This is a genomic window from Acinetobacter sp. RIT698 (assembly GCF_009668065.1).
Lineage (GTDB): Bacteria > Pseudomonadota > Gammaproteobacteria > Pseudomonadales > Moraxellaceae > Acinetobacter > Acinetobacter guillouiae.
Map to the genome: position 1 here is coordinate 1 of NZ_WJYH01000032.1, position 56,929 is coordinate 56,929.

The following is a 56,929-nucleotide window of genomic DNA, read 5'->3' on the forward strand; positions in this document are numbered from 1 at the left end:
TATCTAAAATAAATATCTAATTCATATCGTGCATAAACGATGATGTTTGTGATTTTAGTAGATCGTTTGGAAGCATGGCGCTAGATGATCTCTATGCATATAATCAATGTAATTAGAAAAATTCTAAGGACTATAAAAATGAAATTGAGAATTTTATTGCTTTTATTATTTAGCCCGGAAATTTATGCAAATCAAATAGATCACTGCGAAATTATTGCAGAAAGTGCTGGAATGATCATGCAGTTAAGGCAGTTTGGTGTTGATTTAAATACAGCATTTAATTTAAAAGGCGAACTAAGTAATAATGCAAAAAATTTAGAAGTCATCATTGCTGATGCAGAATCAAAACCTGTATATGCTACAAATTTAGGTAAACAAAAAGCGGAAGAAGAATTTGCAGCTGAATGGAAAAAATTGTGTTTGGAATCAGTTGAGTTTTTGAATGATAGTGCAAATCCAACCTAATCAGTTTATCGCGTGGATCAAAGAGAATAGATTGTTGTTTCGCTATGATCTATAGGGCTATATTTTTGGAAATGTAATTAAAGGCATATTCAACATATATTTATAATTTTTATTTTATAAGGATTTGAAAATAAAACACTCCAGAGATGCCGCTGCATGGTCGTTACCCTGAACCCGATGAGTTCAAGGTGGACGCGACGTACACTTAATGGGTTTCCCACTCAAGGTGGGCATACACTCAAAATATACAGAACACATCCATAAGTTTAAGTATCGGCAGGGGAATAGACGTACTGGCGAACACCCTAGAGTTGTATTAAGTATACATAATTTGGAGATTGTGGCAAATCACCAACGCTCATAATTTATAAATACAGCATAAAAAAACCAATCAATTGCACGAAAAAAAAGCGGTTTATCCCGCTTTTTCAACATCTTCTAACATGGTTGCTAATAAACGTTCGCATTGTGCATATTCTTGTAACGATTTATTCATGCCTAAAACTTCTTGCATCAATTCTAAAGCCACCATGATCACCAATTTATTGTGTTCAACATTCGGGGCTTTACGGCGGAATTCTTGAAACTTTTCATTTAAAAGTCGACCAGCACGTTCGAGTTCTGGTTGCTTATCTGTTGTGGTGCCTAAACGGAAACTTTGTTCGATTAAGCGTAATTCTACAGTCACATGTTCAGACATACTCATACTTCCTCATTAGACTCTGATGGATGAGCAAGCTGTTGGATTTCTTGCGCATGATGATCTTGTTCAGTCCCTAAAATCGAAAGACGTTGAATAATGGCTTCCACTTTTGTTTTGGCATGTTCATTTTTTTGAATTAAACGTTCACGCTCATCTTGAAGACCTTTGATGTCTTGTAAGTGATGGCGCTGTTCATTTGCCATTTTTTCTTTAACCACACGTAATTCATTACGTTCAGCCAAAATTTCCTGAAAACGATTTTTTAAATCGGTACAGCTTTTTTCCAAACGCCCATAACGCTCTGCTAAAGATGTGGCATCTGTATTGAGCTGTTGAAACTGATTTTGTAACTGAGAGAGTTGCTCAGTGAGCGTATCAATTTCATCTTGTTTTTGGGTGATAATGCTATTTTTATGGCTGATTTGGGCATGAGATTGCTCTTCGCTGTTATCCTTTTCTTTTAACAGCGATGCATTTTCTTTCTCAACAGTTTCAATTCGTGTTTTTAAAACACCAATATGCGTCTGTAGACGCTGTAATTGTTCTAACATAACGGGTCGCACAGATTTGCAATCAAAGGTAATATATACAGAAGTATAGAGATTGGATAAACGAATGCAAGACGATATTTCAGGTTGGTCAGATTGGAATCAAAATTTTGAGGGGATTGAGGAAATTTCAAGCCCGAGTGAGTTACATGGCTTACTGACAGGTATAGTTTGTGTTACTGAAGTTCCGACTCGAGATGAATGGTTACAAATTTTATCTACGCTTGATGTTCCAAAATTAGACGATGAAGCGCTTGCGCTATTGTCAGAGGAAGCAGAGGATGTATCACATGCGCTTTCAGACGATGATTTAGACTATCTTCCAATGCTTCCAGATGACGAGCATACATTGGCTGAGCGTGTACAATCACTGGCAGATTGGTGTGCAGGGGTTGTGCTTGGCTTTGGATTGGCTTCTGGTCATATTCGCGCAGATGAGCAAGAACTCATTGAAAGTTTACAAGATGTCGCATCTGTTGAGTTTGATGAATCAGATGACGATGATGAAGGTGAAGCAAGCTATCTTGAATTGTATGAATTTGTACGCTTGATCCCTGTGTCATTATCAATGGGACGAAAAAAGGTTCCAGTGTCAGAAAGCCCTCTATTGCAAAATTTTCATAGCAAAATGAAACAGGCAATTGATGCTTCTGAAAGTAACAATGTTGTAGAGATGTTTACTCCACATCGCCCAAGCTAAAACTAAGAAAAAAAGCTAAGAAACTTAAACTTTAGAACATCTATGTTTGATGAGTAGTCGGTTTTACAGCTCCCTGTACAGTGCTTTGTTATTCACTTTGAAAGCATTGAAGTTGAATAAAGTAGCGGCGCAAAGGGTTAAATTTTTTAGTTTGGAATGATTCCCTTGTTCTATTGTCGCGATTTAGCGTAGAACAAGAGAAATAATAAAATTATTTTAAAATATGCAAATATTGAGTCATCAGTATTTGCATTCATCTAAGCGTAATTGTAAGTTAAAGCTTCTTCCAAATTAATCATCTGAAATACAAGCTGAATAGAGAATGAAATTAACTCAAGCAGATTTTCAGGAACGTCGTGACCGCCTCGCTGAACAAATGGGTCCCAATAGCATTGCAATTATCTCAACCAGTCCAGAAGTCATGCGTAACCGAGATGCTGATTATAAGTTTCGTGCGGACAGTAGCTTTTTCTATTTAACCGGTTTTGCAGAGCCACAAGCAGTTGCAGTCATAGAAACAGATGAAACTGGTGAGGAATATATCTATAGCTTGTTCTGTCGTGAACGTAATCGTGAGATGGAAATCTGGAATGGTTACCGTGCTGGAATTGACGGTGCAGTCGATGATTATGAAGCAGATGAAGCTTATGCGATTGATCTGCTTGACGAAGAAATTATTGCCAAAATTTTAAATAAAGAAAAATTATTTTATCGTATTGGTCAACGTGCAGATTTTGATGCCAAGGTCAGTACTTGGATTACCAAAGCCAATGAATCTGGACGTGGTTTTGGCGTTCCAGCGCAGTTGATTCAACTTGATCAAATCTTAGATGAAATGCGTTTGCATAAGTCGGTTCAAGAAATTGAATTGATGCAAATCGCCTCAAATATCAGTGCAGATGCGCATACGCGTGCCATGCAAAAAGTTCATCCAGACATGATGGAATATGCTTTAGAAGCTGAGCTGAATTATATCTTTGGTCAGAATGGTTGTGTACCTGCCTATAACAGTATTGTGGGTGGTGGGAAAAATGGCTGTATTTTACATTATGTTGAGAACAACCAACCTTTAAAAGATGGTGATTTGGTGTTGATCGATGCGGCTGCTGAGTATGAATGCTATGCCTCAGACATCACCCGTACTTTTCCTGTAAATGGTAAGTTTAGCCCTGAACAAAAAGCGCTATATCAAATTATTTTAGATGCACAAATTGCTGCGATAGATGCAATTCAAATCGGTCATTCTTATAAAGAACCGCATAATGTTGCAGTACGGATTATGGTAGAAGGTTTGGTCAACCTTGGCATTATGCAAGGTGATGTTGATCAAATTATTGAATCTGAAAGCTATCGTCAGTTTTATATGCATGGTACAGGGCATTGGCTCGGTATGGATGTGCATGATGTTGGCGCATATAAAGATGAAAATGGTCAATGGCGTAGCTATGAGCAGGGTATGGTTGTTACTGTAGAACCAGGTTTATATATTGCACCTGATGATGAAACAGTGGATGCAAAATGGCGTGGTATTGGTATCCGGATTGAAGATGATGTGGTTGCAACTGAACAGGGTCCTGTAGTCTTGACCAAAAATGTTGTGAAATCGATTGAAGATATTGAAGCGTTGATGGCAAAGTCAGTATAAGTTTTTAATTTGAAAGGTGAGTATGTATGGATACTTACACCGTTTTAGCTAAGCCAGTAGAAACAAATCGTTTGATTCTACGCAAGTTTGTTGAAGGTGATGAAATTCCACTTTTTCATGAGTATTGCGGAGACAGGGAGTCTTCGAAATACTTACAAAGGCGACCACATGCCAATATTGAGCAAACCAAGTGTATGTTTGAAAATTGGAGTGGTACAAAATGGGAAAATAATGATAAAGATTTTGCTTGGATTATTGGCGAGCGCAAAACTAATTTAGCCATGGGGCTTGTGATGTTTATTCACAAAGGAGATCACGGTGAAATTCATTTTGGGCTTGGAAGTAAATTTCAAGGGCAAGGCTTTATGAGAGAGGCAATCACTGCTGTCATTGTCTATTTAAAAACTAACAGTAGGCTTAAAAGAATTGAGACTTTTTGTGATGCAGAAAATGTGAAATCACGAAACGTTCTGATTGAAACAGGATTTACTGAAACAACCTTGTTAAAGCATTGGGCTATATTTCCAGCTTTGGGAGATAATAAGAGAGATTGTCTAGGTTTTATGATTGAAATAAATTAAAAAATAGATGTTAGTCAAGTAAGTTCATAAATAACAATACTCAAGTAATGATTCAGCACTTTTATTGATGTTGCATATTTAAACAATACCTTTAAAGTGCCATATCGGTCGAGCTAAATAACATGCTTAATTCTTGGCTAGAATTTTTAATTTTCATACTTATGTTAAAAATAGCGTATTGATTCAGTACAAATACAGCCAACAATTTCCTATTTCAATATAAAAATGACTTTGCTTGATGTAATATGAAATCAATCAAGATTATAAGTATTCAGTACGCTGAATCACATATAGAAAGGATAAAAGCATGCAACAAGAAGTCATCATCGTCGGCGGTGGAATGGTTGGGCTGAGCTTGGCTCTAATGTTGGCAAAAGCCAATATTGCGGTAAAGCTTTTAGAGGCTGTGAAATATCCAAATTATGATGATGCCAATCTTGCACCCTATCATTCCAGTTTTGATGCACGGAATACCGCGCTATCACGTCGTACCGTACAAATTTATCAAAAACTTGGTCTTTGGGAGGCCTTGCAAGAACATGCAACTCCTATCCTCGAAGTGCATATCACTGAACAAGGCAGTTTTGGTAAAGCACGCTTAGTCGCAGATCAAGAAAAAGTCGAAAGTTTTGGGCAAGTGATTGAAAATGCATGGCTAGGCCGTGTACTACTGACTCAAGTTCGCCAGCAAGCTTTAATTGAATTGATTGATGGTGTACAAGTCACCTCACTAAAACAAGAGGGTGACTATGTATATGTTGAAGCCAATCGTGGTGAAGAATATACCCATTCACTTAAAGCCAAACTGTTGATTGCTGCAGACGGTCGTGATTCTTTCTGTCGCCAAGCTTTAGGTGTTGGGGTGGATGTACATGATTATGATCAGGTGGCAATTGTCACAACAGTACAAACCTCTAAACCACATCATCAAGTGGGCTTTGAACGCTTTAGCCATTTAGGTCCATTGGCATTGCTTCCACTGCCTGGGGAATGTCGTCGTTCAGTGGTTTGGCCAGTGAAAAAAGGCACAGAAGATGAATGGTTAGGTGATGAAAATGACCAACATTTCCTTGATGCTTTACAGCAAACTTATGGTGATCGTGCAGGAAAATTCCAAAAAACAGGCAAACGTTTTAGCTTCCCATTGGCACAAGTGCTTGCTGAAAAACAAGCGGTGGGTCGGGTGATTTTGATGGGCAATGCTGCACATACGATTCATCCTGTTGCTGGACAAGGTTTTAACTTGTGTATGCGTGACGCAGATGTCCTGATGCGTTATATCACAACGCAAATTGCGCAATCTGATGATATTGGTCAACCTGAGATGTTAAAGGCCTATGAACAATCTCGCTTAACTGATCAGCAGCGTGTGATTAAATTTTGTGATTCTGTAGTGCGTGGATTTAGTAATCAAAATCCAGTGTTAAAATTATTGCGTAATACTGGCTTGGTGGCTTTTGATGTGATTCCGGGGATTAAGCCTTTGGTTGCCAATTATGCGATGGGATTAAAAGCATGACACAGCAAGATATGTTAGATGTGGTGATTGTTGGTGGTGGTCTGGTGGGTGGCTTAACCGCATTGCTTTTAGCACAGGGCGGTGTGCAAGCTACAGTTTTAGATGCAGTCCCTATTTTAAATGCTGAAAAGACTTTAGCTGTTGCTAATCCGCGGGTTTTAGCGCTGAGCCAAGCCACGATTCATCTATTAAAAACAGTGAATGTGTGGGAGAAAATCGCTCGTCAAATGCCCTATACCGGTATGCAAGTCTGGAATAAAAATGGCTATGGCGAAATTAATTTTGGGCAAGCCTCAGAAAGCTTTCCCACAGCTGAGCAAAGCTTAGGTTCAATGGTTGAACCAAGTTTATTAAACCTTGCCATCCAACAGGAAATGTTGGAGCAACTGCAAGATTATCGTACTCAAGTTAAAGTTGTGCGAGTAGAGCAGGGTGTAGGTTGTTGGATCATTAAACTTGCAGATGGGACTGAGCTAAAGACCAAATTAGTGATTGGCGCAGATGGCGCAAACTCATTTGTTCGTGATCAAGCATTTATCGATCTTGATGTTTTAGATTATCAACAAGCCGGTTTGACATGTGCGATTCGTACCACACAACCGCACCAATATGTGGCTCGTCAGATTTTCCATCCGACTGGCCCATTGGCATTTTTACCGATGGCAAGTTTAAAGCCTGAGCAAGCTGAACACTGGATTTCAATCGTTTGGACCTTACCTGATGATTATGCAGAAGAATATGCGCGCTTAGATGATGCTGATTTTTGTGAATTACTGACACGTGAAAGTCATCATATGTTGGGCAAGATCATTGAAGCGACACCGCGGGCTCAATTTCCACTTAAGGCACGTGCAGCACAACGTTATGTAAAAGATGGGCTGGCTTTGATTGGTGATGCAGCGCATGTGATTCATCCTTTAGCAGGACAAGGCGTAAATATTGGGTGTTTAGATGCTGCTATTCTGTGTGATGTATTACTTAAAGATAAACAGCGTGGCGTATGGGCGCATGAACAAACCTTAAAGCGTTATGAACACCAGCGTAAAGGGCAAAACGATGCCATGATGCATAGTATGTCGATGATTGGTTTTTTAGAAACTGCGGAAATATTTCCATTGGTTTGGGCGCGTAACTTTGGCTTAAAACAAGTTGAAAATATGCCATTTTTAAAAGATCAATTTATGGCACAAGCCAATGGGTTGGCAAATTTAAAAAGCACGCAATATGCCATTTAATTGGATTTCTGATATTTTTTAACCAATCATTTAAACAACATTACGAATTTGATGAAAAAAAACACGATTTTGTGTATCTAGATACTAGTCGAATGGCGAAGAGCTTGATACATTTCTCTGTAAAACATCACCATTTTTCGGATGGTACATTGACGTCATTGATGGGGAGTTAAAGATGACAGATACAAATGATTATGATGATAATTCAGAAGATCATGCAGTAGACGATGATGAAGCTAAAGCGGCTGAAAAAGGTGCTGCGGCAAGTGATTCGACAGTTTCAGATACAGATTTAGCTGAAGCTGAAACACTCACTGTGACAGCGAAAAAAAGACAGCGTGAAGCGTTGGAAGATGAAGTCGCTGCATTTTTAGCGCGCGGTGGGAGAATTACCGAAGTTCCACCAGATGAATCTGCTAAAGATTGATTTTAAAAGCACCGAAAGGTGCTTTTTTAAATTTGGTTGGGATGCTGTCTATTTTCTCTTTTAGATGATTAAATCTAAATTTTGAATTGATCATTATTTGTGATTTTTCTCTTGAATTTTTAATCAAATAATCATTTTATTTTTATTGATTTTTGTCAATCACTTTAAAAGCAAGGCGGAGTAAATCATCAGTAATGTTGTGCTTTTGATTGTTTTTTCTGCATCAGCTTTTATAAGTGCCAGATTGATCAGTGAGGGATTAAAAATTATTGTGTTTTAAAAATTAAGGCAGGTACAAAAGCGACCAGAGCAACCAGTCGCTTGTAGAAAAGCAGGTTGAGAAAAGCTTATACAGGCATTTCTCAACTCAAGAAATAAAATTATTGTTGATTAGTCAGCTCTAAAGCACGTTGATAGGCGATTTTCTTTTTGATGCCTGTTAGATCCGCAGCCAGTTGTGATGCCGCTTTGACCGATAAATCTTGTAATAAGCGATTTAAAAGTTGATCTAATTTCTCTTGTTCAACATCTTGATCTTTGGCATCTGGTGCACCACCAATAACTAAAACAATTTCACCTTTTTGCTGATTGCGATCATTTTCAATAAATGTCACCAACTCGCCCAAAGTCATCTTTTTAATCGTTTCAAATGTTTTGGTAATTTCACGTGCAAAACCAACAGGGCGATCTGCGCCAAAAACATCAGCCATATCTTTGACACTATCTAAAATACGATGAGGCGCTTCATAGATAATCATGGTTTGTGATTCATGTTTTAATTTTTCTAATTGAATCAATCGTTGCGATTGTTTTGACGATAAAAAGCCTTCAAAGCTAAAACGATCACTCGGTAAACCCACCGCACTTAGCGCAGCAATAGCAGCACATGCACCCGGTACAGGAATGACGCGGATACCATTTTCCTGAGCGGCACGTACCAATTTAAAACCAGGGTCACTAATCAATGGTGTACCAGCATCACTGACCAGAGCAATATTCTGACCGCTTTTTAATTTTTCGATAAGTATATCAATTTTGTTACTTTCATTGTGATCATGACACGCTGTGAGCGGAGTTGAGATATTATAGTGCTTTAATAATTGAGCAGATTGACGTGTATCTTCTGCCGCAATAACAGAAACAGACTTTAAAACTTCAATAGAACGAAAAGTCATATCATCTAAGTGCCCAATTGGGGTCGCTACGACGAATAATTGAGCACTCATAAAGGTCTCCATGAAGAATAAGTTAGTGTTGAACAGTATTAAAAGAGTGGTTGTGTTGGGAATGGTTGGATTTACAATCCAAGTTCACGCAGAAATTCTGGTTATATTACCTGAAACAGGCCCTATGTCGCGAGCGGGTTTGAGTATTAAACAAGGAATATTAAGTGCCGCGCAGGCCTCGAAGAATGAAATACCATTAAAATTTGTCGATTCAGATCAAAAGACCATCAAAGCCCTGTTAAAACAGCATGTCAATAAAAAGACTAAAATGATTATTGGGCCTTTGGCTCGTCCTGATGTTGAGGCTTTAATTAATTTAAAGCCTAAAGTACCTGTGTTGGCACTCAATGAAGTTTATCCTAGCGATAAAAGTGTTTGGCAATATAGCCTTTCTAAAAATGACGATGCATTGGCGCTGCTTGATTATATCCAGCATGATAAAGTCAGCAAACTCTATGTGGTGCGTGAAAAAGGCACAGAAGCGGAATCTATTAGCTTTTTAAATGCATTATTTGCCAATTATATGGGTGAAGTGGATCCTGTAGAGCATATGCCAAAGTCGATTTCGGATCGAGAGGGTATTTTACTGTTAGGTTCAAACCAATGGTTGACCAGTTTTCCCAAATTGCAGAAGAAAAAAATTTATACCCAAGCCATTGCTGTCGATGAAAAAAAGGCCTTGCCTAAAGGGATGAAATTCTGTGATGTTCCAGCCTTATACATTGCCGAATGGGATGATGTCGTCAAAGCTTATAAAGATAAACCGACCTCGTTACCGTATCAGCGTTTATATGCCTTTGGTGGAGATGCTTGGCATATTGCTGAACAATTTGTTTTGGATCCGAATGTAAAAAGCTTAACCTTTAATGGTCGCACTGGAAAAATTAAAATTGATGGAAATCGTGTTGAGCGTATTCCGCAATGTTTTGAACGCTCAAAAAATAATTTAGTGCCTTTGTGATGATAGGCTTCTCATGGCAAAAAATAATTTAGGACAATGGGCGGAGCAAGAAGCAGTGAAATTACTGCTTCAACATGGCTACGACATCATAAAATTGAACTATTTCTCGCGCTTTGGTGAAATAGATATTATTGCGCAGTCTAAACAAGAGCTAATTTTTGTTGAGGTGAAAGCAAGAACACCGACACAGATGGGGCATGCTTTTGAAGCTGTAAATCAATCAAAACAACAAAAAATGATTAAAACGGCGTTTAAATTTTTACAAGAATATCCACAATATGAACAATATTATTGCCGTTTCGATGTGATTGGTTTTGATTTACATCATAAAATTGCAAAAAACGTACAGCAAGACCTCAGTAAAATCTCTTATGATCAATCTTGGATTGAAAATGCATTTACTTTAGATGCAGACTTGATTAATCTGTGACTGAAATTTATGTACGGTTATTTCAAAAATAAATATATTTTCCAGCATGTTAACGACGTTTAAATGGGTTGTTTAGCAGGCTAAAATTAATAGGAGTCTTGCTGAGTGTTAAAACGTATTGTCATCACCATGATGTGTGTAGCAAGTTTGTCTGGTTGCGCGAGTTTTATCTCAGGTGGTACTGGTTCTTCACCAGTGGGAACAGATAGTGGTGTTCGATCTTTAGGACAAGTGTTTATTGATTCTTCTATTGAGCGAACTGCGAAAATCAACTTGTATAAGTTGGATGCCCGATTTAAGCAATCTCGTGTCAATATTAATAGTTTTCACAGCAATGTCTTATTGACAGGGCAAGTGCCAGATGCGCATTTAAAGCAGTTGGCAGAAGATAATCTACGAGCGATGAGCGATGTAAAAGCAGTCCATAATTACCTGACTGTTGGTAATCAAATCGGTTATAGTACTATCATGCAAGATGCATCGGTCACTGTGAATACCCGTGGTTTAGTGATGAAAGCGCCTGTGGTTTCAGACAATAAAGTCTTGATTCATACAGAAGACGGAGTGTTGTATGTTTTAGGTCGTTTAAACAATGCTGAAATTGCAGATTTAAATGATGTTTTACAAAAAGTTGGAAATGTGACTAAAATTGTGACCTTGATTGATAATGTCGAACAAGCGAATAATTCAGTCCAACCTTCATCTTTCACAGCACCTGTGGTAAATAATGTACAACAACAACCTGATGTACAGACACCTGTTGCGATTGATCCTAATGCTACAGAGCCAAACAATAATGTTATTCAACAATAGGTTAAAGTTTTTAAAAGTTAGATTTGGAAAGCAGTTTGAACAACTAAAATCTCAATTTAAATCACACTATCAAGATTTTCGTTTATACGATTTAGGCAGTATTACCATTAATGGCTTGACCCCTAAAAAGGGCTATTCCATTCAGCATAATATTGCCTATGGCTTAAAGGCGAGACAACGTTTAGATTTATATATTTCTAATAAAAAGCAACAGAATGCGCTGATTCTTTTTGTTCATGGTGGGGCATGGAGTCATGGGGATAAAAGTGCTTATAAATTTGTAGGCGAGGCGTTTAGTCGTTTTGGCTATAACGTGGCAGTGCTGAACTATCATTTAGCGCCTGAGCATAAATTTCCAAGCTATATTGATGATCTTGCAGTTGCTTTGAATTATTTGGAACAACAACAAGCACGTTTCGGTATTTCAATGGATAAAATTGCCTTGATGGGGCATTCAGCAGGCGCATTTAATATTGCGTCTTTGCTTTATCATCCAAAGCACTACCAACTGGCCATCAAACAAAATATCAAAGCTTTGATTGGAATCGCTGGACCTTATCATTTCGATTATAAAGGCGATGCTTTAGCCGAGAATGCGTTTGATCAAAGCATTCCTTATCAACAAGTAATGCCGTATTATTTTGTTGAAAAAAATGAGGTAAAGCATTATTTATTCTTGGCTGAAAATGATCAAATTGTTAAAGCTAAAAACTCTTTAGATTTTAAACAGCAATTACTTGAACAAGGCAATCATTGTGAAATTTACACGATTCCTAAAACTGGTCATATTTCAATTATGGGCAGTGTTTCAAGTTTATTTAGTCGCTTCTATAAAACCCGGCCTGAAATTATTAAGGTTTTAAATGAAGCAATGAAAAATGCCTAGCAATCGCTAGGCATTTTTGATTTGAACATGTCTCAATCAAGATCAGTCTTTATGCATCGGTCTATTGTGAATTACATGTTCAATCATGGCATGGGCGATACTGCCACTAAAAGGCGTTTCGGGTAACTGATCAAACTTAAAGAACTGAGCCTCACTAATTTCTTCTTCTTGCAAGACGATTTCACCAGATTCATATTCAGCCTTAAAGGCCAGCATAAGATTGCTTGGAAAAGGCCAAGGTTGGCTGGATAAATATTGGACATTTTTGACATGTAGGCCAACTTCTTCCAACGTTTCTCTTTTAACCGCTTCTTCCAGTGTTTCACCGACTTCAACAAAACCCGCAATAAGACCATACATCTTGCTTTTATTCTTAGCATTTTTTGCCAATAGAATTTCGTTATCGCCACGAGTAATCACGGTGATAATACACGGTTGTACACGCGGGTATTGATGATAACGACAGCTAGGGCAGACCATGGCATATTCAGTGGGATGAACCTCGGTTTCGTGTCCACAGTGGCTACAAAACTTATGGTTTCTTCGCCACTCTAGCAACTGTAATGCACGACTGGCTTGTTCAAACTCAGATTTGGTCCATTGTGAAATCAATTGACGAATCGGGATGAGTTGATATCCCTCTGGAATTTGATCTTCGATAAAAAGATCTCGGGCAATAATCTGATCACCCGAGTTAAAGCTGATATCACTTGCTAACTTTTCAACTTTAGGTAGTTGTAAATTTTCATCCACTAAAAGTTGTTGATGGTGAAAGATATATGCAAGTGATAATTCTGACATTAGGCTACCGATTTTAAATTTTGACTACTTGTTAATGCTACATCAAACATGGCTTGTAAAACAGGTTGTTTGTTTTGTAGATTTTCAATCATCATGTCTGCACTGGCTAAAACATCAAGCAGTTTATTGACTTGTGCAAGGTTAAACACGTGCTCTTTGTTAAGACCCGTTTGAATAAACTCCGCAGAGAGTAACAATGCTTTTTGACCATCTTTTGCCGCAAGGAACAACAGTGCACCACCAATTTCACTTAATTGTGATGGAAGTTGGTCTAAACTTGTGCTTGGAGGATCTTGTAAATATTGCACCAATGTTTGTGAGCTTAAATCAACCAGCGCTTTGGTCTCAGTCAATAATGCTGCATGTGCTTCATCTAGACGATCTAATGAAATCTGCAAGTTATTCACTTTTAACTGTAAACGACTCGATGTGTAATTACGCTCTAAGATACCAATCGAATTCATCGCTGATAAAATACTGTTCATCAACTGTTGCGCATAATTTTCATCTTTGAGCATGTTGTCTTGAGACAGTAGGTCAGCCTGTTGTTTCAGTCCGCTATAGGCTTCATTGAGATTCAAGACTTTAAATACATGCGCAAGATCAGTCAGTTTGCTTTTCAATTCTTGCGTTTTTTCATCACTCATATTTTTGTAGTTAAACTCAATATCATTACGGATTTGCGACATTTCATCTGTAATCAGTTGGCTCACACTATGAATGGTTTCAAAATCAGGGCCATATAAATGGCGGCTGAATATTTGTAATTGTGTGTCAGTCAGAATATCTTCGCCAACATTAATCTGTTCACGGATGTGTTGTGATATTTCATCTTCTTGGCTGATACAAATACTTAGGATATTGGCAGTATCTAATAAAGATGGCTTGAATCCGCTTAGATCTTTAAAGAATAAAGACATATTGGTTTCAATACTGATTAACGTTCTGAGGCGTGTGTCATTGAGAATGATGTTTTCAATGTGATTTAAAGCAACTGCAGCCAAAGCCCAATATTGTTCACTTTCTTGGCCTTTGGCTGCATTTGCCAAATAAGACCCAACCAGCTTGATACCTTGTAAATCTAAATCTGTTTCTTGCTGTTTGAGCAGTTTATGTAGGCATAATTTATAAAGTTTATGTACATACACTGAATGCTCTAACTCAGGTGATTGCGGCAAGTTAAAATTCGGTGTTACACAGTCAAGCAAAGGAATAATTGCTTGGCCTTCTGGTGTCAGCTCTAGACCTAAAGAAAGTTCTAAGCGATTTAAGGTGTCATGTAAGAATTGTGGTGCTCTGACTTCACGAAGGCAAATAAACTCAATATAGCGTTTGAGCATGGTGGTGCCTTCACTCAAAGCGATCACTTCTTGGGTATTGATCTCACGCGGGTTTTGCATCACTTTACGCATCACCGCTGCTGAGAGTTGCGCAATTTTAGCAACATGTGGCATATCGATGAGCATCAGCACATTTACACATTGTTCAAATTGAAGCAAAGCATCATCAATACCAAAGGGTAAAGTTTGGTCTTCAACTAAACTACTGACAGCAGATTCTACCTGTAAAATTGAATTATCGACTTCTTTTTTAATAATAAGTAATGCTGTCGGATCAAAATGTATAGAGGTTTGGTAAGACATTGATCTGCACCTATCCTGGGTATCTGAATGTTTTATTTCATAGCCTCAAAATGAGGCTAATTTTCTAAGTTTTAATATAGCCGAAGAAGACCATCTTTACAGAAAAAATAGCCATCAATTTCAAATTTTATTTTGCAAAAATGCAGGCTTCCCCATGTTTTTCTTGAAATTGTTTGACCCAGTTCTCATGCGCTTCTAATTCTTCATCTGAAGGTAAAATAATTGGGGCATTGATTTCAATTTTTTTCCGAGTTGTATTTCTTTGCGCCTGATCAGTATGTGCAGAAAGAGCATCCATGTCAAAGGATACTTGACCGCCTGTCATGGCGAGATAAACGTCAGATAAAATTTCAGCATCGAGTAAGGCACCATGGAAAGTACGATCTCGTTGCGGAATTTCATAACGGCGAACTAAGGCATCCAAAGAGTTCTTTTGCCCAGGATGTTTGCTTTTCGCCATTGCCAAGGTATCAGTTACTTCACATACTTCTGAGAGTGCCTGTAGACCACTGCGCTTGAACTCCATATCTAAGAAGTTCATATCGAAGCTTGCATTATGCGCAATAATTTCACTGCCTTTTAAGTAGTCAAATAAAACTTGCGCAATTTCGTTATATTTTGGCTTATCTTTTAAAAACTCATCGGTAATACCATGGATGGCTTCTGAATCGCCAACTGGTTTTTCTGGATTAATATAGATATGAATCGAACTGCCAGTCAGTTTACGATTGACCATTTCAATTGCGCCAACTTCAACAATTCGGTCACTGTCCTGATAATAGAAACCAGTGGTCTCGGTATCCAGAATAAACTGTTTAGGGCCATGTAACTGGACCGTCGCAGGTGTAATCACAATTTGTGGATGAATATCTCGCATTGCGGGTTGGCTCATTGCTGGCTCATCATTTTCATTGATATCTTGGTTAGATGGTTCTTCCATCTCAATTTCATGAGCTGGCATGACATCCTGCTGAGGGCTAATTTCTGATTCTATCATTTCATCTGATTCAATCAGGTCAAATCCAAAGGGATCGTCAAGCAGCCAGTCTTTTTCATGTTTTTTTTTATCATCAGCCACTGCCAAGGGTTCAGTCAATTTGCTTGGCGCAGTGGTGTTTTTTTTTGCGTCGAGTATTTGCTGTGTACCTAAATTCGCCAATTGATCAGCCATTTCATTGCCTGCATGTCCAGCATGGCCTTTAATCCAGTTCCATTCAATTTCGCGACCTTGGCAGGTTTGATCGAGTTTTTTCCAAAGATCTGGGTTTTTTACATCTTTCCAGTTTTTCTTTTTCCACCCTTCAATCCATTCGGTAATGCCACGTTTTACATAGTTGGAATCGGTCCAAAGCACTAATTTTGCTTCGGTTGGGCAAAATGCGATCCCTTCAATGGCTGCGGTAAGTTCCATGCGATTATTGGTTGTATCCAGTTCACCACCACACAACTTATGTTCTTCTGTTTCAGTGATGATATAAGCGCCCCAGCCACCAGGACCTGGGTTGCCTTTACAAGCACCGTCGACATAAAGTGTGATTGTTTGTGACATAGTAATAACCAATGAAAGTGAATTAAGAGTTGAACATCGTGGTTTAAGAATTTATTGTATACGCAAATCGGCGTTTTCTACGCATGAACTGAGATTTTTTTAATTTCTTGTAACATTTGTATGCAATTCGCATTCAAAATTTGCCTTGTAAGCGCGTTTAGCTCTACTAAAATGGCAATGATAAAATAATTTACTAAATGTTGTTCGGAACTCTTATGTTTAAACCTACCACAATGGTGTGGCAACCTACTGCGACTGTTTTCTTTAAATTATCCTTATTAACATCTGCATTCGCAGCATTAGGGTTGACTGCAGGGTGTTCTTCGACGTCGACAACATCAAAAGTTCAAACATCAAAGTCAGCAGGCATGTTGGATGCCAGCAGTTTGGATTCTCTAGAAGATCTACTTTCTGCAACTGATATACGTGCGGTAGAGGGCGATCGTCTATTGATTTTAAAACATGGTGACGTATGGAAGCGGATGTCAGTCGGTTTTAAAATGGATGAAAACCATTGGGATCCTCGTATCGATGCACAACGGAGCTGGTTTGTTTCCCGCCAACCTTATATTGACCGTCTAAGTGCCCGTGCGTCACGCTATCTTTACCATACCGTGAAAGAAGCTGAACGTCGTGGTTTACCTACTGAATTAGCACTGTTGCCAATTATTGAAAGTTCTTATGACCCAGCAGCAACCAGTAGTGCCGCTGCAGCAGGGATGTGGCAATTTATCCCAAGTACAGGGAAAATTTATGGTTTAAGACAAACCAGTTTATACGACGGGCGTCGTGATGTAGTTGAATCAACACGTGCCGCTTATGAATTTTTAGGCAGTTTATATAATCAATTCGGTTCTTGGGAGTTGGCTTTGGCTGCCTATAACGCAGGTCCTGGGCGTATTCAGCAAGCGATTAACCGTAACCAAGCTGCGGGCTTACCAACAGACTATTGGTCATTGCGTTTACCGCAAGAAACCATGAACTATGTACCACGCTTTTTAGCCGTGGCGCAGATTATTAAAAGCCCATCTAAATATGGGGTGAGCTTACCGCCGATTGCCAATCGTCCGCACTTTAGAGAAGTTGCAGTTCCACCGGGCGTACAACTCAATCAAATTGCTTCAATTACCAATTTAAGTCGCGCTGAATTATATGCTTTAAATCCTGGTCATCGTGGTGAATTTGTTGACCCTTCGAGTACTTTACGTATTTTGATTCCTGCGGATCTTAGTCCGACCATTGATGCAAAATTAAGAGCGTTAAAACCGGGTTCTGATAGCGGTTTATGGGCAAGCAATACTGCGCCAACCACAGCTACACGGACTTTAACGCCTACAGCGGTCACCTCGACAGTGACTCAATCGATTACTCCAAGTAAAGCGACGCCACCTGCTTTAACAACAGCAAAAACCACCACGACAACCACAGGTTCATTGAGTACGCTCAAAAATACACCACAAGGCTCAGATGCATTAGCGCAATTTGCTGCCAATGCTGATATTCCAAGTGCGCCACGTATTCCTGTTGCTGTGACCAATGCAGCCAATGTGAAACCTGTTGCCGCAGAGCCGCCAATTTCTGCACGTGAAAAAGCACAAATTCTTGCCGCAGTAAAAGCTGAAGGCGAAAAGGAAACGGTTAAACAAGTTTTAGAACCTCAAGCCACTCAAGCCGAAAAAGAAGAAGTGGTTAAAGAGATTAAGGCGATTGCACCACAAGGGACAGAAGTGCTTGACCCGTATGATGGTAAAATTAAGCTGACTGCAATTCAAACCAGTCAATCTGTTGCAGAAGTTCAAGGTAAAGAAAATACGGTTGGATTCTCATATCCTAAAGGTTTAGCAGATACCACACCTGCAAACTCGGAAGAAGCCAAACTGAATCAGGATAAGAACTTTAAGAAAACCGAAACTGAAGTTGTGGTTGAACCACCAAGAGGTAAACGCAGTACTTATACCGTTTTGGCAGGGGATACTTTAGCAACGATTGCTTTAAAGAATGGCGTAAATTGGCGCGATATTGCCAAATGGAACCAAGTTGATCCAAACGGAACTTTATTTGTTGGGGCGACTTTGTATTTATATGATGCCAAACCACAAATTGATACACCTGTGGTTTCTCGCAAAACCACGGATTCAGCTCCAGCCAATTATGTGGTTAAACCAAATGACAGTTTAACCAGTGTGGCAAATCAGTTTGATTTATCTGTTTCACAATTGGCAAATTATAATAATCTGAATACCAACAGTAATTTATTTGTCGGTCAGAAATTAAAGCTTAAAGATGCTTCAGATGATAAATTATCTGAAATCAATAAAGCAGTGGTTCGTGCGGATACCTCTAAGCCTGTTGCAAAAATCAAGACTAAGGCTTATGCAGTTAAACGTGGCGAATATCTTAAAGTGATTGCCGATCGTTATGCTTTATCTGTACATGAACTCGCTGATTTGACTCCAGGTCTAGATACCTCAAGTAGCTTATTTGTGGGGCAAAAGATCAATGTGCCACTCAGTGAAGTCAATGAGCCAGAAGCTAAACTTGACTCTAAAGTGATTGATCAAAGTAAGTTTAAGAATGTAAAAGCTGAAACAACCTATAAAACTGAGAACTATAAAGTTCAAAGTGGCGATAGTTTATCCAGTATTGCGGTTCAGTCTAAATTAAGCTTGGCAGAATTAGCTGAGTTAAACAAAATTTCGACATCTAAAAACTTGCTTGTGGGTCAAATCATTAAGATCCCTGCTGGAACAACAACACCAGAAACCTATACTGTGCAATCTGGGGATAGCCTAATTGCGCTGGCAAATAAGTATAATTTGCAAGTTAACCAAATTGCCGATTTAAATGGTTTAAAAAGTACATCTGGTTTGTTTGTTGGGCAGAAATTGAAGTTGACTGGCACGCCTGAAACTAGCAGTAAAGAGAAAGCACAAGCGAGAAATGAGTCGAAATCAGAAGGCTCTAGTAAAGATATCCATGTGGTCAAATCAGGTGAAACACTGGCAAGCGTTGCAAAAAAATATAAACTGCAATTGTCTTATTTAAGTGAATTAAATGGTTTGTCGCGTAATCAGGCTTTGGATATTGGACAACGCTTAAAGCTTGATGGGGAATTACCCAGTAAATCCACGCTATCTAAAGAAAAAGAAGACCTAAAGGCGACTGCGAAAGCAACAGCTAAAGCTTCGAGTAAGAATACTGAAAGCTATGCGGTGAAGTCTGGTGAGTCGTTAAATGCGATTGCAAATCGTGTTGGTATGTCAGTTCAAGAACTGGCTGAATTGAATGATCTGAGCCCACGTGCGGGTTTACAACGTGGACAATCTATTCGTATTCCTAAAACAGTGACTGAATACAAAGTGAAAAGCGGTGATTCATTGATTCGTTTAGCCAGCAAGTTTGGGATTGATACCAGTGCACTTGCTGAGATGAATGAAATAAAACCAAACGCTTCATTACGCATTGGCAGCATTATTAAAGTTCCGAATCTTTAAGCGCCATTTTATTGGAACGACGTTTAAAGCTTAACCTTTCAAAAACTTTTTTGAATAAAGGAAAATAGGGGAATGCGCCTAAGTTTTGCATGTGTCAGCCCGATCGGGCTGGCATTGGGATTATGTGTTGCAACTATAAATGTTGATGCTGCTCTACAGACAACAGCATATATTGCTGTACATAATGCTCCACTATATGTCAAAGCTCAGGCGATGCCTTATGCCAATAGCAATGCACCCAAAGGCGGCTATATCAGTACAGCGAGTATAGGCACCTTTGATAATCTCAATAGTATGAATGGCAAAGGCAGTTCAACTGAAGGGATTAATTATCTATTTGATAGCTTAATGGATAGCTCACTGGATGAGCCAGGTGTGTTATATCCACTTCTCGCTGAAAAAGTTACTTATGATCCTGTTAAAACTAAATTTGTTATTTTCCATTTAAATCCCCAAGCTCGTTTTAGTGATGGTTCACCCGTCACGGCTGAGGATGTTAAATTTAGTTTTGATACCATTCAAAGCAAGGCCAATCTAGGCTTTCAAATGTATTTGTCTGATTTAGCCAAAACTGAGGTATTGTCTAAATATCAAGTGAAAATGACATTTAAATCAGACCACAATGCAGACATGCCCTTTATTTTGGCAAAAATTGCGATTTATTCAAAAGCAGATTGGAAAAATAAAGACTATAGCAAAGTGACCTTGCAGCCGATTTTAGGGTCGGGGCCTTATCTGATTGAGCGTATTGATTCTGGGCGCAGTATTAGCTATAAGCGCAATCCAAATTATTGGGCAAAGGACTTAGCCATCAATCGTGGTCGTTATAACTTTGATCACATGAAATACGTTTATTATCGAAGCCCTGAAATCGCTTTTGAAGGGTTTAAATCTGGACAATATCGCTTTTATCAAGAAAAAAATGCCCGTAACTGGGTCACCGAATATAATTTTCCTGCGGTAAAACAAGGTTTGGTTAAAAAGTATATTTCTAAGATTGAAACACCAGCACTCACGCAAAGTTTGGTTTTTAATACTCGAAAGGCGCCATTCAATGATCTCAATTTTCGCCAAGCATTGACCTATGCTTATGATTTTGAATGGATCAACAAAGCATTGTTATATGGTCAAAATATTCGCTTGCAGAGCCACTTTCAAAATAGTGAGCTTGCGGCGACTGGAAAACCAAGCGCGAAAGAACTTGAAATTTTAACGCCTTATTTAAAGCAATTGCCCACATTGCAACGCCAAGGTGTATTGGCAGATTGGAAATACCCAGTTTCAGATGCCAGTGGTTTTAACCGACAAAATTTATTGATTGCACGTTCGATGTTATTAAAGGCGGGTTATCGTTTTCACAATGGACTATTGGTGGATAGACAAGGTCGTCCCATTCAAATTGAATTTCTGATTCATCAAGATGGTGCACTACGAACTTTGTTACCTTATATTCGTAATTTAAAAAAACTTGGGATTCAGGCAAATATTCGTCAAGTCGATTTACCGCAATATACAGAGCGTATGCGCCGTTTAGATTTTCAGATGACCGCTATTGATATGCCGCAATCATTAACACCGGGCGCTGAACAGGCGCAGATGTGGGGCAGTAAGGCTGCCGATGAAGTGGGCAATTACAATTATGCAGGTGTTAAAAGCCCAGTGGTCGATCAGCTGATTCAACAGATTATTTATGCACCGAACCGTGAACAATTGGTGCTTCGTACCCGAGCACTGGATCGGGTATTACGTGCAGGCTATTATCAAATTCTGACTTATGGCAATGATAAAAACTGGTATGCTTATTGGAATATGTATCAGCAACCCAAAGTTAAACCAAAATTATCCCTCGGTTTAGAGTATTGGTGGGCAGATGCAGATCAAGCAAAAAAAGTAGAGCAATATTTAAAAAATCGAGCATTTTAAAAAGCATAATTTCAAATCTTCATGGTTAAAACATCAATGGCTCAACGTGAGTGATGTTTAAATTGACATATCTACCCTCATGAGGTCATAAGGAACATCGTTTCAATGGGCACATATATACTCAAAAGGCTGTTACTGATCATCCCGACATTGTTCTTTGTTCTCTTGATCAATTTTGTTGTGGTTCAAATTGCACCTGGTGGGCCTGTTGAACAAGCCATTCAACAAGCGGAAAACTTCCAAGGGGTCAATATGACTGCTGGGGGGCTATCATCTTCGGTCAATAACCATGAGTATCGTGGTGCACAGGGCTTAAGCGAAGATATGGTCGATAAAATCAAACAGCAATATGGCTTTGATCGACCTGCACATGAACGATTCTGGTTGATGTTAAAAAACTATTTAGCTTTAGATTTTGGCACGAGTTTTTTTAAAGATAAGCCAGTGACTGAGCTGTTATGGGAAAAAATGCCAGTCACCATTTCCTTGGGTGCGTGGAGCACTTTTTTAATTTATTTAATCTCAATTCCTTTAGGGATTAAAAAAGCCAAGCAGCATGGCTTATTTTTTGATAAATCAACCTCATTACTTTTGGCTGTGGGCTATGCCGTTCCCGCTTTTGTATTTGCAATATTGTTGATCGTATTTTTTGCTGGAGGTTCTTATTTACAATGGTTTCCGTTACAAGGCTTTGTTTCAGACAACTTTCACAGTCTCAATCTATTTGAAAAAATAGCAGATTATTTTTGGCACATGGCTTTACCTTTGCTGGCCATGGTGTTGGGCGGATTTGCAAGTTTAACCTATCTGACTAAATATTCATTTATGGAAGAGCTCAATAAGCAGTATGTGCTTGCAGCACGAGCAAAAGGCTTAACTGAAAATGACGTGTTATATAAACACGTATTTCGCAATGCATTGTTGGTGATTGTTGCCGGTTTGCCTGAAGTATTGGTTGGGGTGTTCTTTGTTGGAAATCTACTGATTGAAATTATTTTTAATTTGGATGGACTCGGCTTGCTAGGTTTTGAAGCCGTGCAACAACGTGATTATCCGGTGATTTTTGGTGCTTTGTTCTTTCTGACCTTGTTTGGGCTGATTTTACGTTTAATCTGTGATGTGATTTATCGTGTGATTGATCCGAGAATTGATTTTGAATCGAGAGGTGCAAAATAATGTCACTGATCATGCAAGCACGAATACAGAAATTTAAGAATAATCGCTTGGGTTTTGTCTGTTTCATTGTATTTATCGTTTTATTTATCCTTTCAATTTCTGCCGAATTTATTGCCAATGATAAGCCCTTATTGGTCAAATACGATCAGCATTATTACATGCCGGTTTTAAAGGCTTATCCTGAAACACATTTTGGAGGGGTCTTTGAAACAGAAGCCGATTATCGTGATCCGGTGGTTCAGCAGTTGATTGAGGAAAAAGGCTGGTCGATTTGGCCACTGGTTCGTTATTCCTACCAAACTCCCAATTTGGATTTAGCCGTTCCTGTTCCATCACCACCCACCGCACAAAACTGGTTAGGTACAGATGATCAAGGGCGTGATGTATTTACCCGTATTCTTTATGGTCTACGTATATCACTGTTGTTTGGTTTGGCATTGACACTATTTGCTGCATTTATTGGAATTATTGTTGGGGCGATACAGGGCTATTATGGCGGATGGGTAGATTTAATTGGGCAACGTCTGCTTGAAGTTTGGGGTGGTTTGCCGACTTTATTTATGGTGATCATCTTGGTCAGTATATTTACCCCGAGTGTCTATTGGCTATTTCTGATTATGTTGATTTTTGGCTGGACAGAGTTGGTCGGTATAGTGCGCGCTGAGTTTCTTCGTGCCCGTCATTTAGATTATGTTCAAGCAGCACGTGCATTAGGGGTGAGTGATTTGATGATTATGTTCCGACATATCTTGCCCAATGTGATCAGTTCAAGTTTATCTCAACTTCCATTTATGCTGACTGCAAATATCACCGCACTTACTGCATTGGATTTTTTAGGTTATGGGCTTCCACCAGATGCAGCCTCCCTCGGTGAATTATTACTACAAGGTAAAAATAATTTAAATGCGCCGTGGCTGGCTTTATCCGGATTTTTTACTTTGGCCTTGGTGCTATCTTTATTGATTTATATTGGGGAGGCGACACGTGATGCATTCGATCCAAGACGTCAAAAATGATCCATCATTGTTGTTGTCTGTCCAACATCTGCATATTGAAAATCAGCGTAAAGAGGTGCTGGTCAATAACCTTAACTTTGACCTACATGTCGGGGAAACTGTTGCGATTGTCGGGGAGAGTGGTTCAGGCAAATCAATCAGTGGTTTGGCGCTGCTTGGCTTGCTTCCTGAAAATTTAACTGTGACTGGGCAAGCATTATATGATGAGCAAAACCTATTGTCTCTTAATCAAAATGCGCAGTTGGCGATCCGTGGTAAAAAAATTGCCATGATTTTTCAAGAACCGATGACAGCACTCAACCCGCTACACAAGGTTGAGCGGATTATTGGTGAGACTTTACTTTTAGACGGGATGTCCAAGGAAAAAGTCAGAAAACGTGTCTATGACTTATTGTGTGATGTCGGAATGGATGAACCTGAGGATAAGTTGAATCGTTATCCACATGAGTTATCAGGTGGTCAGCGACAACGTGTTTTGATTGCATCGGTTTTGGCACAAAAGCCTGAAATTATTATCGCGGATGAGCCGACAACAGCTTTAGATGTCACATTACAATCTCAAGTTTTAAACTTATTACAACTGCTTATTCTAAACCATAAAATGGCCATGATTTTGGTTAGTCATGATTTGAATTTGGTGCGTAAATATGCCAATCAGGTGATTGTGATGAATCAGGGGCAGGTTGAAGAAAAAGGCACAGTTCGAAATATTTTTCAAAACCCTAAAGCCAGCTATACCCAATATTTATTGGATCATGATTTTGGTGAAGCCAATGCTTTACCGCATAAACGTAATTTAGTTTTATCTCTACATCGTGTTGGGGTGAAATTTCCAATAAGAAAGGGCATATTTAATCGAGTTAAAGATTATTTTGTTGCTGTTCAACCGATCAATTTACGTTTAGATCGCGCTGAGTCCATCGGGATTGTTGGAGAAAGCGGTTCTGGTAAAACTTCTTTGGCACTGGCAATCGCACGACTTATACAGTGCTCAGGCAATGTTTTCCTACTCAATCAGGACTTGAACCGATTAAGCCAGCGTAAATTACGCCCACTGCGATCCAATTTTCAAATTGTATTTCAAGATCCGTTAAGCAGTTTAAATCCACGTATGACTGTAGATCAGATTATTCGAGAGGGCTTGGCACTAAAACACCTAAAAGAAGCTGAAATGTTGATTCGTATCAATGAAATTTTAGACAAAGTAGATCTCCCGATAACAGTTAAACAGCGTTATCCGCATGAATTGTCTGGCGGTCAACGGCAACGTGTGGCTTTAGCACGTGCTGTGGTATTACGCCCTAAATTACTGATTCTCGATGAACCAACCTCAGCACTTGACCGGACCACACAACGTGCGATTGTAAAATTACTGCGTCAGTTGCAACAGGATTATCAAATGAGTTATTTGTTTATTAGTCATGATTTGCAGGTTGTAAAAGCACTTTGTCAGAAAGTTTTGGTATTAAAAGATGCTAAAGTTATCGAGTTTCAAGACACTCAAGCCTTATTTGATAAACCTTTAAATGACTATACCAAGCGATTAATTGCAGCGAGTCAGTATTAACGCTGTATTGATGACTCTGGTTCAAAAAATATTCACATTAACAAAGTTGACAAAATGCATTGTCAGATTTACGCTTGAACTATTATAAATTTAAATTAGAGTAAAAGCTCTAATCACTAAAGAGATTTGACCATGAGCCATCTTGCACAAGCATTAGAAATAAAAAACACGCGATTTAAAAACCGAATCATTAAAGGTGCGATGAGTGAAGCATTGGCCAACCATGCAGGGCAACCGAACCAATTGCATTTAGGTTTATATGATGCTTGGGGGAAAGGCGGCTTGGGTTGTGCCATTACGGGGAATGTGATGGTTGATTTCCGTGCGAAGAATGAGCCAGGTGTTGTTGTAGTTGAAACTGAACGTGATCTTGCCAAACTGACTGAATGGGCAAATGTGGGTAAAAAGCACGGGATGGTACAATTGATTCAGTTATCACATCCAGGTCGCCAGTGTCCAAAAGGACTCAATAAAGAAACTGTCGCGCCTTCAGCAGTGCCTTTTAGTCCAATGTTGGCAACGACATTTGGTACGCCACGTGCACTTAATGAAGCAGAAATTTTAGATATTATTCAACGATTTGCTGAAGCTGCACGGATCTGTGAAAAAGCAGGTTTTGAAGGTGTACAGTTACATGGTGCACATGGTTATTTAATCAGTCAATTTCTTTCACCATTGACCAATAAACGTCAAGATCAATGGGGCGGTTCAATTGAAAACCGTATGCGTTTCTTATTAGAAATTTATGCTGCAGTGCGTGCTAAAACCTCAGAAAACTTTATTATTTCAGTCAAACTGAACTCTGCAGATTTCCAGCGTGGTGGAATCACAGAAGAAGAAGTGGTTCAAGTATTTAAAGCCATTGATACAGCAGGGATCGATTTGATCGAAATTTCTGGTGGTACCTATGAAGCACCAGCAATGGCAGGCGCAAAAGCGGATAAACGTAAGCAAAGTACGATTGCACGTGAAGCATATTTCTTAGATTTTGCAGAAAAAATTCGTAAAGAGGTCAAATGTCATCTTATGGTGACAGGTGGTTTCCGTACAGCGCAAGGAATGAATGCGGCTTTAGACAGTGGTGCGTGTGAATTTATTGGGATTGCACGTCCTCTTGCGGTAGAACCTGAAGTCAGCAACAACTTGATTGCTGGTCAGGACGTTCGATATGCAGTAGAACAAATCAAAACTGGTATCTCTTTTGTTGATAAAATGGCGATCATGGAAATTCTGTGGTATGCCGCGCAGTTTAAAGCGATTGGTGAAGGGAAGAAGCCAAATCCTAAGCTTTCTCCACTCAAGGTTTTCTTTAATTATGCAAAAAATAATATCAAGGCAGTGATCCAAGGACGAGTAAACTCGCGAAAATCAGCCTAATAAAGATTGGGAAAAGCGTAGTCGCGACTTAGAAAATTGATTTTAAGGTTGCTTCTGGTCTGCTTTAGACCAATACGATTTAAATGTGTCAGCAGGCCATTGTCCTTTCACTAAAGCCGTTTGAAAGGCGGGTCTGCTTTCTATTTGCAGAAGATAGCGCTGAATTTCAGTGAACTTTTGATATCTTGGGTGAGGTTCAAAACAGGCTTTGTTTCAACAAGGTTTAAATTAAAAATGTTGAACTGCTAATTATTACAAAACAAAGCCCTAAAAGCAGTTAGGGCTTTGAAAGAAAGCAATCAATCTAGCTATTGGTTGGACAATGGGTTAATGTGCACAAAAAGCCATATTAAAATATTCAAATAATTCAGGCGTGTTCAACCACAGCATACTTGACAGCCCGAACAGAATAACAATAACCAACCAGATACTGAGCTTGAACCACGAGAATGAGTTAGTCATTAACCACAGCCTCTTCATTAACAAAGAAATGCACAATAACACCGACTATACACAAGGCAATTGAGCATCCCCAAATGATGTTGTAGTTACCCGTTATATCATGATTTAAACCGCCTAGCCATCCACCAAAAAAAGAACCGATTTGGTGAGTGAAAAACACCAGACCGCTTAGCATGGTTAAGTATTTCACACCAAACATATTGGCCACAATACCATTGGTTAGGGGTACAGTCGAAAGCCATAAGATCCCCATAACGATACCAAAGGCGTAAACAGTCCAAATACTTAAAGGCAGCATGAGAAAGGCAACAATCGCAATGCCACGTAAACCATATAAACCCATAAGCAGATGCGGTTTGGAATACTTACCACCAAGCCAACCAGCGGTATAGGTTCCGATAATATTAAATAGACCAACCAATGCGAGAAAGATCGTTCCGGTGGAGGCATCAAAACCATGATCAATCAAATAACCCGGCAGGTGAATGCCTAAAAAAACCACTTGGAACCCACACACTGAGAAACCAAAGGCCAACCATAAAAAGGGTTTATGCTGAAAGGCAATTTTAAGAATCTGTTTAAAGCTTAAATTGGGTTTTATCGCTTGTTTAATTGCATTTGGCGGTACATACATAGGAGCTTTAAGCATCCATGCCAATGGAACAATCAACACGATGAGGATTGCTGTAATGACCAGCGCAGATGACCAGCCGAAGTTTTTAATGAGAAGCAGGGTGGTTGGCAACATAATGAATTGCCCAAATGAACCTGCTGCACTGGCAATACCCATTGCCATACTACGCTTGCTTGGATGCGTTGCTCGTCCTACGGCTGAAAGTAATACCGAGAATGATGTTGCAGAGAGAGCTAAGCCGATAATTAAGCCAACACTGATATCCAGTAACAGCACATTTGAACTGATAGACATTAACAATAGGCCAATGGTGTAGAGCACCCCGCCTATCGCAACAATCTTCTTACTTCCATACCTATCTGCAAGCGCACCAGTAAAAGGTTGTACTGCGCCCCAGAATAGATTTTGTATGGCAATGGCTAAACTAAAAACCTGATGACTCCAACCAAACTCATGGCTCATGGGTACAAGATAAAGCCCAAAACCGTGACGTACACCTAAAGAGAGTGCCAGAATAAAAGCACTTCCAATAAGCATATAAATGAGTGGTTTAGAGAAACGCGTGTCGTCCTGTTGTACTGACATAAGCTATCCATTGAATCATCATATGAGAATTGTAGATGATTCAATGGGACTTAGCGATAGAATAAAAATTTATCAATCGATAAATTTTAGTGATCAGTCAGCACAATTTAATGAAAATAAATTTAGCTTTTAGAAGCGATAACCCACACCAACATAAGTAATCAGAGGATCAATATCAATTTTGGTTTTGGCTGTGACAAGTTGTTTGTTGGTATTTGAGTCTGAAATGGTAATGGTCGCATCACTACTCATTGGTGCATAAGTGACAGAGCCTACTCCAAACCAGCGATCATTAAAATCATAGGTTGCACCCAGTGTTGCCATTGGTGCCCAAGCATCATCTGCTTCTACTTTAACTACAGGATTTGCAGATGATTTTTTGCCATCTAGTGCTGCTCCAGCCTGTCCATCTAATACGTTCTGGATCATGTGACCTGCTGCAATCAGATCGTCTTTTACGCCATTATCGACTTTTAGGTGAGTAAAATGTGCATACATGACACCTACACCAACATAAGGCCGAAGTTTATTTACACCAGATTTACCAAATTGATAATGTAGTTCTGCCGCTGGCAACCATGCAGTTGCAGATGCTGCTTTTGAATGTTTTGTTAAATCAGTAATTGCAATATCTTTTTTCAAGTCAATACTGCCAAGTGGTGTAGAATCTTTACCGGTCAATGGTGCATAGATTTGGCCTTTGCCTTCTATCTCAACTTTAGGCGGAACACCTGCTTTAAACTCTAATGAAAGATTATCAGTGAAGTAGTAATTTCCCATCAGACCAAAAGTATCAACATCTTTTGCTGTTAGACCAGTGCCTTCAGAGGTCCAACTGGATAGACCATTGACTGTGGCTGTGCCCGTTAAAGCGCTAGGAATCGTGTCACCCAAAAGGCCGATTGCGCCATAAAGAAAAGGATTGGATTCTTTAACTGCTGCGTCTAAAACTGCTTTTTTAGAAATATCACCTACTTTAGATTGTGTTCCTTCTGCAACGGCAGTATTCACTTTGATAGGATTAGCGTTACCCTGTGGCATTGCATGTAGCCAACCTGCTGAAACAGAAAAGCGTTTAAATCCATCACCATCTTTCAGACTAAAATAAGGTGAATCTGCATGCGCCATCATGGGTAAAGTCATGCATGAGGTCATGATGCAAAGTAATGATTTTTTCATAGGTTTGGACTCCATGTCCGTAATTGATACTAATTTTTATGCGTTTTTATTATTAGAAGTTTTTGCTGTTAATTAATGTAGTCTTTACAAAGGCTTTTTTTAAGTGAATGTTCTTTTTTTAATGTTTTATTTATCATAAGTTTATAAATGTAATACAACTGTAATCATGTTGTCATGATATTACATGCTAAAAATAGGTCATGGTCTCGGTTAAAAATAATGATAAAACATTGACTTGGCAGACAAGGGAAAACTCAAGCCATAAAAAAAGGCCATATAAATATGACCTTTTGTTAAGCAGCATAAGTCATTTTAGTCAATGACTTTCGTTATTTTTGAAAACGAGATAGATCTTCTTCAGGGCGTGCGGTTAAAACTTCTACACCGTCTTTGGTCACCAGCAGGGTATGTTCATATTGAGCTGAAAGACTATGGTCTTTGGTCACCACCGTCCATTTATCACCCATTAAACGTGTTTGCCAAACACCAGCGTTGACCATCGGCTCAATGGTAAAGGTCATGCCTTCTTCCAAAACCATGCCTGAATTAGGTTGACCATAGTGAAGGACTTGAGGCTCATCATGGAATACCGTACCAATACCATGACCACAGTATTCACGCACTACACTAAAGCGTTCTGATTCAACATATTTTTGAATCGCTGCGCCGATATCACCAATGGTTGAGCCCGGTTTCACCGTTTCCATACCACGGTACATTGCTTCTTGAGCAACTTTACATAAACGTTCAGCAATAATCGATGTTTCACCACCAACCACATACATCATATTGGTATCGCCGTGATAACCATCTTTAATCACAGTGACATCAATATTGAGAATATCGCCTTTCTTTAAAATTTTACTCGCAGATGGAATGCCGTGACATACCACATGATTTACAGAAGTACAAATCACATGTTGGAATGCAGGGCGACCAGGCGCAGCACCATAACCTAAACATGCAGGTATAGCGTCTTGTTTGTTGACAATATAGTCATGACAAATCGTATCCAATTCAAGTGTACTAACACCTGGTTTGATATGCGGTTTGATCATATCCAAAACTTCTGCAGCCAATCGACCTGCAACACGCATCTTTTCAATTTCATCTGCGGTTTTGATTAATCGACGTGGTGCTTCGTAAGTACTGTTCATGATCTTTAAAAACTTTTGGAAATTTGTATGTGACTATGGTATAAATAGCCGCCCAATTTATCAAATGCTTTCTGTGACTTTCTTTGTGAATGGTTTATGGAAATATTGATAAGGGTAATTTAAAAATCCGCACATATGTCGTCACATTACTCTGGGTGCCTGAAAGGGTGGAGAATGCGGACATATGGAGGCCTAACCCAAACTTTTAAGGTAAAGAAAATGGCAGATTACAACGTAAGCATGCGCGACCTTCTTCAAGCTGGCGCGCACTTTGGTCACCAAACTCGCTTCTGGAACCCAAAAATGCGTCAATACATTTTTGGTGCGCGTAACCGTATTCACATCATCAACCTTGAACATACTGTTCCTGCGTTAAATGATGCTTTGAATTTTGTTAACAATCTAGCAAGCAAAAAGAACAAAGTATTGTTCGTTGGTACAAAACGTGCTGCTTCTAACATCATTCGTGAACAAGCTCAACGCGCTGGTCAGCCTTATGTTGATCACCGTTGGTTGGGTGGTATGTTGACTAACTGGAAAACTCTTCGTCAGTCAATCAACCGTTTGAAAGATCTTCAAACTCAATCACAAGATGGTACTTTTGCTAAACTTACTAAACGTGAAGCATTAGAACGCGCTCGTGAAATGGAAAAACTTGAACGCTCTTTAGGCGGTGTTAAGAACATGGGTGGTTTACCTGACGCATTGTTCATCATCGACGTTGATCACGAAGCAATCGCGATTAAAGAAGCTAAAAACCTTGGTATTCCAGTAATCGGTATCGTTGATACAAACTCTAACCCAGATAACGTAGATTTCGTTATTCCTGGTAATGACGATGCGATCCGTGCTGTTACACTTTATGCTTCTGCAATGGCTGATGCAATTCTTGCTGGTAAAGAATACGCTCAAACTCAAGCGAATGCTCAAGCTAAAGGCGAAGAAGCTGCGAAAGAAGCTCCTGAGGCTTAATGCGTTTTGACGCAAGCTTGTCATTTTTGTGATTTAAAATGATGACAAATTGAGCGTCGAGAAAGCAAAGCGGCCCAGAGGAACCTTTGGGCCGTTTTTGTTGAACAGATTCATATTCTACCGTATTTAGGAGAACAACATGACTGCAGTTACTGCGAGCATGGTAAAAGAATTACGTGACCGTACTGGTCTTGCAATGATGGAATGCAAAAAAGCATTAACAGAAGCAGACGGTGACATCGAATTAGCGATTGATAATCTTCGTAAATCAGGTCAAGCAAAAGCAGCTAAAAAAGCTGGTAACATTGCTGCTGATGGCGCGATCACAATTGCTCAAGAAGGTAATAAAGCAATTCTTTTAGAAGTAAACTGTCAAACTGACTTCGTTGCGAAAGACGAAAACTTTGCTGGTTTCTCTGCGAAAGTTGCTGCTGCTGCACTTGCTGCTGGTGTAACTGATGCTGCTCAAATTGCTGAATTGAAACTTGAAGATGGTTCAACTGTTGAAGAAGCTCGTATTGCGCTTGTTCAAAAAATCGGTGAAAACATCCAAGTTCGTCGTGCTGCAATTGTTGAAGGTGAAAACCTTGCAGTTTACAAACACGGTTTAAAAATCGGTGTTGTTGTTTCTTACACAGGTTCTGCTGAAACTGGTAAAGGTATTGCAATGCACGTTGCTGCGTTCAACCCAGTTGCTGTAACTGCTGAAGATGTTTCTGCTGATCTTATCGCGAAAGAGAAAGAAATTGCAGAAGCTAAAGCGATTGAATCTGGTAAGCCTGCGAACATCGTTGAAAAAATGGTGACTGGTTCAGTTGAAAAATACTTGAACGAAGTTGTTCTTGAGCGTCAACAATACGTAATTGACAACGACAAAAAAGTTGCTGAAGTATTGAAAGCGACTGCAACAACTGTAGCTCAATTCGTTCGCTTCGAAGTAGGTGAAGGTATTGAGAAGAAAGCTGAAATGAGCTTTGCAGAAGAAGTTGCTGCTGCTCAAGCGGCTGCTAAATAATTTTTACTCACTGAGTATAATTATTGAAAACCCCTCCTTAGAGGGGTTTTTTTGTCTGTAATTTAATTGAAGTAGATTCAGAAGAATTAATTCATACATACCTAAAAGATTATTCTTTTATAATTCCACAATGAACATTGATTAGACTCAAACTTTATGGCAAATAAAACTCAACTTGGTATTGGTGCTGTAATCGCAGTGATCGTCGCAGCTTATCTAGGTGTTGATCTTAATCAACAAAAAAATCAAGCAACTGAATCCTCTAAAGTTGAATCGATCGATCAGCAAAACAATCATTCACAAGACAATACACAGCATGTGAATGAGCAAAGTAAAGATAACCAATTTAACGATAAGCCGTCTGCCAATAGTCAAAATCAAAATGGTCTTGAGGTTATTCGAAAAGCCTATGATGCAAAACTCAGTAATGTTCAAGTACAGTCCATAGGTCGAGTAAAAGCCGTGTTGCGTGATGATAATGAAGGTTCACGTCATCAAAAATTTATTCTTGCACTGGATAATGGCTTAACTGTACTGGTTGCGCATAATATTGATTTAGCACCACGCATAGATAATTTACGCAAAGGTGATACTGTCGAATTTTTTGGCGAGTATGAATATAGTAATCAAGGTGGTGTAATGCATTGGACACACCATGATCCAAACCGTCGTCATCAAGATGGTTGGCTAAAACATAATGGAAAAACCTATCAGTAATCTATTGGTTATTTTCTTAGGCGCACAAAAGATTAGGTCTTGTTTAAACGTATAGATAGCAATTTTGTTCTATACGCTTTTTATAAACATGCTATTTTTAAATTATTATCAAAAGTCTGAATAGAAAAAATGCAGGAGTGGGCAAGCTACTTTCACCTAAAAGAATTGGGTGGATTAGAATTGTTAAAAGCACAGTATCACCATAAGCAATTTTCAAAGCATGTGCATGAAGGTTATTGTATTGGTGTGATTGAAGATGGTGCACAGAGTTTTTATCGGACTGGGCAGTTACATACAGCACCGAAGGGTGACATTATTTTAGTCAATGCTGATGAAATTCATACAGGTTCATCTGCTGTAGAGTCAGGCTGGAAATACCGTGCAATTTATCCAACGCCAGAAATGTTGTTAGATGCAGGGCAAGATTTTTTTAGTGTTAAAAATAGCGTACCGTGGTTCCCACAAGCTGTTGTGCAAGATGTTGGATTGGCACAGCAACTCTGTTTACTTTTTGATTTATTAGAACAAAAAGAAAATACTTTACTGAAAGAGAGTATGTATTTATCCACTTTAGCCCGCTTAATCAGTCGTTATGGTCGTGCCAAATTAACACCTGCTGAATTACCAGAAGCACAACGGAAAGTTGAAATAGTCAAAGATTTATTAAGCAGTTTTCCTGAGCATGATTATTCGCTCACTGATTTGGCGACATATGTAGGATTAAGCCCTTGGCATTTTTTACGTGAATTTAAAAAATATACGGGATTACCACCGCATAGCTGGTTGGTTCAGGTCCGCTTACAGAAAGCGCGCCAATTATTAAAACAGGGCCAGAGTATTGCAATGACTGCCCAAAATAGTGGTTTTTCAGATCAAAGTCATTTTAATCGACATTTTAAAAAAGCAGTCGGGGTTACGCCTTCTCAATATTTAAGTACCTTAAATATTTAATAAATGTATTCGGAAATAACCATTTAAACGCTCACAGCCCCTCACCAAATAGCAATTTCATCCAAGCGATCACTGAGCATTTATAAGATACTGATTAAATTCTTAGATTTGGATTTTGCAAATGAGTGATCAATTTGAATCTTATACTGCCGAGATTGAGCCGAAGTCTAAACAAAATAAAAAGGCTTTTTTCCAAGGTGTGGTCGATATTTTACCTTTATCTATCGCCGTACTGCCTTGGGGTATTCTGGCTGGCTCAATGGCAATCAATGCTGGATTAAGCTTTGCACAAGCATTCTCAATGTCCGCTGTTGTATTTGCAGGTGCAGCACAGTTGGTGAGTTTAGGTTTAGTCATGTCACATGCATCTGCCTTGACGATTATGATTACGGTATTTTTCTTAACCAGTCAGCATTTAATTTATGCGCTTAATTTTCGTCAAGATGTCAGTCGTTTTCCGTTTAAGCAACGCATATTAATTGGCTTCTTGCTGACAGATGAACTGTTTGCTGTCGGCATTGGCAAAGATAAACAGCGCAGCTTTGCTTATTTGTTTGGTGCTGGGCTGTGTTTTTATTTGGCTTGGTGCCTATTTAGTGTGTTGGGTATTGTACTGGCTAAATCAATTCCAAATTTAGAAAGCTTACATTTAGATTTTTCAATTGTTGCGGTATTTATTTTGATTATTGTGCCGATGGTGAAAAATAGCGCAACTTTGGTAGGCGTTATGTGTACCTTGCTATCTGCCTGTATTTTTAAATATTTTCAATTTGAAGGGGGCATTGTGCTATCCGGGATTTTGGGGATGTTTAGTGCGATGTGTACGGCAAAAATCGTCGGAGTAAAAAATATAGGCGTAGCAAAATGACATGGACTTTATTGTTAACTTTGGCAGGCATTGTATTGATTAACCGTTACTTTTTCTTGGAACCTAAAATCGCCCTGAAATTACCTCGTGTGATTGGAAATATGTTGCAGTATTCAGCACCATGTTTGCTGACTGCAATTTGTGCACCAATTGTATTTTTTAATGGAGACCAATTCCGTGCATTGCCTTTGGATGCCTATTTTTTAACAGCAATGATCTGTGTTGTTTTAGCACTTATTTCTAAGAAAATTCTAGTCAATTTAGCTTTAAGTTTATTGTGCTTTTACGGGTTATTTTATCTGTTAAATTGAAAAAAATGGAGGGAAAAGCCGAATTGGATTTTCCCTCTGGTTTATTTGCGCTAAAAAGCCAGTTTCTGGCGTGTTTTCCATTTGGGTAGTACTTTACCAAGATAGGCATCCATACACCATACAGGGCCAATGAGGAGGAATTGAAGGTCTTTAAAGAAAGAAGGCTTTTTACCCTCGACTTTGTGACCATAAAATTGACCAATCCAAGCCAAAATAAACACCCCAATATAGAAACCAAAACCAACAGGAAGTAAGTAAATGATCCATGCCATGACTGCAATTAATGCGGTCATTGCTACAGCAAGAACAATATCCAAACGGGCATAGAAAACCAAGGTAAGAACCAGAAGTAGTGCGGTAAGCAAAGCACTAAAATGTGCAAGAATCCCAATGATGGCAAATAAAATCGCGGGAACACAAGCCCAATGGATGGCTTTATTGGTTTTGTTTTGATGACTTTCGCTATATTCATCAAACCATTCGGTGATTGTTTTCATTTGGCGCTCCATGCATGTGGTTGGCTATATTTATTTTGCTGAAAACAATATAAATCAGAATAATGTTTTGGTCAAAATACCGGCTTTAAATAAAACCAAGTGCTGGTCAGGGGGAGTTCAATGTGTGGCCTGATAGAAATTTAAAATATCACGTGCCCAGCTTTGGTGTTCTGGTTTAACTGTGACTTTGATTTCCTGAAAATTGGTGACATCGTTGCCATCACTTTCATCGGCATAATAGGCGATCCCATGTGTTTTGTTGGGATAGTTGGGAATTTGATAGCTAAAATACACTTTATTTTTATTGGCTTTGACGATGTTTAGCAAACGATTTTTATCTTCAATGGCACCAAATTCATTGTCTAAACTGAGTTTTTTGACATTGGGGAAATATAAACTTGCGTTATGCATGGCACAGCCAACACAAGCGGAAGAATTATAAATGGTGATGACTTCATCTTTTTTACGGCTTGCCAGCACAGCATACGCAACGCCAGAAGGTCCCATATCCGTGCTGATCACTTGCCATGATAGGGGGACAAGTACAGGACCAATACCCGGCAGTAAGATGATTTTAAAGTTTTTTGCTTGAGTCGCAGATAATGTATAACTGAACTGACATTTCACTTGCTGGGTATTGTTGATCTTACAGACGGCATCATCTTTGTAGAATCCTGTATCGTTAAAAGGATTGGGAATTGCAGCAATATAGGTATCCACTGTTACATTATTGCTGAGTGTGGCTGCGGGGAGTTTTTCAAGTTGGTGTTGTGGGTGAGGTGCTTGGTTGGTTTTTAGATCAGGAAAAGTGGCTTTGAAAATAGCGATATCTCCATAAGCAAAACTACTTAGGCCCAATAGTATGATTAAAAATTTCGAATTAAGCATGTCCTATCCCGACTAGTCCTTACTGATCCTTATTGGGGACTTTGATAAATCAATTGACCTTCTTTATAGGTTGCCAATATTTTGATGTCTTTAATCTTTTGAGTGGGCACTTTTAATGGGTCTTGATCTATCACCACAAGATCCGCCAATTTGCCTTTTTCTAAGGTACCTTTGTCTTTTTCTTCAAAGTATTGGTATGCAGCCCAATCTGTGACTGATTTTAATGCAATATAAGGGCTGACCTTTTGATCCTCACCTAATACATCTCCAGAACGGGTGGTACGATTGACGGTTGCATCAATCACCATCATATTTTTAGGAGGGATGACTGGAGCATCATGGTGTTCAGTAAAAATCATATTTTTTCTTAATGCAGAACCTGTAGGGGAAATTCGGTTGGCACGTTCTGCGCCGAGCGTTTCATGTTTATGCCAATCGCCCCAGTAGTAAGTATGTAATGAGAAGAACGAAGGAATAAGCCCTAATTTCTTGGCTTGATCTAATTGATCCTCACGCATGGTTTGTGCATGAATAATCACATTGCGGCGATCTGCTTGGCCATATTGTGCATTGGCTGTCTCAATAGTTGCGAGATATTGGTCAATTGCAGCATCACCATTGGCATGTGCAAGAATTTGCCAATGGTTCTTATAAGCCAGATTAATTGCATCTTGAACCATTTTTGTATCTGGATAGGCTGAATAACCACGATAGTCTTTAGGTTTTCCCTCTGGTGGGATGAAGTAAGGTTGCGTTAGCCATGCGGTTTTGCCTTGTGGGGAGCCATCTAGGCTGATTTTAACCCCACCAATTCTAAAATGATTTTGATAATTGAGACTACTGCCATTTTTCAGCATGTATTCTTTTTCATTGATGATATCTGGATAAACCACGACATCAATATTCAATTGATTGATGGCCGCAAAACTTCGCCATAATTCAGCTGTACCATGATCAGCACGACCTTCTTGTACAGTGGTATAGCCATTTTTGATATAGGTATTCAGTGCTGTTTTTGCCATATTTTGCATGATTTCAGGTGGAACTTTACTAAATGCAGTTGCCATTGCTGAAAAAACAGCAGCTTCTTCAAGTACACCATTTGGCTCTTGAGAATTTGCTTTACGGCGAATAATACCGCCAGTTGGATTTGGGGTATTTTTATTGATGTTTAAAAGTTCAAGAGCCTTATGATTTACAGAGGCTAAGTGTCCTGACTGATGTAAAACAATAATTGGGTGATTGGTGGAAACCAAATCTAAATCATCTGCTGTAGGATGTCGTTTTTCTTTAATTTGGGCGTCATCATAACCATTTCCAATAATCCAGCCTGAGGTTGCTTTGATAAAGTCTGGATTGTTTTGTTGCCACAATGAAAGTTCACGAATCAATGATGCAATATCTGAAACGTTACCATCGGGCATAGGGTAGAGATTTGCCACAGTTTGCTGTAGACCTACACTATTTAAATGGCTATGTGCATCAATAAAACCAGGCAGCAGGGTATGACTGTTTAAGTTAACCTCTTGGGTATTTTTTTGTTTTAATTTTTGCGCTTGTTTTAAATCACCTGCAAAGACAATTTTTCCATCCTTGACCACTAGCGCTTCGACATAATGAGGTGACATGCCTTGCATGGTTAAAATTGAGCCACCGTAAAATAGCGTATTTGTTTGTGTCAATGTTGCAAGATCAGCAGGGGTATTCGTGTTTGTTGGAGATACTGTGGTACAGCCAGTAAGCGAGCCGATACCAATTACGCAAATGATGGGTGCAATTGCACGGACAAGTTTTGATGGGCTACTGATTTGAAACATGAATAATCCCCAATTTTGTTTTATTAAATATTGCTCAAAACAGATGAATTGAATTGTTTATTTTATTCAACCTAGCAAAGATTTTGATCTGCGTATAGGTTTGATATGTGTTTAAAAAATGATAAGTGTTTTTGCATTTGAGCAATGATCTTGATTCATCCTAAACGATTTTTTATTTATATACAGCCTAAATAAATCTTTTTCTAAAATAAATCACAGATAACAGTGCCAGTGCTAAACCAATAAATGAGGGACCATAACCGATAGGAGCAGCAAGTAAGCCAACAATCACAGCTCCTGCTACAGCTCCACCATAATTAAAAATATTCACCCGTGCGATAATTTCATCGCGTCGATTTTCATCTAGACGACCTGCTGCTGAAAATGTCAGCGGGACTAATGCGCCTACCGCAATACCAGCCAGTGCAAAACCAGCAATGACAATCGCCAATGAATGCCCTAAGCCAGCTATGGCACAGCCTGTTGCACCAATCAGCGTTGTGATGAATGCAACCCATGCAGCGCTTTTAAATTTTAAAAGATAATCTAGACTTAAACGTGTGAGTAAAATACCCATTTGGTAAGCGGCATAACCCAATGGTGCGACTGTGGCTGAGCTTGCTAAAATATCTTTAAGATAAATTGAACTCCACGTGCTGATTGCTGAGTCGACAGTAAAGGCGATGAGAATGATCACACCAAAAATAAGCAATTGTTTATGCGGAATTGGTGATCGTTGTTGAGGGTGTAGGGCAGCATTTTCTTTTTGTTGAAATAACCACCGTTTTGAAACTTGCGATGTAATCAAACACATCATGACAGCAATGCACAATGCCGCTGTTGCCCCAAGTGTGGTTGAGACTGTCGCGGACATGATTAACGCACCAAGGAAAGCAGCAGCGGTATAACAGGCAAAAAAACCGCCTAAGGCGCTTTTTCCAAGTTTTTGTTCCATCATGACAGCTTGCATATTCAATGCAGCATCTAAACATCCAAGTCCAAGCCCATAAAGTAAAAAACTAGCGACCATGATCATGGCACTGGGACTAAATGCTGCAATTGCAATACCGATGGCTTCAAATAGCAAGCCGATAACAATAGCCAGCCTTGAACCTAGTTTTACAGCGAGTCGATCTGCCAAAATAGAACCCAGTGCTGCTGCAATACAGACGCCAAGGATAATAATCGACAGTTGATCATCTGAAAGTCTGTATCGGCTTTTGATTGTAGGAAGCGCAGTCATGACGCTGGCATAACCCAAGCCTTGCGTGGCAAAACCAAGTGCGATTATTTTTTGGGTTTTGCTGAGAGATATATGCGCGAAGTTTGGCGTTTTGCTGTTCACGTCCATGCATGGCTCACTTTTTTACTTTTAGAATTTAAACTTCGGTTTTCGTTTTCTGTTTAGTGATACATCCTGTATCGACTCGCATTTTATTTTATCTGGAATGTATTGAAAGAAAAGGGGCATAACTGGAAAGTTAAGGGGGTAATTCGGACATCTGTATTTTTATTTTTGCAATAAAAAAGCCACTGGAAAGTGGCTTTTGTTAAATGCATGCAGTGATTTACGAGTTTGGACCATCTACGCGTTCAATATTAACGCGTGCTGTTCCTGAATTTGTAATACCTAAACGCTTAGCAGCGCCGTAAGAGAGGTCAAGTACACGGTTACCATGGAAAGGACCACGATCGTTGACTTTAACCACTACGCTTTTACCATTGTCTTTATTGGTTACACGAATAAAGCAGTTTAATGGCAAGCTACGGTGTGCAGCAGTCAAATCATTCATATCGAATGTATCACCGCTTGCGGTTTTACGGCCGTGGAACTGACGACCGTACCAAGATGCAACACCAGTTTGGCTAAATTTGCGAACTGTGTTTGAAGCAACTTCATTAAGTTTATCAATTACTGAAGGCTCATCTTCAGGAACTTGAATCTTTGCTGCAATAGTTTGACGACGGACTTGATCGCCAGAACGTTCAGTAATTGACAAACTGTTTAGGTTTGAAAAATGAGAGTTGAAATTTGTTGAATCTTTGCTAATCACACGAGAAGCTAGACTCGAACTATCCGAATCATTGTTTAAGTATGATGACTGAACCATTTCTGAGTTGACTTGCGTCATACTCAGACCCATGGTCAGGGCCATCATATATTTTAGTGAAGCATGCATCGTTTAACTCCTTGGAACCTCAATTTTAACTTTCTAAGTCGCTGAAAATTAACCATAGAGGTCTGTAAATTCACTTGTGCAACTGCATTTAACGGAAAGGATAATATTCAAGCTGGAATAAATGTGTCTAGCATTATTTAAGAAACAGTTACAAAAAGGACAAATTCTTACAGGTTTTGGTTAAAAAATAATCAATATTGTAACAAATTATGAAAAAAGTATTAAATGTGATCAAATTAACATAAAAAAATCTTGACTTATTTATTGTTTGGGAAATTGCAAGTCTTAACGACTTACAATTTCAGTGCCTAAAAGCCATAAAGCGGTGGCATACATACGGCTTCTATTATATGTCGTAATCACTTGAAAATTAGGATAAGTAATATAATAAATAGGGCCATTGCTGTCTTGTAATTGAATCACATTAACCAAATCTAAGTCATCAATTTTGACGATTGGATTTAATGGAGAAATCCCTAAATTTTTAAGTGATCCATAGGGAACAGGCTGAGTTAAATCTTTTGCAATAACTGCTTCAGGATTGTTCCCTGTATAACGCGCTAAAAACGCAATGGGGCGATCACGCTGCCAGCCATGTTGAGCCAGATAGTTGGCAATCGAACCAATCGCATCGACCGCAGAGTTACGTAAGTCAACATGACCATTTCCATCGTAATCCACGCCAAATTTAGACACATTACTTGGCATAAATTGCGGATAACCTACTGCACCTGCATAAGACCCAACAATCGAATTGGTTGGAACGCCATCTTTATATGACCATGCAATTAAAGCACCCAACTCATCTTGGAAATATTGCGCACGGCGAGGATAACCAAAACCGAGGGTTGCAAGTGCATCACGGGTGATAAAGGAGCCCTTATTTGAACCATAACCTGTTTCGACCCCTAGAATGCCTAGGATGATTGCTTGAGGCACCCCAAACTGCTGTTCTGCGCGATTTAGTGTATCTGCATATTGTTGTTTAAAACGCACACCACGTTGGATGGTGCCTTCAGCTAAAAAATTAGTTTTGTACTGATACCAAGGCTTACTTTCACCTGGTCGTTCCATAATGCTGATGATATTGGGTAAATTGCGTGAGCCGTTCATTGCCCAATCAATTTGTTCGCTACTTAAACCATAGGTTTGCATGGTTTTGGCTTTAAAATTATTGTATTCAGGGTTGCTGGCAAAATCATTGGCTTGGCAGAAACTGGTCAGTGAAAATGCAGCTGCACAAAAAGTGATGTTTTTAACCTTCTGTAAAAGCCCAAAAGTAAACATAGGTTATATTTCCTAATTATTTATGATAAAAAATTAACGATGTGTATGTATAGACATCACAATGCCAAAAGTGGCCATTAAAGTAATAATTGCAGTACCACCATAACTCATAAAAGGTAATGGCACACCGACTACAGGTAAAATACCACTGACCATGCCCGCATTTACAAATACATAAACAAAAAATGACAAAGCAAAAGTACCGGCTACAAGTCGACCAAAATTATGGAAGCATTGTAAACTCATTTGAAAGGTTCTAAAGATAATACAAAAATAAATGATGATCAGAAGTAGGATACCAATCAGACCGAATTCTTCAGAAAATGCGGCAATAATAAAGTCAGTATGGCCTTCAGGTAAAAAATGTAAGTGCGATTGAGTGCCTTCCAAATAACCTTTACCCATAAAGCCACCCGAACCAATCGCTGTTTTAGACTGAATGATGTTCCAGCCTGTGCCTAAGGCATCGGCTTCTGGATTAAATAAAGTTAAAACACGTTGTCGTTGATAGTCATGTAGTAGAAATTCCCAAGCGACTGGAATTACTACTGCAACAGCACTCACGGCACCTAAAATCATTTTCCAAGAAAGACCACTCAGAAATAGCACAAAAATCCCACTGGCTAAGATGAGCAATGATGTGCCTAAATCGGGTTGTTCTGCAATAAGGATAAAAGGAATGCCGATCATGATCAGTGATAAAAACACATTTTTAAAACTAGGTGGTAGAGGGTTACGGGATAAAAACCATGCAATCATCAATGGCATACCAATTTTTAAAAACTCACTGGGTTGCACACTGCCAAAACCAGGAATCCCTATCCAGCGTTGAGCACCCATGCGAACCTCACCAAAGACTTTCACAGCGACTAAGCAGACCAGTCCGAAGAGATAAAAGTAGGGGGCAAAAGCTTGATAAACTTTAGGGGGAATTTGGGCTAAACCACACATGACGAGAAAACCGATACCAAAGCTCATGGCTTGTTTGGAAACCAGCCCCATATCTTGAGCAGACGCACTATAAAGGACAGTTAAACCGAGCATCGCGTTTAAAATTAGAAATAAGCTCAACCAAGGGTCAATATGGAGTTTTTGCCAGCGTGAGGGGATCATGGCAGTACTCAGACCATCACGAGGAGATTGACGTAAAAATTTATATTGAGAGCTTGGTGCCATTGGTCTATTTTGTGCGGGAAATGTGTTTTGCGCATGCTATCACAATCCCCTCCGAAGGCAATGAATATCAATACTTTGCAACAAAATTATGACCTGAATTTTGTGATTATTTTGAGGTTGAAATATTTAAATTAGAAAATAGTGGGTTAAAGAGATTGAATTAAATGGTTTTGAATTTGAATAGGTTTTAGATAGATCAAGGAATAGCGTTTTATCATGATTTTAAGTTTATGAATTTAATGGTTAATTATTATCCTTAAAAGCATAGCTCAGTAACTTTATAAAAAATGCCCTTACAAAGAAGGGCATTTTTTATATTTAAAAATCCAATCGAATTTTAACGATCAATTAAAAAATAAAGTATCGTAATATTCTGCAACAGCTGTGATTTCATCTTTATTTAAATTTGGAATCAACTTATCAATTGCCATATGCACTGCTTTGCCTACAGCAGACGCGCCAATATCCGCAGCTTTACGTTTGATCATACCCAAGTCGAGCGTTTTATTAAAATCACGCATAAAATGATTAATCGTCGCATCTGAGAATTGTTTGAATTGTTCAGACAATACAGCGCGATTTACATCACCATTTGCTTGAACTTCAGCAAAGCTATTTTTAAGATTGGTGACTAAACTTGCGTCTAAATTCACACCGACACGGAATTGACCTTGTGGATCTTTAAATAGACTACGTTCTGAAAACTCTACAGACTGACGAACCACATCATTGTCTGCTTTACTTAATAATTGTTTAAGTAACACAGCAACAGTCGATTTGACATAGCCTGCTAATTTTTCAGCAGTATCTCGTTTGTCACTTGCAGGGAAGCGACGAACAAGTTCAATCAAAAGCGTATCAATAATTTCTTCATTAATGAGTAAGGCAGTTTGATCACGTAAAGGATAAAGTGGTTCGTTAGAGTTTTTTTTCTCAATACCGGTCTGAATGTTCTTTAATAGTTCTTCAGAAGGTACAAAACCAAAAAAAGGCATGTTTTCAACCTCAATGTTTATTGTCGCGCCAATCGAATTGGGCTTGGCATCCATGATTCATCAGATACACGACATGGGTTAATATCTAAACCACCACGACGTGTATATGTTGCATACACCATCAGCTTTTCAGGTTTTAAATTTTGCCAAATATCGGCAAAGATTTGTTCCACACATTGTTCGTGAAAACCGTTATGCTGACGATACGAGATAATATAAGCTAAAATACTACGATAACAAGGTTTTTTACCTTGGTATCGGATAAAAACAGTGCCCCAATCAGGTTGTCCAGTCACAGGGCAATTGCTTCTCAATAAGTGTGAATACAGTTGAATTTCAACGCTTTCGCCGTGTTGTGTATTTTCTTGATCAAAGGCCAAAAGGCTTGCATCTGGATGATTGACCAGCTGGTCAGGTTCTTGATCATCAATACAAATACCGGTTGGTTTGGTAATGTCTAAATCATCAACTTGAAATAAAGTTAGAGTCACTGCTGCTTGTGCAGCAGCAGATAAGTCTTTTTCTACGGTATCGATGAAAGCTTGATGAGAATCAAACTGGGTAAAGTTCATACTATTAAAGTAGAGCTTTAACGACTTCGATTCAATCAAATTTGCTGATGTTGCAGGGAGCGCAATACGCCCAATGGCAACTTGCGGGATTCCTCTGGCATTTAGCCAAGAAATTTCGAATACATGCCACCAATCTTGACCTTTATATATACCCGCTACATCCGCATATTGCTCACGTGCTTGTGCACGAGCGATTGGGAAAAGAATTTCGGGTTGATAGGTAGTTGGGTAATCGGTTTCTTTACCCAATAAAGATTTTTCAACAGACATTATTCACGCATTCCTGAACCACGAGATAGTAAATAGTAAGCAATCGCATAAAGTACGCCACAGAAAAGGGTCACGATAAGTAAAGACAATGAAACATTGACATCACTATGACCTAAAATTCCGAAACGGAAAGCATTGACCATATATACAATCGGGTTAATTAAAGACAGATTTTGCCAAAATGGACTTAAAGCACTAATCGAGTAAAACACACCGCCTAAGTAGGTGAGGGGAGTTAATACAAAGGTTGGGATAATCGAAATATCATCAAACGATTTTGCATATACAGCATTGATAAAACCCCCTAAAGAGAACAATAACGAGGTAATAATAACGGTATATATCGTGACGAAAATATTATGGATATAAAGGTCAGTAAAAAACAAACTCATTGCAGTGACAATTGCCCCAACAAGAACACCACGGGCAACACCGCCAATCACATAACCACACAAGACCATATGTAATGGAACTGGGCTCATGATCAGCTCTTCGATACTTTTTTGGAATTTAGCACTAAAGAAACTTGAAGATACGTTGGCATAACTGTTTGTAATTACCGCCATCATGATGAGACCTGGTACGATGAATTGCATATAGCTAAATCCACCCATTTGCCCAATACGAGAACCGACCAAATTACCAAAAATCACAAAGTACAAGCTCATGGTGATCGCAGGCGGTAATAAGGTCTGCGGCCAAATTCGCATAAAGCGGCGGATTTCTTTTTGAACTAATGTATAGAGCGCAATACGTAGTTGAGTAAAATTCATTCTGCAACTCCTTCAAGATTTTTCTCAACCAGTTTCACAAATAACTCTTCAAGACGATTTGATTTATTGCGCATACTGCGAACACGAATGCCTTGCGCTTCTAAAAGCTGGAATAAATCATTTAAAGAATGCGCTTTATCCATTGTGACTTCTAAGGTCATTGGGTCAATCAGATTAAACTTCACACCAATGATATCAATCATGATTGGTTCAATCGGATTTTCTAAATCGAAAATAAAAGATTCTTCACTCAATTGGTTTAAGAATGCTTTCATTGATGTATCTTCTTTGATAACACCACGGTCAATAATCGCAATCTGACGACAAAGCATTTCTGCTTCTTCTAAGTAGTGTGTGGTTAAAATGATCGAGGTGCCTTTTTCATTCATTTCTGTAAGAAAATCCCACATTGAACGGCGTAACTCGATGTCTACACCTGCAGTGGGTTCATCTAAAATCAAAAGTTTAGGTTCATGCATCATGGCTCGCGCAATCATTAAACGGCGTTTCATACCACCAGACAACATGCGCCCCTGAGTATTACGCTTATCCCATAAACCTAATTTTTCTAAATATTCTTCAGCACGTTGTTGTGCAATTTTAGGCGGAATGCCGTAATAACCTGCTTGAGTGACTAAGATGTCGAAGATTTTTTCAAATTGACCGAAGTTAAATTCTTGAGGAACGACACCTAAACATTGCTTTGCATGTGAAGGGTGGGTATCTAAATCATGACCAAAAATTTCCACAGTACCTGAGGTTTTCCGTGCTAAGGAACTGATAATACTGATTGTTGTCGATTTACCAGCGCCATTTGGTCCTAAAAGTGCATAAAACTCTCCTTCTGGAACAGTCAAATTGATTCCTTTGAGTGCTTGGAATCCATTTCTATAGGTTTTAGATAAATCTCTTAACGTCAGAGCATCAGTCATGAAATTCTCACTTGGTTTATGGAGTGTGTATTGTGAGCGATCTTTTTAAATAAACCAAGTAAGTTAGAAGGAATTCTGCATTGCAAATATGCAACATTGTTTAAAGCATGAGCATCAATCAAAAGAGTTGTTTTATAAATGCTTTACCTCGCGGTTTTTTTTGTTATGATGTGCCATCTCAATTTAAGCGCCCATAGCTTAACTGGATAGAGTACAGGTTTCCGAAGCCTGTGGAGTGGGTTCGAGTCCCGCTGGGCGTACCATCTTGTTGTTCCAATTTGTCGCAATAACACCTATATTAAAGACATTGATAGAATTTATTGTCTCAGTTCATCGTATGATGTATGTCCACTGCTCAATTTTTTAATGGTACTTTATACGGTATACCGCAAAATCCAATAAAAATGTACCGTAAAAAATGGCTAAACTTACTGTAAGTCTCACAGACACAAAGATAAAAGCTGAAATTTCAACTCATAAGAAAAATCTAGAAAAGCCAAAAATGATGGCGGTAGCTGCTACCTTTATAGATGATTCAATTAGAAGATATTGTTATTTAGACTATATAACAATAAGATTTATCAAAAAACATGCAATTCTAAGTATTCATATTTCTCCAAACTAACGCTACTGGTGATGTAAAGCATTCAATATAGGTCTGATTCATTTCCAGCCAATGTATTTATAAATCTATTAAAAGCCTGCTTAACCTCAAGCAAATGGGTTATTACAGAAAATAAAAATTGATGTATCGCTCATATTAATTAGCCAAAGCTATGTAAACAAAAATATTTATACATCAATGCGGTGTACAACAAAACAATTATACAGATAGGGCATTGCAGTAAATGGTTGAAAATCCGCTTAAGAGGACAGCGTCATGAACTTAGTCAAAATTTGGAATAAGACAATCAAAGGTAAGCTCTACGTAGTTGGCGATATTCATGGGTGTTACGACTTGCTGATGAGTCGCTTGATTGAGATAGGCTTTAACTTTGAAAACGATTTATTGGTTGCTGTTGGTGATCTGGTTGATCGTGGTATTCAAAATATTGAGTGTGTGAATTTAATCGATCAACCTTGGTTTACTTCAATTCGAGGGAATCATGAGGATTTATGTATTAAAGGTTTGTTTAATGAGTCCTTTCGCCGTTGCCATATCGCCAATGGGGGAGAGTGGTTTTACGATTTGGATGCTCAAACTCAACATAAAATTATAAACAAATTTAAGCAACTACCGATTGCACTTGAAATAACACATAACAATCGTAAGTTTGGCTTTGTACATGGGCATATTGAGCAAAATGATTGGGAGTTGTTTAAGCATAATCTTGATGATTTTGATGCTATCAGATATACAATTGAAGCTAAGCGATTCCCTACGGACGCTGCAATGTGGGGTAGAGAACGCTTTGATTTAGAGAATCTGAAATATACTAAAGTTCAAGCTGTGGATATGGTCATCATGGGGCATACCGTCACAAAAATGCCTATCAAGCGAGATAATTGCTACTACATTGATACAGGTGCAGTGTATTGGGGTAGCATGACAATTTTAGACTTGAGTAAGGTTTAAGAGGGATTAGAATCAACATCCCCATGAAAGTTATGAATTGATCAATATAAGCCATTGATGGGGGACTATTTGTAATTTTGAAAATTGAAAAAATATAAAAGTAATTTGAACACTAAAAAGAGAACTGATCTTTTGGAAATGCTTTAAATAGAGTTGCTTTGTTGGTGAAGTTTTTATAGCCAACCACTCGATAAGATCGATCCTAAAAAGCATAAATTAGCAGCCAAATATAAGCTACTAAAGAAAAACAAGTGTTCATTAAATCACTTGTAATGCTTTGATTGAAAATGTATTTATAAGTTTTTTATTTTCTTTTCTACCTTTATATTGAGTATTTTTCACCAATTGAAAGCAAGCTATAGCACTTGTTATATATTGCCACTGACAAATAAAATCAAACCCTAGTAAAATAGTAGGTATTCCTTTTATCACCGAATCATCGGTTTTTGCCTGCATTCTTTCCCCAAAGATGCAGGTTTTTTTTGCCTTAGTGTTTAAATTATTTATAGCATAGCCTTAGTGGACTATTTTTTAATAAAATCCTTAAGCGGTTAAGGATTTAGAATTTTGCTCAAAGTTCATAAAATAGAGCTGAATGCGGTAGTATAGTGATTAACGACAAGAGTAATCATTACGATGAATGAAACCTTTACATATTTGTATACCCACGTGGGTATATTTGGGTCCTTACCTACACATAAAGTGTTTACAAGTGATAAGAGTGATAAAACAAAATTAATTTTTGCTGATAATACATTTGTTTACAGTTTGATTTCTTCTTGGACTTTAAGTAACTCGGATTTTGATAGTGGAAAAGCGACATGGAAAGAAGAACCAGCAGATTATTTGGAAAATGAAATAAAAAAATTAGCGATTTATAAAGCAAATCATCCCTTATTTATCACTGAATCATAAGTTTATGTAGTGACTAGAGTTAAGTCACCGATGTTTTAAGGATTGATGAAAGATATAGCAAAATATTGAAGAATGCCTTACAAAGATATGAGGCATTTTTGATCGCTTAATTTTTCTTAATTCGCCAAAAAAATGTCATAAATGAGTGCTATATTGAATAAAACAATTGAGGGCAGCCAACATGGGTATTAATCTAAAAGAACTCAATAAGCAAATTGATGATTTTAAAGAAATTAAGGATCCACAAAGATTAATTATAGGTTATAAAACTTATTCTAAATTAATGAAAGAGAATAAGTTTTTAGATAAAATCAGCAAAGATGCAAATGACCCAATGATTAGATATTATAAAGAGATAAAGATAAAAATAGTCACAGAAAAGCATTTTTTTGAGATTGAGTAGATGATTAAGCAATATAAGTTGAAATAGGTTGTAAATAATGAAGTTTATGGTGAGGCGCTTAAAGCGTCTTTTTTACGCCAAAAATTGCTATATATAGTTAAACTATAATGCTCTAAAAGATATTTATAAGGTAAGAGGTATTTATAAGGAGGAGAGTAGATGTAATTATCATAAAATGTTTTACTATTTATGCTCATTGTAGCGTCTTAGATTTTAAAGTGATTTATTTATATTCATGTTAATGATTGAAAAATTCACGTTATTAGTGTATAAAAAAGCAACAAAAATAAAATAAGGGTGATTACATGATATCTAAATCTATAAACATCGCATTCTTCTTTTCTATGTTTATTGTTCTTACTTTGCTTATACATTTATTTGGTAATATCCCTTCTGGGGTATGGGTGTATAAGTAAATACAAATGGATCTAAAAGCTCATCAAAAGGTGGGCTTTTATGAGTTTTGATGTGTTGAAATATATTGAAAATAAATTTCCTATCATGCTACTGATCTTTATGTTGATAGGTGCTTAAGGATATTTTTTTTATTTAGCAACTTGGATCATGGCATAGAGATTAGCGATGTTTGGTGTTTAATATGATGTTGTGGATTTAACGAAAGAGATTCAATCTAATCAATCCGAAATTTTCTGTTTCTGTATTTATCTAAGCACACTTGAAAACAATGCATAAAGTATAAAAATTGTGTGAATAGGATAATTAAGTGGATCTTTTAGGTATATATATTGAATAAAGGTTGTATTACTTGCCTTTAAGGCGTATAAAGTCACTTCGTTGATGCGGGATGGAGCAGTCTGGTAGCTCGTCGGGCTCATAACCCGAAGGTCGTTGGTTCAAATCCAGCTCCCGCTACCAACGAAAAAGATTCAAAGTTTATAGCCTAGTTTGCTTCATGCTTACTAGGTTTTTTTATGCTTAAAATTTATTGGATTGAATTTAAGCGCTTTAGAATAGCAAAGATATAAAAAGCGCACTCAATCAATCTGCTTATTTATGCTGGGTATTTGAAGATAAGTAGAATAGTGTTATTTAATGAGTTTTCACTTTTAGCTTAAGTATTCTATGGCTCAATCTAATCTATATAACTTACCTGCTAAATATTGGATGGGCAGAATAGCAATTGGATATGGCATTGGCTATTTTGAGGGAGCTGTTGGTGATAACTCTCCACATCGTCATCACGCACATCAGTTAAGCTTTGCAAAACAACAGGGAGAGAGGATTCAAGTTATTGCTGATGATTATTGTATATGGAGTAGTGGGGTCTATATCGCAGCAAATACTTTACATCATTTGCAACCAGGGACTTACTGTTCGATCTATATTGATCAAACACATTTTCTTGCTGATGTCATTCAGCATTATTTACAAGCTTACCAACAACCAGACTCGTCGATTACAATATTGCCTGAAAGTTTGGTGACGATTCTTAGAGCATGTTTTATAGAACAAAATCAAACATTTGAATCTTTCCAAAAGCTTTTAAGTTATTGCAGTGAATCTAATTTCAAAGCTCAGTCAGTTAGAGAAGAGCGTCTTGCAAAATTTCTTATTCTCAACCATCAACAGAATTTGACAGTGAAACAAATCGCCACACAATTCAATCTTTCAGAAAGTCGTTTTAGTCATTGGTTTAGTGACAATTTTGGTATTTCTTATCGTAGTTATCGGAAATGGTTACGCTTATTACAAAGCTTTCAAGCCATAGATCAGGATATTAATTTAACCAGCATGGCTCATCAATCTCATTTTTCTGATCAGGCGCATTTTAGTCGAACCTGCAAACAAATGTTTGGCATTCAACCTTCACTATTAAAATTTATTCCATCCATTGAGCAAATGCCAATATTGCTAATGTCGGATCAAAAGCTATAGGAGATATAGCGGTTTCGTTCAATTTTTATATCCAGCCAGTCAGCATACTCCTAAAACGTATTCTGTTGATTGGAGTTATAAATGAGCGCTTTTGTTAAAATATCTCTGCGATATTTATTTTATCCACTTTATATGCTGTTAACCGTATGGATGGTTACGCTCATCGTCTCTGAGCAAATTCCGTATTGGCCAAGTTCAATATTCTTCATCTTGCTAAGTGGCGTAGTGATTGCATGGGTTGAGTATTATTTGCCTTATCAAGCAAAATGGTTGGATACACATCAAGATTTTGTTACAGATATCATCCATGCAATTTTTAATTTATTTTTGATTGTTTCTGTTGCAAAAATTATCGAATGGTTTGATCTTTTTCAATTTATTCCACGGTTATGGCCTGACCAAATTTCGGTATTTTGGCAGATATTGATTATTGCTGTGATGATTGATTTTGGACTATGGTTCATGCATTACCTAAGCCACAAGTATCGATTTTTATGGAAATTACATGCGATTCACCATCAATCACGCCGTTTATATTGGTTAAATGCTGAAAAGAGGCATCCACTGAGTGCAATCGTACTTGCTGGACCTAGTTTGATCATCTTAGCGCTTTTGGGTGCTCCAAGTGTGCTGATAGGGTGTTGGATGATATTTATGGCCGTGCATTTGTTTTTTCAACATGCAAATATTGATTATCGTGTTGGTCCGTTCAAATATATTTTTGCTGTAGCTGAAGTACATCGCATCCATCATAAACATGGATTTGGTCGTAAGAATTTTGGAGAAGTGTTTATATTTTGGGATATTCTGTTTGGGAGTTTTTACTATGAAGATCAAAAAATTAAAGATGATCAAGTTGGTGTGCGTAGTCAAATACCCAACCAATATTTGGCTCAACTCCGCTGGCCATTTAAAAAGTAACCCTAAAATAAGCATAAGAAAAATTGATGTATGGAACATTGGTATTTTTTTCTTCTGAAATAGAAAATTAATTGGCTTTCTATCAATGATCGAAAAAAGTAAGTTATTTGAGAAAGCTCTCACATGAGAGCTGTTCTAAATAGATAAGCCATTCTTTATCCATAAAAAAGTTAAATATGTATAAGAAGGCTTGATTATTTATTTTTTTCCTGTAAAGTAAAGCCAACTAGAAAAAAGTCATGTTTTGGTAAATCTTCTCTAAGTATCGCAGTTTTAGTCATAATCCTTCGTTTTATTCAGATTTTAAGTTCAATTCTTTATTATTTTCGACGTTATCACTAGTCATAAAATGACTTAAAATTTTTAAATCTCAGTAGGATTGATTATGTCAAACTCAAATGTTGTTAAAGGTACAGTTAAATGGTTCAACGAAACTAAAGGTTTCGGTTTCATTCAACAAGAATCAGGTCCAGACGTTTTTGCTCATTTCAGCGAAATCGCTAACTCTGGCTTTAAAACTCTTGCTGAAGGTCAACAAGTTGAATTCAGTATCACTCAAGGTCCTAAAGGTCCTAACGCTGTAAACATTACTCCGCTATAATTCAGAGTAAGTTGTGAAAAAAGCACGATATCGTGCTTTTTTTTAACTCTAAATTTTTATCTTAATTCATATTTATACATTTCAAATATTTCTATAACTTTTTCTATATTCTTATTAAAACACTGGACCTATTTAAAAGATCCATCATTCGCCTATCAGCAAAAAATTAAGCAGATCTAATCAATTGCTGTATAAATCAAGCCTTTTATATTCTGAATCGTGTATGGATGCTGTCCTATCTCTAGATCAATAAACAAAAAAGAAACCCGCATCATGCAGGTTAGTAGGGCCTTTCTTTATTGTCTATAGACCACTCTCTCCAATGGTCACGGATACTATACATCTGTTCTTTAATAATAAAAACGCAGTAAAATAGTCGAGATAAATGTATAGGTTTTTTTTCTTTCAATGTGTTTGATAAATTACAATAATTTGAATCATCAAATAGAATCTAGCATATTTCAGTTTTATGCCATACTTTTAAATGGTTTAATTAAAAAAAATTTAAAATCAATTATGTACGATTTAATTTTTTGTCCTTCTTTGTGCGTAGTATTGGCTGGTGTTTTTTATTGTTTTTATAGAGGGCTTTATCTGTGAGCATATGAAGTCTCGATCATTGAGTGAATAAATTCTGATATTTGTATTTTTGTGAAATTAAATAGCCGATGAATGGTATTGAAAGTGAGACTTATGTTCTGTAAATTAAGTTTATCTAAACATATATCACAAGTTTATATACCCACTTACTCTATCGGTGGGTATTTTTTTATACAGGCAATGAAAGGGTTGACGATAATTTAATTTTAAAGTAAATTTAAATTGTTATTTTACTAATAATAAATAACAAAAATCCTTAGTCAGCGCAAAATTAAGGTAAAGCCTTACAGAAATGTAGGGCTTTTTTTATCAGATAAGTGCAAGTTTAGAATAAAACCATTTTTGAGGTTGATGATTGGCATACATACCAGAGTGGAAATTGGTTTTTAAAACAGCTTTGCAACTACCGAAGGAGGGGACTGTTTAATTGTATTCAAGTAAATGGGTGTGATTGCTGAAGTATCAATAGTGATGCATTTGCAGTGATAGAAGCCAAAAGCTAGCGTACATCTGAACGAACTTAAGCATGGATTATTTTTATTGATATGACAAGTAAAAATGAATTTGTTAAATTAAGTAAATGATACAAAGGATGGTAATGTGATGAAAAAATTAATTTTAGCTGGGAAGCTGGTTGAGGCAACCTTAGAGGGTGACCATGTCACAAGATTACTCATCGGAAATTTAGTCGGTTTTCTGATAAAAAATGGAACAGTGAATTATGAAGACTATTTTCAATTTACCCAACAAACAAAAAAATACTTGATTGAAACTTCTGAGGATACCAGTGAATCCAAAGTAAAAATGATTGAAAGCATTTTTGATCTTCATCTTGATGATTTAAAGGAGATAAAAGCAATAGATCCTCAAAAAACCTGAGTAGCATCAAGAAGCAATCTTTTTGATAAGCACTTAAAATGTAAGTAAATAAAAATTTTTATAATAATTTACTGTTTTTGCAGTATATTGAATTGCGTTTGATGTACAAGCATAAATTTAATAATCATTGAATGTTTTGGTTAACAGTTTTAGCTGTTTTTTATTTAATTTTTAAGGTGTTTTTTATGAATAAACTCGACATAAATGTAAAGGATCAATTTGGAAAGTGTTATGCAGTTGAGGCAACATTAGATGATGTTGTGATAAATCCAAATAAAACTCATGAACGTATCAAATATATTATTGTTGAAAATGAACTTTTGCGTCCTAACTTCGAAATGCTTTTTGAAAGCAGCAAGAATGGTAAAATTTATAAGATTTTGGAACCTATGATTTAAATCGAGCCACCTACGGGTGGTTTTTTAATTGCTTAAATTTATATAGAGACTAAGGCAAATCTTCGCTGTTTATTTGAACATTGTATTGCAGCACGCTTTGGCTAATTTTTGTTACATAGTTTAATTTAATTAATAAATAAAGGCTGATATACTTTTTATTGAATTGTTGTGCGACTCACACATCATTCATGCGCCTCCAAAAAATAAGCCCACTTTTTAGTGGGCTTTCTAATGCTATATCAATGACTGGTTTAATTAAATTGTTATTTGGGTAAGAGCTAAAGATGCCTTGATGAGGGTAAAAGTATAATAGATCGCTATCGAAATATTAGGTTTTTAATCTTAAGTAAAAGGTTAAACCGTTGTGTTTTGAAGTTAAAAGAGCATACGATAATCAGTTAACAATGAATGCTTTTAGCGTGTTCTGGATGCCCATCAATAATTCTTTTAAACATATATAGAATAAAGGTTGTATTCCTTGTCTTTAAGGCGTATAAAGGTGCTTCGTTGATGCGGGATGGAGCAGTCTGGTAGCTCGTCGGGCTCATAACCCGAAGGTCGTTGGTTCAAATCCAGCTCCCGCTACCAACGAAAAGAGATTCAAAGTTTATAGCCTAGTTTGCTTCATGCTTACTAGGTTTTTTTTATGCTTTTAAATCATTTAGCTTTAGAAATTTATAATCAAAGCGCGGATAAATGCTGTGAAAAAATGACAATTAAAGGCGCATTTCAAGTTTGTTGTCTAAGTTAAAATAAAAATAATATGTAAAGTGTACTTTACATGGTGTGCTATTTGATCTAAATTTGTGTAAAGTTTACTTTACATGGTTGCCGTATGAAAAAATATAGATCTCTGATTGAGTTTAGTGCATCAATACTGCTTTATATTGTTGTGCTTATTTGTTCATTAAATTATTTAAAGAATGACGATATCCGCTATTCAACACAAATTTTTGTGACATTATTGCCAATAATTCCCTGTATTTTGGTGGGTTGGAGTGTACTTAGACAATTAGCGCGCTTAGATGAAATGCAACAACACATCCAATTACAAGCTTTTGCGCTCGCATTCGTAGGTACCGCACTCATTACATTTAGCTATGGATTTCTTGAAAATATTGGCTTTCCACATCTTTCTATGTTTTTTGTATGGCCTTTAATGGCAACATTGTGGGGTGTTGGTATTGCAATTGGGAGCTGGCGTTATCGATGAAAAATATCTTATCTGAATTAAGAACGAAACAAGGCTGGTCTCAGCAGCAATTAGCAGAATATTTGGGTGTTTCGCGGCAGACAATTAATGCAATTGAAAAAGAACGTTATGATCCTAGTCTGCCTTTGGCATTTAAAATTTCTAAATTATTTGGCTTATCAATTGAAGCAATTTTTAAAGATGAAGAAAACTATAATCAAACCATCTAATTATTCATACAATTACATGAAAAAATGAGTGTTTGATTATAAAAAAGCTTTCATTGCCATATTTTGCTTTGAAAGAATCAAACCAATACAATTGGTGCAATATATCAAAGTGGCTTATTTGGAGTTGGACTATTTGATTGCAAAGTGAATTCAGATGTATTTCATTTTTGGGTTAAGGAATTTTTTAACCCAGAATTGCCGAAGCAGAGTATTGTTGTGATGGATAATGTGACATTTCATAAAAGGTCAGATATTCAAGAATTATTAGAGCAACATGAGCATCATATATTATGGTTACCACTTTACAGCCCTGATTTAAATCTTATAGAAATGGCGTGGGTGAAGAATAAAAGGAAGAATGGTTAGTAGATTCTATCGGTATGCTGTTCAAATTA

General features: G+C 37.8%; 55 protein-coding genes, 3 tRNA genes, 1 other RNA gene and 1 pseudogene. 38 read left to right on the forward strand and 22 right to left on the reverse strand.

Annotated elements, in window-relative coordinates; genetic code table 11:
• The first annotated feature begins 138 nt into the window (after positions 1-138).
• Entirely contained in the window at positions 139-465 is a 327-nt protein-coding gene (locus GJV03_RS14180) for a hypothetical protein (RefSeq protein ID WP_154130345.1), read from the forward strand.
• 133 nt (positions 466-598) lie between these two features.
• On the opposite strand, the gene ssrS is transcribed toward GJV03_RS14180, so the two are convergent.
• The 3 genes from ssrS to GJV03_RS14195 all read right to left on the reverse strand — a co-directional run bounded on the left by ssrS (position 599) and on the right by GJV03_RS14195 (position 1,719).
• Positions 599-780: non-coding RNA, 6S RNA (gene ssrS / locus GJV03_RS14185), on the reverse strand.
• A gap of 100 nt (positions 781-880) precedes the next feature.
• Positions 881-1,165, reverse strand: coding sequence for a cell division protein ZapA (locus tag GJV03_RS14190; RefSeq protein ID WP_056516198.1), 285 nt, complete (start codon positions 1,163-1,165; stop codon positions 881-883).
• A 2-nt stretch (positions 1,166-1,167) separates the two neighbouring features.
• Complete coding sequence (locus GJV03_RS14195) at positions 1,168-1,719, reverse strand: hypothetical protein (protein ID WP_004722081.1); 552 nt, start codon at positions 1,717-1,719, stop codon at positions 1,168-1,170.
• A gap of 64 nt (positions 1,720-1,783) precedes the next feature.
• Between GJV03_RS14195 and GJV03_RS14200 the strand changes: the two genes are divergently transcribed.
• From GJV03_RS14200 to GJV03_RS14225, 6 genes are all read left to right on the forward strand, one after another.
• Positions 1,784-2,416, forward strand: a complete 633-nt coding sequence (locus GJV03_RS14200) for a UPF0149 family protein (RefSeq protein WP_004722079.1) — start codon at positions 1,784-1,786, stop codon at positions 2,414-2,416.
• Between the two features lie 322 nt (positions 2,417-2,738).
• Positions 2,739-4,061, forward strand: a complete 1,323-nt coding sequence (pepP, locus tag GJV03_RS14205; RefSeq protein WP_154130346.1) for a Xaa-Pro aminopeptidase — start codon at positions 2,739-2,741, stop codon at positions 4,059-4,061.
• A 26-nt stretch (positions 4,062-4,087) separates the two neighbouring features.
• Positions 4,088-4,642, forward strand: coding sequence for a GNAT family N-acetyltransferase (locus tag GJV03_RS14210; RefSeq protein WP_154130347.1), 555 nt, complete (start codon positions 4,088-4,090; stop codon positions 4,640-4,642).
• A gap of 307 nt (positions 4,643-4,949) precedes the next feature.
• Positions 4,950-6,161 (forward strand): 2-octaprenyl-6-methoxyphenyl hydroxylase, encoded by a 1,212-nt coding sequence (gene ubiH, locus GJV03_RS14215; RefSeq protein ID WP_105714546.1) that lies wholly within the window; start codon positions 4,950-4,952, stop codon positions 6,159-6,161.
• Positions 6,158-7,396, forward strand: a complete 1,239-nt coding sequence (locus GJV03_RS14220) for an FAD-dependent monooxygenase (protein ID WP_154130348.1) — start codon at positions 6,158-6,160, stop codon at positions 7,394-7,396. Before ubiH ends, GJV03_RS14220 begins: the two co-directional genes overlap by 4 nt.
• Positions 7,397-7,571: 175 nt before the next feature.
• Complete coding sequence (locus GJV03_RS14225; protein ID WP_004722066.1) at positions 7,572-7,823, forward strand: hypothetical protein; 252 nt, start codon at positions 7,572-7,574, stop codon at positions 7,821-7,823.
• A 380-nt stretch (positions 7,824-8,203) separates the two neighbouring features.
• Here the strand turns inward: GJV03_RS14225 and rsmI are convergent, their stop codons facing one another.
• The gene (gene rsmI / locus GJV03_RS14230; RefSeq protein WP_004819970.1) at positions 8,204-9,049 is read right to left on the reverse strand and encodes a 16S rRNA (cytidine(1402)-2'-O)-methyltransferase; all 846 of its coding nucleotides are present in this window, start codon (positions 9,047-9,049) and stop codon (positions 8,204-8,206) included.
• Between the two features lie 10 nt (positions 9,050-9,059).
• Between rsmI and GJV03_RS14235 the strand changes: the two genes are divergently transcribed.
• From GJV03_RS14235 to GJV03_RS14250, 4 genes are all read left to right on the forward strand, one after another.
• Positions 9,060-10,010 (forward strand): penicillin-binding protein activator, encoded by a 951-nt coding sequence (locus GJV03_RS14235; RefSeq protein ID WP_004722061.1) that lies wholly within the window; start codon positions 9,060-9,062, stop codon positions 10,008-10,010.
• A 13-nt stretch (positions 10,011-10,023) separates the two neighbouring features.
• Positions 10,024-10,440, forward strand: coding sequence for a YraN family protein (locus GJV03_RS14240; RefSeq protein WP_004722057.1), 417 nt, complete (start codon positions 10,024-10,026; stop codon positions 10,438-10,440).
• 105 nt (positions 10,441-10,545) lie between these two features.
• A complete protein-coding gene (locus tag GJV03_RS14245) occupies positions 10,546-11,253 on the forward strand; it encodes a BON domain-containing protein (RefSeq protein WP_004722055.1) in 708 nt (235 codons plus the stop codon).
• Complete coding sequence (locus GJV03_RS14250) at positions 11,237-12,139, forward strand: alpha/beta hydrolase (RefSeq protein WP_004722054.1); 903 nt, start codon at positions 11,237-11,239, stop codon at positions 12,137-12,139. Before GJV03_RS14245 ends, GJV03_RS14250 begins: the two co-directional genes overlap by 17 nt.
• A gap of 42 nt (positions 12,140-12,181) precedes the next feature.
• Here GJV03_RS14250 and nudC read toward each other — a convergent pair whose 3' ends face one another.
• The 3 genes from nudC to dnaQ form a co-directional block, all read right to left on the reverse strand.
• Positions 12,182-12,940, reverse strand: coding sequence for an NAD(+) diphosphatase (gene nudC, locus GJV03_RS14255; protein ID WP_154130349.1), 759 nt, complete (start codon positions 12,938-12,940; stop codon positions 12,182-12,184).
• Positions 12,940-14,583 (reverse strand): chemotaxis protein, encoded by a 1,644-nt coding sequence (locus tag GJV03_RS14260; RefSeq protein ID WP_154130350.1) that lies wholly within the window; start codon positions 14,581-14,583, stop codon positions 12,940-12,942. The genes nudC and GJV03_RS14260 overlap by 1 nt, the downstream gene beginning before the upstream one ends.
• A gap of 127 nt (positions 14,584-14,710) precedes the next feature.
• Positions 14,711-16,132: a DNA polymerase III subunit epsilon gene (dnaQ, locus tag GJV03_RS14265; RefSeq protein ID WP_154130351.1), complete on the reverse strand. Its 1,422-nt coding sequence runs from the start codon at positions 16,130-16,132 to the stop codon at positions 14,711-14,713.
• Positions 16,133-16,347: 215 nt separating this feature from the next.
• On the opposite strand from dnaQ, the gene GJV03_RS14270 reads away from it, so the two are divergent.
• The 6 genes from GJV03_RS14270 (at position 16,348) to GJV03_RS14295 (ending at position 26,685) form a co-directional block, all read left to right on the forward strand.
• Complete coding sequence (locus GJV03_RS14270; protein ID WP_154130352.1) at positions 16,348-19,626, forward strand: LysM peptidoglycan-binding domain-containing protein; 3,279 nt, start codon at positions 16,348-16,350, stop codon at positions 19,624-19,626.
• A 72-nt stretch (positions 19,627-19,698) separates the two neighbouring features.
• On the forward strand, positions 19,699-21,549 hold the full coding sequence (locus tag GJV03_RS14275) for an extracellular solute-binding protein (RefSeq protein ID WP_154130353.1): 1,851 nt from the start codon (positions 19,699-19,701) through the stop codon (positions 21,547-21,549).
• A gap of 105 nt (positions 21,550-21,654) precedes the next feature.
• Positions 21,655-22,725 carry a microcin C ABC transporter permease YejB gene (gene yejB, locus GJV03_RS14280; protein WP_056516160.1) on the forward strand — a complete coding sequence of 357 codons (1,071 nt, stop codon included), beginning with the start codon at positions 21,655-21,657 and terminating at the stop codon, positions 22,723-22,725.
• Positions 22,725-23,741 carry an ABC transporter permease gene (locus tag GJV03_RS14285; RefSeq protein WP_004819994.1) on the forward strand — a complete coding sequence of 339 codons (1,017 nt, stop codon included), beginning with the start codon at positions 22,725-22,727 and terminating at the stop codon, positions 23,739-23,741. Before yejB ends, GJV03_RS14285 begins: the two co-directional genes overlap by 1 nt.
• On the forward strand, positions 23,713-25,308 hold the full coding sequence (locus tag GJV03_RS14290) for a dipeptide ABC transporter ATP-binding protein (RefSeq protein ID WP_154130366.1): 1,596 nt from the start codon (positions 23,713-23,715) through the stop codon (positions 25,306-25,308). The genes GJV03_RS14285 and GJV03_RS14290 overlap by 29 nt, the downstream gene beginning before the upstream one ends.
• A 132-nt stretch (positions 25,309-25,440) precedes the next feature.
• Positions 25,441-26,685 carry an NADH:flavin oxidoreductase/NADH oxidase family protein gene (locus GJV03_RS14295; RefSeq protein ID WP_154130354.1) on the forward strand — a complete coding sequence of 415 codons (1,245 nt, stop codon included), beginning with the start codon at positions 25,441-25,443 and terminating at the stop codon, positions 26,683-26,685.
• A gap of 454 nt (positions 26,686-27,139) precedes the next feature.
• On the opposite strand, the gene GJV03_RS14300 is transcribed toward GJV03_RS14295, so the two are convergent.
• The 3 genes from GJV03_RS14300 to map form a co-directional block, all read right to left on the reverse strand.
• A complete protein-coding gene (locus GJV03_RS14300) occupies positions 27,140-28,366 on the reverse strand; it encodes an MFS transporter (protein WP_154130355.1) in 1,227 nt (408 codons plus the stop codon).
• 129 nt (positions 28,367-28,495) lie between these two features.
• Entirely contained in the window at positions 28,496-29,545 is a 1,050-nt protein-coding gene (locus GJV03_RS14305; RefSeq protein ID WP_154130356.1) for an OmpW family outer membrane protein, read from the reverse strand.
• Between the two features lie 329 nt (positions 29,546-29,874).
• Positions 29,875-30,702: a type I methionyl aminopeptidase gene (gene map / locus GJV03_RS14310; RefSeq protein WP_004722029.1), complete on the reverse strand. Its 828-nt coding sequence runs from the start codon at positions 30,700-30,702 to the stop codon at positions 29,875-29,877.
• 219 nt (positions 30,703-30,921) lie between these two features.
• On the opposite strand from map, the gene rpsB reads away from it, so the two are divergent.
• The 6 genes from rpsB to GJV03_RS14340 all read left to right on the forward strand — a co-directional run bounded on the left by rpsB (position 30,922) and on the right by GJV03_RS14340 (position 35,536).
• Positions 30,922-31,674: a 30S ribosomal protein S2 gene (rpsB, locus tag GJV03_RS14315; RefSeq protein WP_004722027.1), complete on the forward strand. Its 753-nt coding sequence runs from the start codon at positions 30,922-30,924 to the stop codon at positions 31,672-31,674.
• A 139-nt stretch (positions 31,675-31,813) separates the two neighbouring features.
• Positions 31,814-32,689: a translation elongation factor Ts gene (gene tsf / locus GJV03_RS14320; RefSeq protein ID WP_004722025.1), complete on the forward strand. Its 876-nt coding sequence runs from the start codon at positions 31,814-31,816 to the stop codon at positions 32,687-32,689.
• 156 nt (positions 32,690-32,845) lie between these two features.
• Positions 32,846-33,406 carry a DUF3465 domain-containing protein gene (locus tag GJV03_RS14325; protein WP_105714535.1) on the forward strand — a complete coding sequence of 187 codons (561 nt, stop codon included), beginning with the start codon at positions 32,846-32,848 and terminating at the stop codon, positions 33,404-33,406.
• 129 nt (positions 33,407-33,535) lie between these two features.
• On the forward strand, positions 33,536-34,357 hold the full coding sequence (locus tag GJV03_RS14330) for an AraC family transcriptional regulator (RefSeq protein ID WP_004722023.1): 822 nt from the start codon (positions 33,536-33,538) through the stop codon (positions 34,355-34,357).
• Positions 34,358-34,478: 121 nt separating this feature from the next.
• On the forward strand, positions 34,479-35,225 hold the full coding sequence (locus GJV03_RS14335) for an AzlC family ABC transporter permease (RefSeq protein ID WP_154130357.1): 747 nt from the start codon (positions 34,479-34,481) through the stop codon (positions 35,223-35,225).
• On the forward strand, positions 35,222-35,536 hold the full coding sequence (locus tag GJV03_RS14340) for an AzlD domain-containing protein (protein ID WP_056516140.1): 315 nt from the start codon (positions 35,222-35,224) through the stop codon (positions 35,534-35,536). The genes GJV03_RS14335 and GJV03_RS14340 overlap by 4 nt, the downstream gene beginning before the upstream one ends.
• A gap of 50 nt (positions 35,537-35,586) precedes the next feature.
• On the opposite strand, the gene GJV03_RS14345 is transcribed toward GJV03_RS14340, so the two are convergent.
• The 11 genes from GJV03_RS14345 to GJV03_RS14395 all read right to left on the reverse strand — a co-directional run bounded on the left by GJV03_RS14345 (position 35,587) and on the right by GJV03_RS14395 (position 46,923).
• On the reverse strand, positions 35,587-36,033 hold the full coding sequence (locus GJV03_RS14345) for an Mpo1-like protein (RefSeq protein WP_154130358.1): 447 nt from the start codon (positions 36,031-36,033) through the stop codon (positions 35,587-35,589).
• 117 nt (positions 36,034-36,150) lie between these two features.
• A complete protein-coding gene (locus GJV03_RS14350; RefSeq protein WP_154130359.1) occupies positions 36,151-36,921 on the reverse strand; it encodes a DUF4850 domain-containing protein in 771 nt (256 codons plus the stop codon).
• Between the two features lie 29 nt (positions 36,922-36,950).
• Entirely contained in the window at positions 36,951-38,738 is a 1,788-nt protein-coding gene (locus GJV03_RS14355) for an amidohydrolase (protein WP_154130360.1), read from the reverse strand.
• Positions 38,739-38,925: 187 nt separating this feature from the next.
• Complete coding sequence (locus tag GJV03_RS14360; protein WP_056516131.1) at positions 38,926-40,089, reverse strand: MFS transporter; 1,164 nt, start codon at positions 40,087-40,089, stop codon at positions 38,926-38,928.
• A gap of 217 nt (positions 40,090-40,306) precedes the next feature.
• On the reverse strand, positions 40,307-40,918 hold the full coding sequence (locus GJV03_RS14365) for a septal ring lytic transglycosylase RlpA family protein (protein WP_004722011.1): 612 nt from the start codon (positions 40,916-40,918) through the stop codon (positions 40,307-40,309).
• Between the two features lie 285 nt (positions 40,919-41,203).
• Positions 41,204-42,205 carry a lytic murein transglycosylase B gene (gene mltB / locus GJV03_RS14370; protein ID WP_004820018.1) on the reverse strand — a complete coding sequence of 334 codons (1,002 nt, stop codon included), beginning with the start codon at positions 42,203-42,205 and terminating at the stop codon, positions 41,204-41,206.
• 33 nt (positions 42,206-42,238) lie between these two features.
• Positions 42,239-43,381 (reverse strand): rod shape-determining protein RodA, encoded by a 1,143-nt coding sequence (rodA, locus tag GJV03_RS14375; RefSeq protein ID WP_004722007.1) that lies wholly within the window; start codon positions 43,379-43,381, stop codon positions 42,239-42,241.
• Between the two features lie 344 nt (positions 43,382-43,725).
• Positions 43,726-44,376, reverse strand: a complete 651-nt coding sequence (locus tag GJV03_RS14380) for a hypothetical protein (protein WP_004820022.1) — start codon at positions 44,374-44,376, stop codon at positions 43,726-43,728.
• Between the two features lie 17 nt (positions 44,377-44,393).
• Positions 44,394-45,218: an NADPH-dependent 7-cyano-7-deazaguanine reductase QueF gene (gene queF, locus GJV03_RS14385; protein ID WP_154130361.1), complete on the reverse strand. Its 825-nt coding sequence runs from the start codon at positions 45,216-45,218 to the stop codon at positions 44,394-44,396.
• On the reverse strand, positions 45,218-45,991 hold the full coding sequence (locus GJV03_RS14390; RefSeq protein ID WP_004820027.1) for an ABC transporter permease: 774 nt from the start codon (positions 45,989-45,991) through the stop codon (positions 45,218-45,220). Before GJV03_RS14390 ends, queF begins: the two co-directional genes overlap by 1 nt.
• Complete coding sequence (locus tag GJV03_RS14395) at positions 45,988-46,923, reverse strand: ABC transporter ATP-binding protein (protein ID WP_004722000.1); 936 nt, start codon at positions 46,921-46,923, stop codon at positions 45,988-45,990. Before GJV03_RS14395 ends, GJV03_RS14390 begins: the two co-directional genes overlap by 4 nt.
• Positions 46,924-47,110: 187 nt before the next feature.
• On the opposite strand from GJV03_RS14395, the gene GJV03_RS14400 reads away from it, so the two are divergent.
• The 3 genes from GJV03_RS14400 to GJV03_RS14410 all read left to right on the forward strand — a co-directional run bounded on the left by GJV03_RS14400 (position 47,111) and on the right by GJV03_RS14410 (position 48,499).
• Positions 47,111-47,186 (forward strand) — tRNA-Arg (locus GJV03_RS14400).
• A 155-nt stretch (positions 47,187-47,341) separates the two neighbouring features.
• On the forward strand, positions 47,342-47,548 hold the full coding sequence (locus GJV03_RS14405) for a hypothetical protein (protein WP_154130362.1): 207 nt from the start codon (positions 47,342-47,344) through the stop codon (positions 47,546-47,548).
• Between the two features lie 255 nt (positions 47,549-47,803).
• The gene (locus tag GJV03_RS14410; protein ID WP_154130363.1) at positions 47,804-48,499 is read left to right on the forward strand and encodes a metallophosphoesterase; all 696 of its coding nucleotides are present in this window, start codon (positions 47,804-47,806) and stop codon (positions 48,497-48,499) included.
• Positions 48,500-48,757: 258 nt separating this feature from the next.
• Here the strand turns inward: GJV03_RS14410 and GJV03_RS14415 are convergent, their stop codons facing one another.
• The gene (locus tag GJV03_RS14415; RefSeq protein WP_035371590.1) at positions 48,758-48,955 is read right to left on the reverse strand and encodes a hypothetical protein; all 198 of its coding nucleotides are present in this window, start codon (positions 48,953-48,955) and stop codon (positions 48,758-48,760) included.
• Between the two features lie 180 nt (positions 48,956-49,135).
• On the opposite strand from GJV03_RS14415, the gene GJV03_RS14420 reads away from it, so the two are divergent.
• The 12 genes and pseudogenes from GJV03_RS14420 to GJV03_RS14475 form a co-directional block, all read left to right on the forward strand.
• Entirely contained in the window at positions 49,136-49,414 is a 279-nt protein-coding gene (locus GJV03_RS14420; RefSeq protein ID WP_004721995.1) for a hypothetical protein, read from the forward strand.
• A gap of 181 nt (positions 49,415-49,595) precedes the next feature.
• Positions 49,596-49,817, forward strand: coding sequence for a hypothetical protein (locus tag GJV03_RS14425; protein ID WP_004721994.1), 222 nt, complete (start codon positions 49,596-49,598; stop codon positions 49,815-49,817).
• A 799-nt stretch (positions 49,818-50,616) separates the two neighbouring features.
• Positions 50,617-50,693: transfer RNA gene (locus GJV03_RS14430), tRNA-Met, on the forward strand.
• 207 nt (positions 50,694-50,900) lie between these two features.
• Complete coding sequence (locus GJV03_RS14435) at positions 50,901-51,713, forward strand: helix-turn-helix transcriptional regulator (RefSeq protein ID WP_004721993.1); 813 nt, start codon at positions 50,901-50,903, stop codon at positions 51,711-51,713.
• Between the two features lie 81 nt (positions 51,714-51,794).
• Positions 51,795-52,634 carry a sterol desaturase family protein gene (locus GJV03_RS14440; protein WP_004721992.1) on the forward strand — a complete coding sequence of 280 codons (840 nt, stop codon included), beginning with the start codon at positions 51,795-51,797 and terminating at the stop codon, positions 52,632-52,634.
• A 385-nt stretch (positions 52,635-53,019) separates the two neighbouring features.
• Positions 53,020-53,235 carry a cold-shock protein gene (locus GJV03_RS14445; protein WP_004721990.1) on the forward strand — a complete coding sequence of 72 codons (216 nt, stop codon included), beginning with the start codon at positions 53,020-53,022 and terminating at the stop codon, positions 53,233-53,235.
• A gap of 1,203 nt (positions 53,236-54,438) precedes the next feature.
• On the forward strand, positions 54,439-54,714 hold the full coding sequence (locus GJV03_RS14450; RefSeq protein WP_004721989.1) for a hypothetical protein: 276 nt from the start codon (positions 54,439-54,441) through the stop codon (positions 54,712-54,714).
• 185 nt (positions 54,715-54,899) lie between these two features.
• Positions 54,900-55,112, forward strand: coding sequence for a hypothetical protein (locus GJV03_RS14455; RefSeq protein WP_004721987.1), 213 nt, complete (start codon positions 54,900-54,902; stop codon positions 55,110-55,112).
• A gap of 511 nt (positions 55,113-55,623) precedes the next feature.
• Positions 55,624-55,700, forward strand: a tRNA-Met gene (locus tag GJV03_RS14460).
• 247 nt (positions 55,701-55,947) lie between these two features.
• A complete protein-coding gene (locus GJV03_RS14465; protein ID WP_105714522.1) occupies positions 55,948-56,325 on the forward strand; it encodes a hypothetical protein in 378 nt (125 codons plus the stop codon).
• Positions 56,322-56,534, forward strand: a complete 213-nt coding sequence (locus GJV03_RS14470) for a helix-turn-helix transcriptional regulator (protein ID WP_004721981.1) — start codon at positions 56,322-56,324, stop codon at positions 56,532-56,534. Before GJV03_RS14465 ends, GJV03_RS14470 begins: the two co-directional genes overlap by 4 nt.
• Before the next feature lie 87 nt (positions 56,535-56,621).
• Positions 56,622-56,900 (forward strand): annotated as a pseudogene (locus GJV03_RS14475) (transposase); the annotation flags it as partial.
• Positions 56,901-56,929 lie beyond the last annotated feature (29 nt).

Excerpts from the sequence above, each read along its gene's own strand:
- GJV03_RS14405 (WP_154130362.1), top strand. The coding sequence starts at position 47,342 with ATGGCTAAACTTACTGTAAGTCTCACAGACACAAAGATAAAAGCTGAA.
- GJV03_RS14340 (WP_056516140.1), top strand. The coding sequence starts at position 35,222 with ATGACATGGACTTTATTGTTAACTTTGGCAGGCATTGTATTGATTAAC.
- GJV03_RS14285 (WP_004819994.1), top strand. The coding sequence starts at position 22,725 with ATGTCACTGATCATGCAAGCACGAATACAGAAATTTAAGAATAATCGC.
- GJV03_RS14345 (WP_154130358.1), bottom strand. The coding sequence starts at position 36,033 with ATGAAAACAATCACCGAATGGTTTGATGAATATAGCGAAAGTCATCAA.
- GJV03_RS14225 (WP_004722066.1), top strand. The coding sequence starts at position 7,572 with ATGACAGATACAAATGATTATGATGATAATTCAGAAGATCATGCAGTA.
- GJV03_RS14275 (WP_154130353.1), top strand. The coding sequence starts at position 19,699 with ATGCGCCTAAGTTTTGCATGTGTCAGCCCGATCGGGCTGGCATTGGGA.
- GJV03_RS14350 (WP_154130359.1), bottom strand. The coding sequence starts at position 36,921 with ATGCTTAATTCGAAATTTTTAATCATACTATTGGGCCTAAGTAGTTTT.
- GJV03_RS14200 (WP_004722079.1), top strand. The coding sequence starts at position 1,784 with ATGCAAGACGATATTTCAGGTTGGTCAGATTGGAATCAAAATTTTGAG.
- GJV03_RS14355 (WP_154130360.1), bottom strand. The coding sequence starts at position 38,738 with ATGTTTCAAATCAGTAGCCCATCAAAACTTGTCCGTGCAATTGCACCC.
- GJV03_RS14380 (WP_004820022.1), bottom strand. The coding sequence starts at position 44,376 with ATGCCTTTTTTTGGTTTTGTACCTTCTGAAGAACTATTAAAGAACATT.
- GJV03_RS14330 (WP_004722023.1), top strand. The coding sequence starts at position 33,536 with ATGCAGGAGTGGGCAAGCTACTTTCACCTAAAAGAATTGGGTGGATTA.
- rsmI (WP_004819970.1), bottom strand. The coding sequence starts at position 9,049 with ATGAGTGCTCAATTATTCGTCGTAGCGACCCCAATTGGGCACTTAGAT.
- map (WP_004722029.1), bottom strand. The coding sequence starts at position 30,702 with ATGAACAGTACTTACGAAGCACCACGTCGATTAATCAAAACCGCAGAT.
- ubiH (WP_105714546.1), top strand. The coding sequence starts at position 4,950 with ATGCAACAAGAAGTCATCATCGTCGGCGGTGGAATGGTTGGGCTGAGC.
- GJV03_RS14415 (WP_035371590.1), bottom strand. The coding sequence starts at position 48,955 with ATGCAGGCAAAAACCGATGATTCGGTGATAAAAGGAATACCTACTATT.
- GJV03_RS14235 (WP_004722061.1), top strand. The coding sequence starts at position 9,060 with ATGAAGAATAAGTTAGTGTTGAACAGTATTAAAAGAGTGGTTGTGTTG.
- GJV03_RS14195 (WP_004722081.1), bottom strand. The coding sequence starts at position 1,719 with ATGTTAGAACAATTACAGCGTCTACAGACGCATATTGGTGTTTTAAAA.
- GJV03_RS14335 (WP_154130357.1), top strand. The coding sequence starts at position 34,479 with ATGAGTGATCAATTTGAATCTTATACTGCCGAGATTGAGCCGAAGTCT.
- GJV03_RS14465 (WP_105714522.1), top strand. The coding sequence starts at position 55,948 with ATGAAAAAATATAGATCTCTGATTGAGTTTAGTGCATCAATACTGCTT.
- GJV03_RS14445 (WP_004721990.1), top strand. The coding sequence starts at position 53,020 with ATGTCAAACTCAAATGTTGTTAAAGGTACAGTTAAATGGTTCAACGAA.
- GJV03_RS14220 (WP_154130348.1), top strand. The coding sequence starts at position 6,158 with ATGACACAGCAAGATATGTTAGATGTGGTGATTGTTGGTGGTGGTCTG.
- pepP (WP_154130346.1), top strand. The coding sequence starts at position 2,739 with ATGAAATTAACTCAAGCAGATTTTCAGGAACGTCGTGACCGCCTCGCT.
- GJV03_RS14305 (WP_154130356.1), bottom strand. The coding sequence starts at position 29,545 with ATGAAAAAATCATTACTTTGCATCATGACCTCATGCATGACTTTACCC.
- GJV03_RS14470 (WP_004721981.1), top strand. The coding sequence starts at position 56,322 with ATGAAAAATATCTTATCTGAATTAAGAACGAAACAAGGCTGGTCTCAG.
- GJV03_RS14360 (WP_056516131.1), bottom strand. The coding sequence starts at position 40,089 with ATGGACGTGAACAGCAAAACGCCAAACTTCGCGCATATATCTCTCAGC.
- GJV03_RS14390 (WP_004820027.1), bottom strand. The coding sequence starts at position 45,991 with ATGAATTTTACTCAACTACGTATTGCGCTCTATACATTAGTTCAAAAA.
- GJV03_RS14395 (WP_004722000.1), bottom strand. The coding sequence starts at position 46,923 with ATGACTGATGCTCTGACGTTAAGAGATTTATCTAAAACCTATAGAAAT.
- GJV03_RS14455 (WP_004721987.1), top strand. The coding sequence starts at position 54,900 with ATGAATAAACTCGACATAAATGTAAAGGATCAATTTGGAAAGTGTTAT.
- GJV03_RS14325 (WP_105714535.1), top strand. The coding sequence starts at position 32,846 with ATGGCAAATAAAACTCAACTTGGTATTGGTGCTGTAATCGCAGTGATC.
- GJV03_RS14300 (WP_154130355.1), bottom strand. The coding sequence starts at position 28,366 with ATGTCAGTACAACAGGACGACACGCGTTTCTCTAAACCACTCATTTAT.
- GJV03_RS14295 (WP_154130354.1), top strand. The coding sequence starts at position 25,441 with ATGAGCCATCTTGCACAAGCATTAGAAATAAAAAACACGCGATTTAAA.
- mltB (WP_004820018.1), bottom strand. The coding sequence starts at position 42,205 with ATGTTTACTTTTGGGCTTTTACAGAAGGTTAAAAACATCACTTTTTGT.
- GJV03_RS14250 (WP_004722054.1), top strand. The coding sequence starts at position 11,237 with ATGTTATTCAACAATAGGTTAAAGTTTTTAAAAGTTAGATTTGGAAAG.
- GJV03_RS14210 (WP_154130347.1), top strand. The coding sequence starts at position 4,088 with ATGGATACTTACACCGTTTTAGCTAAGCCAGTAGAAACAAATCGTTTG.
- GJV03_RS14270 (WP_154130352.1), top strand. The coding sequence starts at position 16,348 with ATGTTTAAACCTACCACAATGGTGTGGCAACCTACTGCGACTGTTTTC.
- dnaQ (WP_154130351.1), bottom strand. The coding sequence starts at position 16,132 with ATGTCACAAACAATCACACTTTATGTCGACGGTGCTTGTAAAGGCAAC.
- GJV03_RS14240 (WP_004722057.1), top strand. The coding sequence starts at position 10,024 with ATGGCAAAAAATAATTTAGGACAATGGGCGGAGCAAGAAGCAGTGAAA.
- GJV03_RS14435 (WP_004721993.1), top strand. The coding sequence starts at position 50,901 with ATGGCTCAATCTAATCTATATAACTTACCTGCTAAATATTGGATGGGC.
- GJV03_RS14425 (WP_004721994.1), top strand. The coding sequence starts at position 49,596 with ATGGGTATTAATCTAAAAGAACTCAATAAGCAAATTGATGATTTTAAA.
- GJV03_RS14420 (WP_004721995.1), top strand. The coding sequence starts at position 49,136 with ATGAATGAAACCTTTACATATTTGTATACCCACGTGGGTATATTTGGG.
- yejB (WP_056516160.1), top strand. The coding sequence starts at position 21,655 with ATGGGCACATATATACTCAAAAGGCTGTTACTGATCATCCCGACATTG.
- GJV03_RS14190 (WP_056516198.1), bottom strand. The coding sequence starts at position 1,165 with ATGTCTGAACATGTGACTGTAGAATTACGCTTAATCGAACAAAGTTTC.
- queF (WP_154130361.1), bottom strand. The coding sequence starts at position 45,218 with ATGTCTGTTGAAAAATCTTTATTGGGTAAAGAAACCGATTACCCAACT.
- GJV03_RS14365 (WP_004722011.1), bottom strand. The coding sequence starts at position 40,918 with ATGCATGCTTCACTAAAATATATGATGGCCCTGACCATGGGTCTGAGT.
- tsf (WP_004722025.1), top strand. The coding sequence starts at position 31,814 with ATGACTGCAGTTACTGCGAGCATGGTAAAAGAATTACGTGACCGTACT.
- rodA (WP_004722007.1), bottom strand. The coding sequence starts at position 43,381 with ATGGCACCAAGCTCTCAATATAAATTTTTACGTCAATCTCCTCGTGAT.
- GJV03_RS14450 (WP_004721989.1), top strand. The coding sequence starts at position 54,439 with ATGAAAAAATTAATTTTAGCTGGGAAGCTGGTTGAGGCAACCTTAGAG.
- GJV03_RS14440 (WP_004721992.1), top strand. The coding sequence starts at position 51,795 with ATGAGCGCTTTTGTTAAAATATCTCTGCGATATTTATTTTATCCACTT.
- GJV03_RS14290 (WP_154130366.1), top strand. The coding sequence starts at position 23,713 with ATGCATTCGATCCAAGACGTCAAAAATGATCCATCATTGTTGTTGTCT.
- rpsB (WP_004722027.1), top strand. The coding sequence starts at position 30,922 with ATGGCAGATTACAACGTAAGCATGCGCGACCTTCTTCAAGCTGGCGCG.
- GJV03_RS14260 (WP_154130350.1), bottom strand. The coding sequence starts at position 14,583 with ATGTCTTACCAAACCTCTATACATTTTGATCCGACAGCATTACTTATT.
- GJV03_RS14180 (WP_154130345.1), top strand. The coding sequence starts at position 139 with ATGAAATTGAGAATTTTATTGCTTTTATTATTTAGCCCGGAAATTTAT.
- nudC (WP_154130349.1), bottom strand. The coding sequence starts at position 12,940 with ATGTCAGAATTATCACTTGCATATATCTTTCACCATCAACAACTTTTA.
- GJV03_RS14410 (WP_154130363.1), top strand. The coding sequence starts at position 47,804 with ATGAACTTAGTCAAAATTTGGAATAAGACAATCAAAGGTAAGCTCTAC.